44 protein-coding genes, 3 rRNA genes and 1 other RNA gene (2 of these 48 running past the window's edge) are annotated in these 57,671 nt (G+C 54.6%); 26 read left to right on the forward strand and 22 right to left on the reverse strand.

The window, feature by feature from the left end; translation table 11 throughout:
- Nucleotides 1-657 carry the 3' portion of a DNA replication/repair protein RecF gene (recF, locus tag CPH17_RS12770; protein WP_096299752.1) on the forward strand. The gene continues 447 nt to the left of window position 1, outside the view, so 657 of the gene's 1,104 nt are visible here — the last part of the coding sequence; its start codon lies off the left edge, out of view; its stop codon occupies nt 655-657.
- Between the two features lie 39 nt (nt 658-696).
- Nucleotides 697-3,117 (forward strand): DNA topoisomerase (ATP-hydrolyzing) subunit B, encoded by a 2,421-nt coding sequence (gene gyrB, locus CPH17_RS12775; RefSeq protein WP_074398071.1) that lies wholly within the window; start codon nt 697-699, stop codon nt 3,115-3,117.
- A gap of 104 nt (nt 3,118-3,221) precedes the next feature.
- On the opposite strand, the gene gmhB is transcribed toward gyrB, so the two are convergent.
- The 3 genes from gmhB to glyQ form a co-directional block, all read right to left on the reverse strand.
- On the reverse strand, nt 3,222-3,776 hold the full coding sequence (gene gmhB / locus CPH17_RS12780) for a D-glycero-beta-D-manno-heptose 1,7-bisphosphate 7-phosphatase (RefSeq protein ID WP_096299754.1): 555 nt from the start codon (nt 3,774-3,776) through the stop codon (nt 3,222-3,224).
- Nucleotides 3,777-3,934: 158 nt separating this feature from the next.
- Entirely contained in the window at nt 3,935-6,001 is a 2,067-nt protein-coding gene (gene glyS / locus CPH17_RS12785; protein ID WP_096299756.1) for a glycine--tRNA ligase subunit beta, read from the reverse strand.
- Nucleotides 6,001-6,960 carry a glycine--tRNA ligase subunit alpha gene (gene glyQ / locus CPH17_RS12790; protein ID WP_096299758.1) on the reverse strand — a complete coding sequence of 320 codons (960 nt, stop codon included), beginning with the start codon at nt 6,958-6,960 and terminating at the stop codon, nt 6,001-6,003. Before glyQ ends, glyS begins: the two co-directional genes overlap by 1 nt.
- 111 nt (nt 6,961-7,071) lie before the next feature.
- Between glyQ and rfaD the strand changes: the two genes are divergently transcribed.
- Both rfaD and waaF read left to right on the forward strand, forming a co-directional pair.
- On the forward strand, nt 7,072-8,028 hold the full coding sequence (gene rfaD / locus CPH17_RS12795; protein WP_096299760.1) for an ADP-glyceromanno-heptose 6-epimerase: 957 nt from the start codon (nt 7,072-7,074) through the stop codon (nt 8,026-8,028).
- Nucleotides 8,021-9,064, forward strand: coding sequence for a lipopolysaccharide heptosyltransferase II (waaF, locus tag CPH17_RS12800; RefSeq protein WP_096299762.1), 1,044 nt, complete (start codon nt 8,021-8,023; stop codon nt 9,062-9,064). Before rfaD ends, waaF begins: the two co-directional genes overlap by 8 nt.
- On the opposite strand, the gene CPH17_RS12805 is transcribed toward waaF, so the two are convergent.
- Complete coding sequence (locus CPH17_RS12805) at nt 9,054-10,712, reverse strand: sulfatase-like hydrolase/transferase (protein ID WP_096299764.1); 1,659 nt, start codon at nt 10,710-10,712, stop codon at nt 9,054-9,056. The genes waaF and CPH17_RS12805 overlap by 11 nt on opposite strands.
- Before the next feature lie 327 nt (nt 10,713-11,039).
- Between CPH17_RS12805 and CPH17_RS12810 the strand changes: the two genes are divergently transcribed.
- From CPH17_RS12810 to CPH17_RS12825, 4 genes are all read left to right on the forward strand, one after another.
- Nucleotides 11,040-11,822: a glycosyltransferase family 2 protein gene (locus tag CPH17_RS12810; RefSeq protein WP_096300950.1), complete on the forward strand. Its 783-nt coding sequence runs from the start codon at nt 11,040-11,042 to the stop codon at nt 11,820-11,822.
- Between the two features lie 20 nt (nt 11,823-11,842).
- Nucleotides 11,843-12,865, forward strand: coding sequence for a glycosyltransferase family 4 protein (locus tag CPH17_RS12815; protein ID WP_096299766.1), 1,023 nt, complete (start codon nt 11,843-11,845; stop codon nt 12,863-12,865).
- 6 nt (nt 12,866-12,871) lie between these two features.
- The gene (locus CPH17_RS12820) at nt 12,872-13,450 is read left to right on the forward strand and encodes a YrbL family protein (protein ID WP_096299768.1); all 579 of its coding nucleotides are present in this window, start codon (nt 12,872-12,874) and stop codon (nt 13,448-13,450) included.
- 98 nt (nt 13,451-13,548) lie between these two features.
- Nucleotides 13,549-14,433: a hypothetical protein gene (locus CPH17_RS12825; RefSeq protein WP_231898029.1), complete on the forward strand. Its 885-nt coding sequence runs from the start codon at nt 13,549-13,551 to the stop codon at nt 14,431-14,433.
- A 12-nt stretch (nt 14,434-14,445) separates the two neighbouring features.
- On the opposite strand, the gene CPH17_RS12830 is transcribed toward CPH17_RS12825, so the two are convergent.
- On the reverse strand, nt 14,446-15,159 hold the full coding sequence (locus tag CPH17_RS12830; protein WP_096299772.1) for a 3-deoxy-D-manno-octulosonic acid kinase: 714 nt from the start codon (nt 15,157-15,159) through the stop codon (nt 14,446-14,448).
- Here CPH17_RS12830 and CPH17_RS12835 point away from each other — a divergent pair.
- The 3 genes from CPH17_RS12835 to waaA are packed head-to-tail and all read left to right on the forward strand — an operon-like array spanning nt 15,158 to nt 18,985.
- A complete protein-coding gene (locus CPH17_RS12835) occupies nt 15,158-16,255 on the forward strand; it encodes a glycosyltransferase family 9 protein (protein ID WP_096299774.1) in 1,098 nt (365 codons plus the stop codon). The two genes, CPH17_RS12830 and CPH17_RS12835, sit on opposite strands and share 2 nt — an antisense overlap.
- A complete protein-coding gene (hldE, locus tag CPH17_RS12840; RefSeq protein WP_096299776.1) occupies nt 16,245-17,675 on the forward strand; it encodes a bifunctional D-glycero-beta-D-manno-heptose-7-phosphate kinase/D-glycero-beta-D-manno-heptose 1-phosphate adenylyltransferase HldE in 1,431 nt (476 codons plus the stop codon). Before CPH17_RS12835 ends, hldE begins: the two co-directional genes overlap by 11 nt.
- Nucleotides 17,675-18,985 carry a lipid IV(A) 3-deoxy-D-manno-octulosonic acid transferase gene (gene waaA / locus CPH17_RS12845; protein ID WP_096299778.1) on the forward strand — a complete coding sequence of 437 codons (1,311 nt, stop codon included), beginning with the start codon at nt 17,675-17,677 and terminating at the stop codon, nt 18,983-18,985. Before hldE ends, waaA begins: the two co-directional genes overlap by 1 nt.
- On the opposite strand, the gene pelG is transcribed toward waaA, so the two are convergent.
- The 9 genes from pelG to rpiA all read right to left on the reverse strand — a co-directional run bounded on the left by pelG (nt 18,982) and on the right by rpiA (nt 33,418).
- Nucleotides 18,982-20,367: an exopolysaccharide Pel transporter PelG gene (gene pelG / locus CPH17_RS12850; protein ID WP_074398045.1), complete on the reverse strand. Its 1,386-nt coding sequence runs from the start codon at nt 20,365-20,367 to the stop codon at nt 18,982-18,984. The two genes, waaA and pelG, sit on opposite strands and share 4 nt — an antisense overlap.
- A 25-nt stretch (nt 20,368-20,392) precedes the next feature.
- Nucleotides 20,393-21,976 (reverse strand): GT4 family glycosyltransferase PelF, encoded by a 1,584-nt coding sequence (gene pelF, locus CPH17_RS12855; RefSeq protein ID WP_096299780.1) that lies wholly within the window; start codon nt 21,974-21,976, stop codon nt 20,393-20,395.
- Complete coding sequence (locus tag CPH17_RS12860; protein ID WP_096299782.1) at nt 21,973-22,998, reverse strand: HEAT repeat domain-containing protein; 1,026 nt, start codon at nt 22,996-22,998, stop codon at nt 21,973-21,975. The genes pelF and CPH17_RS12860 overlap by 4 nt, the downstream gene beginning before the upstream one ends.
- Nucleotides 22,985-24,346, reverse strand: a complete 1,362-nt coding sequence (locus CPH17_RS12865) for a PelD GGDEF domain-containing protein (protein WP_096299784.1) — start codon at nt 24,344-24,346, stop codon at nt 22,985-22,987. The genes CPH17_RS12860 and CPH17_RS12865 overlap by 14 nt, the downstream gene beginning before the upstream one ends.
- 7 nt (nt 24,347-24,353) lie before the next feature.
- On the reverse strand, nt 24,354-24,890 hold the full coding sequence (locus CPH17_RS12870; protein WP_096299786.1) for a hypothetical protein: 537 nt from the start codon (nt 24,888-24,890) through the stop codon (nt 24,354-24,356).
- A gap of 82 nt (nt 24,891-24,972) precedes the next feature.
- On the reverse strand, nt 24,973-28,641 hold the full coding sequence (locus CPH17_RS12875) for a tetratricopeptide repeat protein (RefSeq protein WP_096299788.1): 3,669 nt from the start codon (nt 28,639-28,641) through the stop codon (nt 24,973-24,975).
- Entirely contained in the window at nt 28,628-31,438 is a 2,811-nt protein-coding gene (locus CPH17_RS12880) for a bifunctional glycoside hydrolase 114/ polysaccharide deacetylase family protein (protein ID WP_231898030.1), read from the reverse strand. Before CPH17_RS12880 ends, CPH17_RS12875 begins: the two co-directional genes overlap by 14 nt.
- A 44-nt stretch (nt 31,439-31,482) precedes the next feature.
- Nucleotides 31,483-32,457 (reverse strand): NAD-dependent epimerase/dehydratase family protein, encoded by a 975-nt coding sequence (locus CPH17_RS12885; RefSeq protein ID WP_096299791.1) that lies wholly within the window; start codon nt 32,455-32,457, stop codon nt 31,483-31,485.
- Between the two features lie 286 nt (nt 32,458-32,743).
- The gene (rpiA, locus tag CPH17_RS12890; protein WP_096299793.1) at nt 32,744-33,418 is read right to left on the reverse strand and encodes a ribose-5-phosphate isomerase RpiA; all 675 of its coding nucleotides are present in this window, start codon (nt 33,416-33,418) and stop codon (nt 32,744-32,746) included.
- Between the two features lie 162 nt (nt 33,419-33,580).
- Here rpiA and ilvA point away from each other — a divergent pair, with 162 nt between their 5' ends.
- The gene (gene ilvA / locus CPH17_RS12895) at nt 33,581-35,095 is read left to right on the forward strand and encodes a threonine ammonia-lyase, biosynthetic (protein ID WP_074398032.1); all 1,515 of its coding nucleotides are present in this window, start codon (nt 33,581-33,583) and stop codon (nt 35,093-35,095) included.
- A gap of 434 nt (nt 35,096-35,529) precedes the next feature.
- On the opposite strand, the gene CPH17_RS12900 is transcribed toward ilvA, so the two are convergent.
- From CPH17_RS12900 to CPH17_RS12910, 3 genes are all read right to left on the reverse strand, one after another.
- Nucleotides 35,530-36,150: a 5-formyltetrahydrofolate cyclo-ligase gene (locus CPH17_RS12900; RefSeq protein WP_074398588.1), complete on the reverse strand. Its 621-nt coding sequence runs from the start codon at nt 36,148-36,150 to the stop codon at nt 35,530-35,532.
- Between the two features lie 8 nt (nt 36,151-36,158).
- Nucleotides 36,159-36,341: non-coding RNA, 6S RNA (ssrS, locus tag CPH17_RS12905), on the reverse strand.
- Between the two features lie 52 nt (nt 36,342-36,393).
- Nucleotides 36,394-36,693 (reverse strand): cell division protein ZapA, encoded by a 300-nt coding sequence (locus tag CPH17_RS12910; RefSeq protein ID WP_074398031.1) that lies wholly within the window; start codon nt 36,691-36,693, stop codon nt 36,394-36,396.
- A gap of 154 nt (nt 36,694-36,847) precedes the next feature.
- Between CPH17_RS12910 and CPH17_RS12915 the strand changes: the two genes are divergently transcribed.
- The 4 genes from CPH17_RS12915 (at nt 36,848) to CPH17_RS12930 (ending at nt 41,390) form a co-directional block, all read left to right on the forward strand.
- Nucleotides 36,848-37,426: a UPF0149 family protein gene (locus tag CPH17_RS12915; protein ID WP_096299795.1), complete on the forward strand. Its 579-nt coding sequence runs from the start codon at nt 36,848-36,850 to the stop codon at nt 37,424-37,426.
- A gap of 19 nt (nt 37,427-37,445) precedes the next feature.
- A complete protein-coding gene (gene pepP / locus CPH17_RS12920) occupies nt 37,446-38,786 on the forward strand; it encodes a Xaa-Pro aminopeptidase (RefSeq protein WP_096299797.1) in 1,341 nt (446 codons plus the stop codon).
- Nucleotides 38,787-38,866: 80 nt separating this feature from the next.
- Complete coding sequence (gene ubiH / locus CPH17_RS12925; RefSeq protein WP_074398026.1) at nt 38,867-40,084, forward strand: 2-octaprenyl-6-methoxyphenyl hydroxylase; 1,218 nt, start codon at nt 38,867-38,869, stop codon at nt 40,082-40,084.
- Between the two features lie 55 nt (nt 40,085-40,139).
- Nucleotides 40,140-41,390 (forward strand): UbiH/UbiF/VisC/COQ6 family ubiquinone biosynthesis hydroxylase, encoded by a 1,251-nt coding sequence (locus CPH17_RS12930; RefSeq protein ID WP_096299799.1) that lies wholly within the window; start codon nt 40,140-40,142, stop codon nt 41,388-41,390.
- Here CPH17_RS12930 and CPH17_RS12935 read toward each other — a convergent pair.
- From CPH17_RS12935 to gpmI, 3 genes are all read right to left on the reverse strand, one after another.
- The gene (locus tag CPH17_RS12935; protein WP_096299801.1) at nt 41,387-42,706 is read right to left on the reverse strand and encodes a S41 family peptidase; all 1,320 of its coding nucleotides are present in this window, start codon (nt 42,704-42,706) and stop codon (nt 41,387-41,389) included. The genes CPH17_RS12930 and CPH17_RS12935 overlap by 4 nt on opposite strands.
- A gap of 76 nt (nt 42,707-42,782) precedes the next feature.
- Nucleotides 42,783-43,919 (reverse strand): murein hydrolase activator EnvC family protein, encoded by a 1,137-nt coding sequence (locus CPH17_RS12940; RefSeq protein WP_074398022.1) that lies wholly within the window; start codon nt 43,917-43,919, stop codon nt 42,783-42,785.
- A gap of 7 nt (nt 43,920-43,926) precedes the next feature.
- Entirely contained in the window at nt 43,927-45,504 is a 1,578-nt protein-coding gene (gene gpmI, locus CPH17_RS12945) for a 2,3-bisphosphoglycerate-independent phosphoglycerate mutase (RefSeq protein ID WP_074398020.1), read from the reverse strand.
- Between the two features lie 203 nt (nt 45,505-45,707).
- On the opposite strand from gpmI, the gene CPH17_RS12950 reads away from it, so the two are divergent.
- The 7 genes from CPH17_RS12950 to ruvX all read left to right on the forward strand — a co-directional run bounded on the left by CPH17_RS12950 (nt 45,708) and on the right by ruvX (nt 50,354).
- On the forward strand, nt 45,708-46,130 hold the full coding sequence (locus CPH17_RS12950; RefSeq protein WP_074398019.1) for a rhodanese-like domain-containing protein: 423 nt from the start codon (nt 45,708-45,710) through the stop codon (nt 46,128-46,130).
- A gap of 49 nt (nt 46,131-46,179) precedes the next feature.
- On the forward strand, nt 46,180-46,689 hold the full coding sequence (gene secB / locus CPH17_RS12955) for a protein-export chaperone SecB (protein WP_074398017.1): 510 nt from the start codon (nt 46,180-46,182) through the stop codon (nt 46,687-46,689).
- A gap of 3 nt (nt 46,690-46,692) precedes the next feature.
- Entirely contained in the window at nt 46,693-47,448 is a 756-nt protein-coding gene (locus CPH17_RS12960; protein WP_074398016.1) for a 16S rRNA (uracil(1498)-N(3))-methyltransferase, read from the forward strand.
- A 71-nt stretch (nt 47,449-47,519) separates the two neighbouring features.
- The gene (locus CPH17_RS12965) at nt 47,520-48,212 is read left to right on the forward strand and encodes a CvfB family protein (RefSeq protein WP_074398014.1); all 693 of its coding nucleotides are present in this window, start codon (nt 47,520-47,522) and stop codon (nt 48,210-48,212) included.
- A 75-nt stretch (nt 48,213-48,287) separates the two neighbouring features.
- Complete coding sequence (gene gshB / locus CPH17_RS12970; RefSeq protein ID WP_074398011.1) at nt 48,288-49,247, forward strand: glutathione synthase; 960 nt, start codon at nt 48,288-48,290, stop codon at nt 49,245-49,247.
- A gap of 81 nt (nt 49,248-49,328) precedes the next feature.
- On the forward strand, nt 49,329-49,886 hold the full coding sequence (locus tag CPH17_RS12975) for a YqgE/AlgH family protein (RefSeq protein WP_074398010.1): 558 nt from the start codon (nt 49,329-49,331) through the stop codon (nt 49,884-49,886).
- Between the two features lie 12 nt (nt 49,887-49,898).
- Nucleotides 49,899-50,354 (forward strand): Holliday junction resolvase RuvX, encoded by a 456-nt coding sequence (gene ruvX / locus CPH17_RS12980; RefSeq protein WP_074398008.1) that lies wholly within the window; start codon nt 49,899-49,901, stop codon nt 50,352-50,354.
- Nucleotides 50,355-50,373: 19 nt separating this feature from the next.
- Here the strand turns inward: ruvX and CPH17_RS12985 are convergent, their stop codons facing one another.
- Nucleotides 50,374-51,405 (reverse strand): aspartate carbamoyltransferase, encoded by a 1,032-nt coding sequence (locus CPH17_RS12985; RefSeq protein ID WP_074398007.1) that lies wholly within the window; start codon nt 51,403-51,405, stop codon nt 50,374-50,376.
- 549 nt (nt 51,406-51,954) lie between these two features.
- On the opposite strand from CPH17_RS12985, the gene CPH17_RS12990 reads away from it, so the two are divergent.
- The 3 genes from CPH17_RS12990 (at nt 51,955) to rrf (ending at nt 57,022) form a co-directional block, all read left to right on the forward strand.
- Nucleotides 51,955-53,487: ribosomal RNA gene (locus CPH17_RS12990) — 16S ribosomal RNA — on the forward strand.
- 310 nt (nt 53,488-53,797) lie between these two features.
- Nucleotides 53,798-56,789 (forward strand): 23S ribosomal RNA (locus tag CPH17_RS12995).
- 117 nt (nt 56,790-56,906) lie between these two features.
- Nucleotides 56,907-57,022: ribosomal RNA gene (rrf, locus tag CPH17_RS13000) — 5S ribosomal RNA — on the forward strand.
- Together the 16S, 23S and 5S rRNA genes form the textbook arrangement of a ribosomal RNA operon.
- Nucleotides 57,023-57,196: 174 nt before the next feature.
- On the opposite strand, the gene CPH17_RS13005 is transcribed toward rrf, so the two are convergent.
- Nucleotides 57,197-57,671: the 3' portion of an SDR family NAD(P)-dependent oxidoreductase gene (locus tag CPH17_RS13005; RefSeq protein ID WP_074398005.1), read on the reverse strand. It continues 266 nt past the right edge of the window; the window shows 475 of its 741 coding nt (coding positions 267-741); its start codon lies off the right edge, out of view — the gene reads right to left on this strand; the stop codon is at nt 57,197-57,199.

A 57,671-nucleotide genomic window follows, 5' to 3' on the forward strand; every position in this document is an offset into this window, starting at 1 on the left:
ATATGGAAGCGAACACGTCGAGCGTTGAAACATCGGAATGCACTGTTGAGGCATGGTAGAATAGCACCTCAAGAACTTTCAGTGTGGGAGCTTGAGCTTGCCACATGGGGTGAGCAAATGGATGCGCTTAGGCGTGCTTGGTTTGCTGAGTTTCTACCTGTATTTGAAGAAACACTTGAGCGTTTGCTTCCATTGCCGGGCTTAACGCTTCACTACGCGAGAGGGTGGGATAAAAAAAGGGCATTAGCTGATGTGCTGCATGCTAGCCGCTCGACAGATCAGCAAATGGGCTTTACACAGCAAGGTCCTCAGCGTGCTGACTTACGTATTAAGCTAAACAAGCAGCCCGCTATTGAAGTACTTTCCCGAGGCCAACAGAAATTGGTGGTGAGTGCGTTAAAGTTAGCGCAAGGTCGGCTTCTGGAAAGTGCATCACAGAGACACTGTATTTACCTGATTGACGACTTACCCGCCGAACTTGATGAGCGGCATCGTTCACGGTTTTGTCAGTTACTCGAAGATATGCAATGCCAAGTATTTATAACCAGCGTCGAACCTGGAGCTTTAAGGCAAACATGGCAAGCTCATACTCCGGTTAGCATGTTTCACGTGAAACATGTTGCCAATGGACTGAGCAAGCTGGCGCCTGAAGGTTAGACGACACGGATTGAGACAGACTTCACGACGGAGTGGTCAATGAGCGAGCAGGCTTACGATTCATCAAGCATCAAGGTGCTCAAAGGGCTGGACGCTGTGCGCAAGCGTCCAGGCATGTACATCGGCGATACCGACGACGGCACAGGGCTGCATCACATGGTCTTCGAGTTGGTGGATAACTCCATCGATGAAGCCCTGGCGGGTCACTGCAGCGAAATCCGTGTGGTTATTCACCCTGATGAATCCATCACGGTTAGCGATAATGGGCGTGGTGTGCCTACCGAGATTCACGAAGGTGAGGGCGTATCAGCGGCCGAAGTTATTATGACCGTTCTACACGCGGGCGGTAAGTTTGACGATAATTCGTATAAAGTCTCTGGCGGTCTCCACGGCGTAGGTGTTTCCGTGGTTAACGCATTGTCTGAAGAGCTGCGGTTAACGATCTGGCGCCAGGGTGACGTTTTCGAGCAGGTTTATCACCACGGTGTTCCTCAGGCTCCGCTCGGCGTTGTCGGGAAGACAGAGAAAAGTGGCACCCGGGTACATTTTCGACCTTCGCCGGATACCTTCACAAGTATCGAATTTCACTATGATATCTTGGCGAAACGGCTAAGGGAGTTGTCTTTCCTGAATTCTGGCGTTGCCATCCGCTTGTTAGATGAGCGTAGCGGAAAGGAAGAGCTTTTTCATTACGAAGGTGGTTTGAGAGCGTTTGTTGATCACCTTAACCAGAATAAATCGGTTCTCAACCCTGTGTTTCACTTCAATGCTGTGCGTGAAGACGGCATAGAAGTGGAAGTGGCCATGCAGTGGAACGACTCATTTACCGAAAATATTTTCTGTTATACCAATAATATTCCCCAGCGCGATGGTGGTGCGCACCTGGCAGGATTTCGTGCATCGCTTACCCGTACGTTAAATAGCTATATAGAAGCCGAGGGTCTGCTTAAAAAAGCCAAGGTCAATACCTCTGGTGACGATGCACGCGAAGGTTTGACCGCGATTATCTCAGTAAAAGTACCTGATCCGAAGTTTTCTTCACAAACCAAAGACAAGCTGGTTTCCTCTGAAGTGAAAACAGCGGTTGAACAGGAAATGGGCCGTCTGTTCTCTGATTATTTGATTGAGAAGCCAAACGAAGCCAAATCGATCGTCAATAAGATGCTGGACGCAGCGCGGGCTCGTGAAGCCGCCCGTAAAGCCCGGGATATGACTCGCCGTAAAGGTGCGCTGGATATCGCAGGTTTGCCCGGTAAGCTTGCCGATTGCCAAGAGAAAGATCCCAGTCAGTCTGAGCTTTACCTGGTAGAGGGTGATTCAGCGGGCGGTAGTGCGAAACAGGGCCGTGACCGTCGCACGCAAGCGATACTGCCGCTTAAAGGTAAGATCCTTAACGTTGAGAAGGCTCGTTTCGACAAAATGTTGTCGTCGGCAGAAGTCGGTACGTTAATAACCGCGCTTGGCTGTGGCATTGGTCGCGAAGAATTTAATCCCGATAAGTTGCGTTATCATTCGATCATTATCATGACCGATGCGGATGTAGATGGCTCGCACATCCGAACGCTACTACTTACGTTCTTTTTCCGGCAGATGCCTGAACTAATTGAACGTGGACACGTGTTTATTGCCCAGCCGCCGCTATATAAGATTAAGCGTGGCAAGCAAGAGCTGTATCTAAAAGATGAACAAGCCATGGTCGACTATTTGACCACAACGGCGCTTGATGGAGCCGGCTTGTATGTTAACGCTGACGCGCCTGGGATTGCAGGTTCGCAATTAGAAGCGTTGGTGAATCAATATCGCAATGTGATGAAGCGGATTGATCGACTTGCCCGTGTCTACCCCATTGAGGTTCTCAAGCAGGCTGTTCATGCCACCGCACTCCAGGGTGAATCAAGTCTTAAAGATCGCATTACCATGGAAAACTGGATTGCTGAGCTGCAGAAAGTCATGGACGATATGGTGGCTTATGAAGGAGGACCGCGTTATCAATTCTACCTTCAGGAAGACACTGAGCGCGGGCTTCACCTGCCAGCTGTGTCACTAATCGCTCACGGCGTTACCACCGAGTACCTATGGGGCTTGGATTTCTTTGAAAGTGCAGATTATCGCGCCATTGCAGGTTTGGGCGAGACGTTGAACGGTTTGCTGGAGGAGGGGGCTTATATTGCTCGTGGTGAGCGCCAGAAGTCTGTTTCGCATTTCTCCGAAGTGCTAGTTTGGTTGATGCAGGAAGGGCAACGAGGGCTTTCTGTACAGCGGTATAAGGGCCTTGGCGAGATGAACCCTGACCAGCTGTGGGAAACGACGATGGACCCCGATAGTCGGCGCATGCTGCGTGTTACAATTGAAGACGCCGTTGCTGCTGACATGATGTTCAATACGTTAATGGGTGATGAGGTTGAGCCGCGCCGTGACTTTATTGAGACGAATGCGTTGGTAGCCAACCTTGATATATAAGTATGTGACTACATGTTTCACGTGAAACATGCCAGATAGTTGTAAAAAAATGCCGCACCAGCCTTAATGCCGGTGCGGTTTTTTTCATGCTGAAGTAACTACAACTAGTTTTGCATGCACAGCCAGTCAGTAAAATCGGCAAGATCTCGATAGATTAGTGCTTTACGAAGTCCGCTATTCTTTTGCAACGTTTTCTCGCCTTTCCCGGTTCTAACCAGTACAGATCGACAACCTACAGCTTCGCCCGCCTGGAGATCGCGAAGGCTATCGCCTACCATCCAGCTGCCCTCTAAACTTGCCATCCCTAGCTGCTCTTGAATTTGGGTGAGCAGCCCCGGTAGTGGCTTACGGCAAACGCAATGGTCATCTGGGCCATGCGGGCAGTAGGCAATATGCGCGATATGCCCCCCCTCTGCCTCCACAAGGTCAATTAAGTGAGCATGCATGTCACGCAATGTTGTTTCACTATAATAGCCACGGGCAATACCCGATTGGTTAGTGGCTACGGCTACGCTAAAACCAGCTTTGGTTAGCTGCGCGATAGCGCTGATCGATGAAGGGTAGGGAATCCACTCTTCAAGCGACTTAATATAAGCATCTGAGTCATGATTGATCACTCCGTCGCGATCGAGGATAACCAGTTGATTGGCGCTGATCATAAAGGGCCTTATAACGTTGCGCGGATCGAATGGGAGTCAGCGTAATACGCTAGCATCAAGAGCGCGAGTGTGTTTCACGTGAAACAGTGAATATTATCCACAAAAAACCCGGCTTATTGATTGCAAGCCGGGCTAGGTGCTGCAAGTGATTTTACCGATTATTGGGGAAGCTGAGAAATATCAGCCACTTCAAGGAATAGCGCCTGAAGGCTGGCGAGCAGGGCGAGACGGTTACGACGAACCGCTTCATCATCTGCCATGACCATTACCTGATCAAAGAAGCTATCCACCGGCTCGCGTAGTGTTGCCAATGCATCCAGAGCCTGCTGGTAATCGCCCGCGGCAAACAGCGGTGCCACTTGCTGTTGGCTGGCAGTCACTGCCTTGAATAACGCTTGTTCAGCCTGTTCATGTAGCAGGTTCTGATCAACCTGGGTGCTGCCATCATGTTCCTGTTTACTGAGTATATTAGAAACACGCTTATTGGCGGCGGCCAGGGCGGAAGCTTCCTCGCGCTGAGCGAAGGCCTTTACGGCTCTCAGACGGCGGGCAAAGTCCAATGGTTTGCTGACTGGGCGTGCACGAACGGCCAAGTACATTTCCGCCGTTATGCCTTCTTCTTGCCCCCAGGCGCGGAAACGGTCCAGCATGTAGGTCAGCACGTCTTCGACTAACCCGTCTGGCTTAGGCAAGCCTTGATGCTGCTCTGCGGCCACACTCAGCAGCTCGCGAAGGTCGAGATTTAGTCTGCCTTTGACAAGAATATTCAGCATGCCAATAGACGCACGACGCAGGGCGAAAGGATCCTTAGCGCCGGTAGGGCGCTGGCCAATACCGAAAATACCCACCAGCGTATCTAAACGGTCGGCTAGGGCCAGGGCTTGGCCGGTGGGCGTCTGGGGGATAGCATCGCTGGCATAACGCGGCAGATACTGCTCTTCTAACGCTTGGGCAACCTCTGCGGCCTCACCGTCCTGCTCGGCGTAGTAACGACCCATAATGCCCTGCAGTTCAGGGAATTCGAGCACCATCTCAGTGACCAGATCGCACTTGGCGAGCGCTACGGCGCGCTGCGCATGGTTCACGTCACCATTAATCTGCTGGGCGATAAAGGTTGCAATTGCGGTGTTACGACGCGCTTTGTCAGCCAATGTCCCCAGCTGTTGCTGAAATACCACGCTTTCCAGCTGTGGGATGCGCGAGGCGAGACTGTGCTTGCGATCGGTGTCGTAAAAAAAAGCCGCATCCGCGAGGCGCGGACGGATAACTTTTTCATTGCCCGAAATCACTTGTTGAGGGTCTGCACTGTCGATGTTGGAGATGGTAATGAACAGCGGCTTAAGCTTGCCTTGGTCATCCAGCAGGTGGAAATACTTTTGATTGGCCTTCATGGAGGAGACCAAACACTCTGCAGGGACTTCCAAGAATCGCTCGTCAAAGCTACCGGTTAGCGCTACAGGCCACTCAACCAATCCACTGACCTCGATCAGTAAGTCTTCGTCAATTACGGCGTTGGCTTCTTGCACTTCGGCTTCTGCCAACACCTGTTCGCGAATACGTTCACGACGCTGCTGGCGATCGGCTAGTACAAACGCGTTCTCAAGGGCGTCAAGATAATCGTCCGCATGCTCAAGCTGTATGGCATCCGGCGCGTGGAAACGATGGCCATAGGTGGTCCGACTGGCTTGTAAGCCAAGCGCTTCGGCAGCAACCACCTCGTTGCCGTACAGGGCTAAAAGCCAATGCACAGGGCGCGAAAACTCAATGCGCGAAGAACCCCAGCGCATGTTTTTAGGCACCGGCAATCCATGGATGGCTTTGCGCAAGATGTCGGGTAGCAGCGCTTGTACATTCTCCCCCGGCTGCTGTTCACGGTAGCCAAGCCAGGTACCTTTGTCGGTTTCAAGGTGAATCAATTCATCGACGCTGACACCGCAGGAGCGAGCAAAGCCTTCAGCTGCTTTGGTGGGCACACCATCTTTGAAGGCCGCCGCAAGGGCCGGACCACGGCGTTCAACTTCACGGTCTGGCTGCTTATTGGCTAGAGCGGCGACCTGAACCGCCAGACGACGCGGGGTGGCGTAAGCAGTAACCTTTTGAAAGGGGATCTCGGCTTCCAGTAGGCCTTTCTCTATGCCAGCCGCAAACGCATCAGACAGCGCATCCAGTGCGGTCGGCGGAAGCTCTTCCGCACCTAGTTCTAATAGAAGCGTATCAACAGCCATTATGCGTCTCCCTGGTCGGCTAATAGTTCGCGGCGTAGTGATTCCGTGGCCATGGGGAAACCCTCAGCTTTGCGCGAATCAAAGTAAGCAGTGGCGACGTTCCTTGCCATGGTACGAACGCGTAGAATAAAGCGTTGGCGCTCGGTGACCGAAATAGCGTGACGTGCATCTAACAGGTTGAACGTATGTGATGCCTTCAGAACTTGTTCGTAGGCGGGCAGCGGTAATTTGGCTTCTAGTAATTTGCTGCACTCTTTTTCCTGGTGATCAAAGGCACCAAACAGCTGGTCAACATCGGCGTGCTCGAAGTTATAAGCGGACTGCTCACGTTCATTTTGCAGGTAAACGTCGCCGTAGCTCACTTCGCTGCCGTCAGGCGCGATGGCCCAAACAAGGTCATAAACGCTGTCAACGTTTTGCAAGTACATGGCGATACGCTCAAGGCCGTAGGTAAGCTCGCCCGTGACGGGATAACATTCAATGCCTCCAGCCTGCTGAAAGTAGGTAAACTGGGTGACTTCCATACCGTTGAGCCATACTTCCCAGCCAAGCCCCCAGGCCCCAAGCGTGGGAGATTCCCAATTGTCTTCGACAAAACGCACGTCATGGACCAGTAGGTCCAGGCCTAAGCGTTTTAACGAGCCAAGGTAAAGGTCTTGCAGGTTGCTAGGCGATGGCTTCATGACCACCTGGAATTGGTAGTAATGCTGCAGTCGGTTGGGGTTTTCACCGTAACGGCCATCCGTCGGGCGGCGAGAAGGCTGGACATAGGCCGCATTCCAGGTCTCCGGCCCAATAGCGCGTAGGAAGGTGGCGGGGTGAAAAGTGCCTGCGCCGACCTCCATATCGAGCGGCTGGAGGATGACGCAGCCTTGCTCTGCCCAATACTGTTGCAGCGCAAGGATCAAGCCTTGAAAGGTCGACACATCAGGTGTCGATTGGTTTGTCGAGACACTCATCGCGGAAAGCACCGTTGGCCATGAATTCATAAGCCGTCAAGTATACAATCCCAGGCAGATAGGTTATAGGCGCTTAAGCCAACAGAGCCGCTTTTGGCAAGGAGAAAGAAAATGATTGTTGTAACAGGCGGTGCGGGTTTTATTGGAGCCAATATTGTCAAAGCGCTTAACGCGCGTGGCCGTAACGATGTGATGGTTGTCGACGATCTTCGCGACGGTACCAAGTTTGTCAATTTGGCGGACTGTACGTTAGCAGATTACCTGGATAAAGATGATTTTCTTGCGCGCGTGAAGTCAGCGCTTCGCGGTGAGTCGGCTGACTTGTCGGCCATCGATGCCATTTTCCATGAAGGCGCCTGTTCCGATACCACTGAATGGGACGGGCATTACATGATGGAAAATAACTTCGAGTATTCCAAGGTACTGCTCAATTACTGTGAAAAATTGGGTATTCCGTTCCTCTACGCCTCGTCGGCAGCTACCTACGGGGGAAGCGAGATCTTCAAAGAAGTACCCGAATGCGAAAAACCGCTCAACGTTTATGGCTACTCGAAGCTACTGTTTGACCAGCATGTACGTTCTCGGTGGAACGAACTGACCACTCAGGTGGTGGGGTTTCGTTACTTCAATGTGTATGGCCCTCGCGAGCAGCATAAAGGCAAGATGGCCAGCGTGGCGTACCATAACCACCTGCAGATCCGTAATGGCGAATCCCTGAAATTGTTCGGCGCCTATGCGGGTTATGAGGCTGGTATGCAGAGCCGCGACTTTGTTTATGTGGGTGATGTCGTGGATGTGAACCTGTGGTTTTTAGATAATCCCAGCGCCTCGGGTATTTTCAATTTAGGCACCGGCCGAGCCGAGCCGTTTAAAGCGATTGGCGAAGCGGTAATCGACTACTACGCAAAAGGGCAAATCGATTACATTGATTTCCCCGCAGAATTGAAAGGGCGTTACCAGAGCTATACCCGGGCAGATATCAGCAAGCTACGTGCAGCAGGCTGCGACGTTGAGTTCAAAACCGTTGCTCAGGGCGTAAAAGCGTATTTGGAGTGGCTCAATGGCTAATCCCGCAATGCGGCTTTTGGTCATTGGCCCCTCCTGGGTCGGCGATATGGTAATGGCCCAAAGCCTGTTTATGACCCTAAAAGCACGGTTTCCCCAGGCCACCATTGGTGTGGTGGCGCCGGCATGGTCGCAGCCTATTTTAGAGCGCATGCCTGAGGTGGATGAGGTGCTTCCCTTAGCGGTAGGCCACGGAGAATTGGGTCTTGCTAGTCGTCGTGATCTTGCCAGTCGTATAAAAGGGCGCTTTGACCGCGCTATTGTCCTACCCAGGTCCTGGAAAGCAGCCTTGGTCCCCTTTATGGCACGCATTCCCGAGCGGATTGGTTTTCTGGGTGAACATCGCTATGGTCTTTTGAAAGAGCGCCGCAAGCTGGATAAACAAGTATTGGATCAAACTGTAAAGCGGTTCGTTTCGTTAGGTTTGCCGCTTGATGAGGCTATGAAGGGTAACTTCGCCATACCCAAGCCGCGGCTATTCATTGACCGGGACAATTTAGTGAATTTGCGCTTGACCCATGCGCTTTCCTCCCGCCCGGCGATTGGCATGATGCCGGGGGCTGAGTATGGGCCAGCTAAGCAGTGGCCGCTTGCTTACTTTCATCAATTAGCTCAATCGCTGGTTGCCAATGGCTATGAAGTCCGTGTGTTCGGCGGGCCAAAAGATCACGCTGCTGCTGAGACTATTGTGAAGGGCCTCCCTCAAGCCCACAATTTATGTGGTAAAACATCCTTGGCGGATGCCGTCGATTTGCTAGCCGATTGTCGCCAAGTGGTTACTAACGATTCCGGGTTAATGCATGTCGCGGCTGCGGTAGGCGTGCGTATCCATGCGCTCTACGGTTCCTCTTCGCCTGCTTATACGCCACCGCTTACCGATAATGCAGTAATTCATTATCTTGGCCTTTCCTGCTCTCCATGCTTTGAGCGTACTTGCCCATTGGGCCACACTAACTGCTTAAACGAGTTACACGTGGACTCGGTCTATCAAGCAATTTTGGCTAATCGACCGTGTGAAAATGTGATTGTTAACGCATAATATCGACTTCTTCTGTTTGGTCTGCGGGCGTTTCAATCACTTGCTCCTGCGGGGTGGTGTCAGTATCGCGACGCTGGGGGGCAAGACCTTCCCACAGGCGATGCTGCAACGCAGATTCCTCGCGTAAGCGCTCGTTTAACGTCTCGAAACCATGTCGCTCGACCAGGGTTTCTTGATCGCTAAGCAGTGAGGTGCCAAGCCCAGCGCGATGCTCTTCAAGACTAAGGCCGAGTGCTTCAAGAATCGTTGGGAAGCCATCCAACATAGTTGCATCACGTTGAATACGCTGGGGATGCAAGTGATCGCCTATCAGCATAAAGGTGTTTTCGCGGTCCAGCATGGTTAGCTGGTCCCATACTGATACGCGCATGGTGAGGTGGTCACTCATGATTGCTACCACGGTATTGTCCAATAATCCTTCATCTTCCAGGCGATCGATAAGCTTGCGTGCCAGCCAAGCAGAGCACTCGACCGAATAAAGAATGTCTTGCTCATCAAATGGCCCCTGACGATCGAGACAACTCTGTGCAGGAAATCCACTGGGGGCATGGCCTGCAATGCTCAGGTTAACCACGCCCCAAGGCCCGTCATCAGCATCCTCAAGGCGGCGAATTTCATCGACAGTCATGTCGTAAAGGCTGTCGTCGTATATTCCCCAACTGTTTACGTACTCTGAGTCATTTAGCTGGCGCTCCAACTCCTCTTTACCTTTAACTGACTGAAACCCGTGCCCGCGGTAAAATAGCCCCTTACCGGCAAACTCTGTGCTGGCACCGCCTAAATAGCTGAGTCGATATCCCTGGGCGGCTAAGATATCGCCGAGACAGTCAATGCCTGGCACCACGCTCTTTAAAGGCTCGAACTGACTGTCGTGGAGAAGTCCGGCAGGCATTAAAGGTACACCGCATTGGCTTGCGATCATGCCCGCCATGGTCCAGCCGGTATTCTCCATTTGCTGAACGCCTTCAAAGACAATGCCACGCTCACCCAGACGGTTAAGGTCGCTGTAGGCATCACCAAACTGGGGATCGCTATAGGTTCGCTCGATACTCTCTAAGTAAAGTAACAGCAAGTTGGGGGCGTCTTCTTGATCAGACGAAGGTGGGGCTACATAGCGGTGATCAAGCCAATCGGCGTCGTCGGCTACCACGGCCGCACTACGCTGGCCTAGACCGAAAAGCAAAGGATTGCTGGCGAGCAACCCAATCGCCAAGAAGCGCTCCGTCAATCGCCAACGTTGATCATGGCGCGATAACCAGGTGACAGAAGCCAATACAGCAAGCATGCTGAGTGTGTAAACAACGGCGATAATCAACTTTCCTGCACCGCCATGCTCCGCCATTCCCGCCTGGAGATGGAAGAACACAGCTCCTAAATCGACGTTACCGAAACTGTCCGCTAGGTAGACATAGATGCCCCATAAGCTTAACGGCGCGAGTGACCAGGGCCATACTTTGCGATAACGTGCATTGAGTGGACGACCCCAGCGTAATTTAAGGCCGATACCTATCCATACCATCGCAAAGAAGAACAGCGTCCACCAAGGTAAGCGAGTGAGTACGGTGATAGCATAGCCAAGGCAAAGGCCGATGACCGTAATGGGCAACCATGAGGAAATCGGAGGTGCTGAAAAAAAACGCGAGGGCATGGGCCTCCTGAAGAACTGTCGTAGGTTACAATAGGCTATTGCAATTGCGCCAAGCACAACTATTATTGCTGCCACATACTTTTGGGACGACTACCTTGCTAAAATATTCGACGAAGGGCGTGTGTCGCAAAAAAACCTGAGATAGGCGAAAAACCCGACGTAAAAATAGACGCTATCCCTGCAATTTTCCGTTATGCATTCACTAGCTCACCGCAGGGCTATGACCAAGTGCTATCGCTACGTCAGTATAAAGTTTATCATGCAGTTGAAGAAAGGCACGAGGGTGTATGACGCCAAATGATTCCAGCATGCCAGGGTAATAGGCCAGTGATTACAGCCAATATTATTACATTGAACGAAGAGAAAAATATAGCTGAATGTATTGCATCAGTAGCTAAAGTTTGCGATCAGATTATTATTGTAGACTCAGGCAGCAACGATGCCACGGTTAACATCGCTCAGTCCCTCGGGGCAACGGTAGTGCATCAGGCTTATTTAGGTGATGGCTTTCAGAAAAATGTGGCTTTAGATTATGCTTCGAATGACTGGGTTCTTAGCATAGATGCCGATGAAAGACTTTCAGAAGAGATGGTTGAGGAAATAAAAAAAATAGATTTAAACCAATCTCAGTATGACGCCTATGCATTTAGAAGGAAAAATATGATTGGCTCAAGATGGATGAAAGAGTGCGGCTGGTATCCTGATTTTTGTGTCCGACTCTATCATAAGAAAAGAGCAAGATTTGCTGACGTTAAGCAACATGCGAGTATAAAATCTGAAAACATATGTAAAGTTAAAGCTGATATTATTCATTATTCTTTTTCCCATATAGGGCAGCTTTTTTGCAAGCCAGGTCGAGATTTTAGTGGCAGAGCTGCAAAGATAATGTATCTTAAAGAAAAGAAGATTAATTCATATTCCCCTTTTATACATGGGTTGAGCGCTTTCTTGAAAAAATATCTACTCCAAAAAGGGTTTTTAGCAGGTGTGGATGGATTGACAGTTTCTATAAGTGCTGGTTTAAGCGGGTACCTTAAATATGCTCGTCTATTAGAGCTTAAACAAGATGCTTCAGTTTTAAAGAAAGAAAATTTTAATAAAATATGGTGATATAGTTGAAGGTAGTACATGTGAATTTGGCGAAGGGGTTTCGCGGAGGCGAAAAGCAAACCGTCTTATTAATAAAAGAGCTAAGCAAAATCGATGAAGAGCTTCATCAGATTTTGGTCTGCCGCTCAGATTCACCAATGAAAAATGAGCTAAAAAGAACCTCAAGAATAAGTTTTAAAAAAGCAAATAATATTTTAGATGGTCATTTTTCCTCTATGCCCGCGGATGTGTTACACGCACATGATGCCAAGGCGGTTCACTGGTCATATATAAATAAGGTGATGTGTAAGACCCCTTATCTTTTTACCAAAAGAGTTGATTTAAAAATAAAAGAAAAATTTGCTAATAGGCTGTCTTACCTTAGCGCATCTGCGGGTGTTGGTATATCAAGTGTTGTCGTTAAAAAAATAAAAGAGTTTGGCGTTAGTGAGGTGTATAGAATACCGGACGCCGGTTCAGTATCGGTGAATAATGAAAATTTAAAAAATGAAATTAAGCAGCGATTTAAAAATAAATTTATAGTGGGTCATATAGGTGCATTGGTTGATAGAGATAAAGGTCAAAGAGTTATTATTGATGCGGTTAAAAAGATAAATAATCAATATGAAGATTTTGTTTTTGTTTTATTTGGAGAAGGGGAAGACGAGAATATACTTAAAAGAGAAAGTCAAAATCTTGAAAATGTTATTTGGATGGGCTTTGAGAAGAGTGTAGGTAGCTATATACCTGCCTTCGATGCTTTTGTATTTCCTTCCCGAAGTGAGGGTATGGGGTCAATCCTTATTGATGTTATGGCTGCGGGCGTGCCTATAGTAGCGTCTAATGTTGGTGGTATTCCTGATCTGATCAGCGATAAAGAAAATGGTCTTCTGATAGAAAATGGAGACTATAGTGCATTGGCAGAAAAGTTGATTGAGATTAAGAATGACGTTGGATTTAGAGAAGCCTTAGTAAGTAATGCATTGGCTAAAAGCAAGGGCTATACTGCCGCTGCCATGGCGCTTCGTTATCTTGATGTATACAAAAAAGTCTTGAAGAAGTGATTGAGTATGAAAGAAATTATACTGGACATGGAGATGGCAATTGGAAAGGGTAATAAGAGAATTTGTTTTCAGCACCCTGGTAATAAATCATTATGTGTGAAGGTTGCTCATAGGAAAGATGGGTGGAAGGAAAATATCATAGAGTGGCTATATATAAAATCTTTAAATTTAAAGTCAATAGATACTAGCCACCTTGCTATGTGTCATGGTTGGACTTCCACTAATTTCGGCCATGGTTTAGTATTTGATAGAGTTGTTAATTTTGATGGAACAAATGCGCTTACATTAAAAGATTTTTTGAAGAATGATGTGTTGAATGTAGATCAGGAAAAGATTGCTGAGTTAGTAAGTTCGTTGAAGCTTTGGGCTTTAAAAAATGGCGTAGCTGTTATTGAGCCTAATGAAGTTAATATTATGGTGAGAGATACTGGAGGGATATTGGAGCTTGTTTTAGTTGATGGGGTAGGCGGTAGAGAGAGGTTTAGCGTTAAAAATTTAATGTATGTTTTTTCAAAAAAATACTCAAACAGAAAAACAAAAAAGCAATTTTTAGCTTTTGAAAAAAAATTAATTAATTTTAAATAGTTTTTGGGTTTTAGTTAGATAGGCAGCAAAAATTAGGCTCAATAAAAGTCACGGGCAATTAAACCAATAGGTTTATATGTTCTGCAAAGGAGAAAATAGTGCCGCGACAATTCCCGCTTCCGCCTGGGGGAGACCCTGCCTTTTCTCCATTAGCTGACGCTCGAATGTATTGGCCGGTGCAGCGTGCCCGTGTACAGGTGGCGGTGCGTGAGGCCTTTCAGGCTTCGGTGGGTATCCCAATTGAGCGGGGCGTCTTTGGCCTATGGAAGCGAGGCCTACCTGGAAGTTATCGGGTGGAGCAGTGGGGCCTACCGCGCCGAATCGTCGAGCAGGCGCTAGGTGAGGAGTTGATACTTAATATAAATCCACGGGAGTTGATACGCATCCGCGATTGGCAAGAAATGCCAAAGCGCCAGCGGCCTTCATCCTCGGCGTTTATTTGGGACGGTTATTGGGATCTGCGCCGGGGGGATCTGCGCCATGGATCGCGCTATCGCTTTATTCGCGATATCGAAACCCATCGCCATGATTTGGTCAACAGTGAGACGTTTCGCCAATTGAAACAGCGCTTGGATGAAAAGCGCCCTTGGGCTTCCCACCAGCAGGGTTTGTTGCTGGACTCAGAGGCGCGCATTATCGCTTACCTGCGTGTTTATCTGGCGTTTATGGATGATATGGCGGTACACGGCTTCGATGGCTTGCGTGGTAAGGATGAACTCGGAGTAGCCGTAAGTCGTGAGGGGAAGTTGATAAAAATAAACCGTGGCCTACATCGATTAGCGATGGCGCAATATCTAGGCTTGCCTTCAGTACCGGTGAAAGTTAAAGCTGTCCATAGAGCTTGGTGGGAAAAAGTAACCGAGCATACGCATGGCGCTGAAGCGCTTGAACGTGTGGTGGAAGCGCTGCCACATTGTGTGCCCGAGACAGAACCCGGCCCACTAGATCCTCACGAATCACCTAAACACTTTACATGGCCATAAAAGGTCTATAGATCAATTGGTTGAGCTGTATCCTTGTAGAATCGGAGATGCTGACAAGGTCGGCTGAAACTTGTGTATTGACCGTTCCAACCTATCTAAATTCGCTTGCTGCCATTTCCCTCGCGGGCGGATACGGCAGCGATCCAAGTCAATCAGCCATGGCGCGCCGTTGGCATCAATCAGAATATTGCGAGCGTTCAGGTCAACATGATCAAGCCCTATATCGTGAAAGCGTCGAATCATGTCGCCCACCCGCTGCAAGAGTGCTTTGTCAGCTGAATTATTGATGATCAACTCGGCTAACGCTTTTGCACCGACAATGCGCTGAGTGAGCAAAGCGGCTTCGTAAGTGAGTCCATAACGGACTACGCAGGTGGCGATAGGGCGAGGAACAGGCAGTCCTTTTTCGAATAATTGCGCCGTCAGGCGCATTTCGCGAAAGCCGCGGCTGCGTTCAGCCCCTAACCAGAAGTAGCGCTGCTTGCTTAGCTTCGCGGCTAAACCGCCTCGCCGGTAAGGGCGCAAAACCCATTGTTCAGTAGGAGTGGCCTGTAAAAAAAGGCTGCTGCCCCGGCCCGGTGCTTCGCCGACCACTAAGTCGCGCGAGTGCCAGTATTCAGCGCTGAACAAAGCGGGATCGGGTTGGTGTGACACGGCGGCGTCACATAAACTGTCTTCATCATGTAAAATCAGACTATTTCCTTGCCGGAGTGCCGCTAAGCGCATGAAGCCCTCTCTGCCTGCTAAACCTAACCATATTGCCATTCTGCGCCTCTCTGCGTTAGGAGACGTGTGCAACCTTGTGCCCACCGTGCGAGCGTTGCAGCGCCAGTGGCCGCAAGCGCGCATTACCTGGATCATCGGCAAAGGGGAGTACAGTCTACTGGCCGGTCTGTCCGGGGTCGAGTTTGTTGTATACGACAAATCGACGGGGTTTAAGGGGATGCGCGTCCTGTGGCGTGAACTGGCGGACACGCGCTTTGACGTACTGTTGCATATGCAGCAAGCCATTCGTGCCAGTATTTTATCGCTTGGTTTGAAAGCCAAGGTGCGCGTAGGTTACGACAAGGCGCGGGCCAAAGATGCTCAGCACCGCTTTACTCAGCTCCATATAGCGCCCAGAACCAACCCTCATGTGCTGGAATCATTTATGGATTTCGCACGTTTGATGGGTGTCGAAGAAGGGCCACTGGAGTGGGATTTGCCGGTGCCCCTTGCGGCTTATGACGAAGCGCGTTTGATCAGCGGTGGAGCGCCTTATTTAGTAATTAATCCATGCAGCAACGTGCGGCTACGAAATTTTCGTAACTGGTCAGCAGAGGGGTATGCCAGTGTTGTTGAACATGTCTGGGTACAGCATGGTCTGAAAACTGTGTTGACCGGAGGTGGCAGTTCGCTTGAGCGTGAGGTCGGTGAACAACTTGAAGCGCTCTGTCAGCCAGGCAGTGTTATCAATGCCATTGGTCAAACGTCGTTAAAGGGCCTTCTGGCGTTGATTGGTGGCGCGCGGGCGGTGATTGCACCGGATACCGGCCCTGCGCATATGGCTAATGCTCTGGGTACTCCAACACTAGGGCTTTACGCGACGACCAATCCCCAGCGTGCTGCGCCCTATTTGTGGCGTGATTATGCGGTGAACGCCTACCCCGAAGCGGTGAATGCTTTTCTGCACAAGTCGGTGGACGAGGTAAATTGGGGGCAGCGAGTACGCCATGCGGATGCCATGTCGCTCATCAAAGCCGACGACGTGATCGCTAAGCTCGATGCGCTGCTGGCACACACCGCCGCGCAGCCAATAACAGGACTCACGGATGAAAGTTGATTTGACCGCCCTGGAACATGCTCGCGTTCTCGTTGTGGGCGATGTGATGTTAGACCGCTACTGGCACGGTGGCACTTCGCGTATATCGCCAGAAGCGCCCGTGCCGGTGGTACGTGTTGAAGATGCAGACGACCGGCCCGGTGGGGCGGCAAACGTCGCGCTGAATATTGCGGCGTTGGGTGCCCATGTCGCCCTGGCTGGGTTAGTGGGCGCCGATGACAATGCCGACCTGCTTATGGGGCAATTGTCTGCTTCAAATGTAAGTACTTACTTTCAACGAAGTCCTTATATACCAACGATTACTAAGCTTCGTGTGATGAGTCGTAATCAGCAGTTACTGCGCCTGGACTTCGAGCAGCGTCTGGATGGTGTCGATACCAGCAACTTGCTTGCTCAGGTAGAAGAGGCGCTGCCTGATTGCGACGTGATGATTCTCTCCGACTACGGTAAGGGCACGTTGAATCAGGTGGAAAAGCTGATCTCGTTGGCGCGTGCCCAGGGTAAACGGGTGTTGATAGATCCCAAGGGCAGCGATTTCAGCAAGTATCGTGGGGCCAGTTTGATTACGCCGAATTTGACGGAGTTTGAGGCGATAGTGGGCCCGTGTAGCACCGATGCTGAGCTCTCAAAGCGTGGTGAAGCGCTGCGCGTTGAGCTTGAGCTGGAAGCACTGTTGATCACTCGCAGCGAAAAAGGCATGACCCTGATTTGCGAGGGGCATGAGCCGCTGCATTTGCCTACTCGCGCCCAAGAGGTTTTCGACGTGACGGGCGCGGGAGACACTGTGATTGGCTTGATGGGGCTAGCGCTTGCGGCCGGCCACGAGCTACCCGAGGCAATGATGCTGGCCAATTTAGGTGCCGGATTGGTGGTCGCCAAGCCGGGGACCGCCACGCTTTCGATTGCTGAGCTGTATACCGCGCTGCACGGCGATAAACTGGCCGAGTTTGGGGTTATTGAGCAGGCATCGCTGATTGAGGCAGTGCGTGCTGCCCAGCGGCGTGGTGAGCGAGTGGTAATGACCAACGGCTGTTTTGATATTTTGCATGCGGGGCACGTGGCGTATCTCGAACAGGCAAAGCGCCTGGGAAATCGCTTAATTGTGGCCGTCAACGACGATGCCTCCATCGGTCGCTTGAAAGGCCCAACGCGGCCGATCAATCCGCTCAACCGTCGCATGCAGGTGCTGGCGGGGTTGGGCGCAGTGGACTGGGTCGTCCCCTTTTCTGACGACACACCACAAGCACTTATCGAGGTGGTGCTGCCAGATATCTTAGTGAAAGGCGGTGACTACCGGCCGCAAGATATTGCCGGCGGCAAAGCCGTGATCGCCAATGGGGGGGAGGTCAAGGTACTGGGCTTTGAAGATGGTGTCTCAACCACGGCGTTGATCAGCTCAATTCTGGATCGTGAGCGCTAATGGCGGTATCCGCTTGGCCACGGCTTGCCTACTCAATCGCGTTGTATGCACTCTCACCGCTGATTACATGGCGGATTTGGCGAGAGCAAGTACCCACTTACTCTCGCTTGCAACGTTTAGGTCTGCGCCTGGACCCGCTTCCCTCTGAGCCACGGCTTTGGCTGCACTGCGCCTCGGTAGGCGAAGTGCGTGCCGCGCGTCCGCTGATCGAAGGCTTACTTGCACGCTATCCCCAGCACAGTCTACTGTTGACCACCATGACCGCCACCGGTGCTCAGCAGGCTCAAGCGCTTATTTATGAACAGTCTGAAAGTGACCAGAGGCGGCTTGCCCATCGGCTTTTGCCGCTCGACTACCCAGGCGCGGCCAAGCGGTTTATCGCTCGGCTAAAGCCAGCCATGGCGCTGATGTTTGAAACCGAACTATGGCCCAATCTGCTACACGCCTGTCATCGCCAGAGAGTTCCTGTGGCCGTAGTCAACGGCCGTTTATCGCCTCGTGCTTACCAACGTTATCGACGGTGGCGACCTTTGATGGTCAATGCCCTGGCGAACGTTAGCTGGCTGGCAGCCAAGTCATTGGCTGACGCCAAGCGCTTTAACGCACTAGGCTGCAGCGTTGACGTGACCAGCGTAGTGGGCTCGCTGAAGTTTGAAATGCCTAGTAATAGCAAGGCTTTTGAAGAGGGTGAGTACTTACATCGGCAGTGGAACGGGCGGCCTGTATGGGTGGCGGGTTCCACCCGTGACGGCGAAGAAGCGTTATTGCTTGAGGCGCACCGCCAGCTTGGCAAACGCTACCCTGGCGCGCTTCTGGTCTTGGTGCCGCGCCATCCAAAGCGGTTTGATGAGGTGGCCCGCCTGTGTCTCGATGACAGCTGGTCGTTAAGCCGTCGTAGTCAACAGCAGCCCGTAACGGCAAGAACTGATGTCTACTTGGCTGATACGCTGGGGGAGTTGGCAGTGCTCTATGCGGCAGGCAGTGTGGCCTATGTGGGTGGCAGTTTGGTGCCGCTGGGCGGCCACAACGTGCTGGAACCCGCCGCCATGGGGAGACCTGTGCTAAGCGGGCCTTCGATCGAGAACTTTGCTGATGTGGCCGAGCCGCTGTTAGCCGCTGGCGCCCTAACCCTGGTGGACAGTCCCGGCACCCTGGCTGAAGCGTTGATCCGTTATTTTGACGACCCTAGCAGTGCCCAGCAAAAAGGTCAGGCCGGCTTGGCGGTGATTAACGCCCAACAGGGAGCCCTCAAGCGCACGCTGGACGGGTTAGGCAAGCTGGTCCCCCAATCGCCACGACGCCTTCATTAGGCTTTGTTCGGTTGCAGCATGAAGGTTTGATAGGTCAACTGTTCGAACTCGTGGTCGAGCACGGCTAAGCCCACTAATGTGGTGAACAATAGCGATAGCGCGTACCCATAACCATAGAACACTGGGCCTAACAGCTGGCTCAGCAGCGTAAGGACCACGTTACTTAATAAGAACAGCAGGCAAAGCCATAGCGCTGGTTTGAGTCGGTCGAGATAGAACAGTACGTTCAGGATGGCCATCAGCAGTACTTGTATTCCCACCGCCACAATATCGATATTAAATAGCGGTAAATACCAGTGGGAAAAGCCCAACCAAGTGAATAGTAGCGGGCCACTTAATAGCAGCCCGGCAACGGTGATGCCCTGTACTTTAAAAATATCGTAGATACCGTGACGAACGCTGGCGACCATTTCGCCGCGCAGTGCCTCAATGTGCCCCAGCGTATCTCCACCCCGTATAGCGTCGTAATACGCATGGCAGCGTTCTGCAAAGTCGGTCTCCATGCGCATGATGAACACCGCCATTCCCGGCACAATGGAGAGATAAGCTAAAAAGATGGGTAAGTCGTAAATCGGTGAGGCACGCAGCGGGCCAATAATCGGCTCGGATGTGGCGGGGTTAAACCAGAACACCAGTTTATCAGCCCAAATGCCGGCCTGATAGAATAGTCCGATGGCGATCAACGAACGCTGACACTGTCCTGCTCGGTGTAAGTCAAAACCCCACAGCCGATTACTGGGGTAATGCCGGATGACCATCGCCAGGAGCATGAAAAGCAGTAGGCTTTGGCCGAGCACAAAGCCACCCAGCAGGCCCTCCAGCCCATGTTCGTTGAGCAACACGCCGCCAATAAAGGTGGCCCCATAACCGCAGGTAAACGCCAGTAACACTTGGCGGTAGGCTTTTACCCCCGCAACAAATACCGTGACGCACCAAATCATGCTGAGCACCACGAAACTGATCAGCATTTCCAACTGATAGAGCCAAGGCGTTTGTGCAAAGGCCCACCACAGCACGGCGCCGCCAACGAGGGTAGCTACTAACATGACCAGCGTTAGCAGGCCCATCACGTTGGGCAAAATCGCGGCATCGCGTTTTTCAAACAGCCTGTCGGCCACAAAGCGGGTAAACAGCAGTTGCACCAGTGATGTCAGTAGCAGCGACCCGGCGACTAGCCATGTGACGGAGACCAAGAACGCCGTTACATGGGCGGTGCTAGAGGGGCTTGCCGCCGCAGACAGCACGCCCAATGCCATTACCGCCAGAATAGACAAGACCCAAGGGCCTGAGCTGATCAAACCCGCGTAGCCATAGGCACGCAACAGGCTGAAATAACTGTCCTGACGGAGTAACCGCCGCAGTTCAAAGCCAATGCCGGCCATAAATATCGTCTCCTGACGCCAACGGTTAACGGGTACTCATTGTCGACAGCAGGCTATCTCCCGTTGGGGAGGCCTCACTGACGGCTAAGGAGGGATGAATGACGTCTTCATACAACTGTTGATAGCGTTCCATCATTAAAGCGTCGGTGTACTCGGCCTCAACGCGGGCAATGCCTGCCGCGCGTGCGCTATGCCATGCAGACGGATTAGCCAGTAAATGATGCATAGCATTAGCCGTCGCCATGGGGTTGGCAATCGGTACAATTTGTCCCGCGGCTTGATGTGTGGCCGGGTTGCCAATGACCAGTTCGCGGCAGGCGCCGACATCGCTGCACACTACCGGCACGCCTGCCGCCATGGCTTCGAGTACCACTAATGGCTGTGCTTCGCTAATTGAGGTCAACACCACCAAGCGCACCTGGGCGAGGATGTCTTCGGTGCGCTGGAAGCCTAGAAAGCGAACGCTGCTTTCCACACCAAGTTGCGCCACTAAGTCGCGGCATTCCTGAGCATAGGTCGGATCCTCGCTGTCGGGACCGACAATCCAGCCCTCGGCGTCGGGCGTTAGACTGATGAGTTGGCACATGGCACGAATAAACGTCTTGATATCCTTAATCGGTGTGACGCGACCCAGTAATGCCACAATAGGGGCCTGATTGTGGGCGGTGGCGTCACGCAGCGGCGCAAAGCGCTCAATGTGAATGCCGTTAGGGATCAGTCGCGTACGCGCTTCGGGGGCACCATCCAGCAACTGACGTGCGCGGTTGCCTTCATGGAGCGTGGTGATTTGCGCAGCGCTGGCGTAGGTCATCCGCCCAAGGCCCTGGAAAAAACGGATCCACATCTGTCGGATATAGCCGGTATCAATTTGAAACCCGTGAGAGAGCGCATCGCGGGACGTTTTAATCCACTTGGCTTCGAGCAGGTCGATTTGACGCTCTTTGGTATAGATGCCGTGCTCGGTGATAACCAATGGCCGCTGGTGAATATGGTGCGCCATAGCACCTAAAAAGCCAGCATAGCCGGTAGAAATGGTGTGAAGGCAGCGGCTTTTAGGCAACGCGTTGGCAATTCGAGCCAGCATGAAGAGCGGCGTGTGAATATTGCGCACTGACCAAAAATAATCGATGAAAGAAGGCTCCGTTGCATGCTCAAGGTAGTGGTCGACAATGTATTGCCATGCTTCTTGGCTGTGGAGAAAATCCTCCTGACTTAACCCCCCGTGCTGGCCGATCATCCGTGCGACGTCACACAGTGCTCGTTGCTGGTCGATAGTCGCCGGTTTGCGCAACGTTTCGTGAAGTTCGCGGACTTTAGCAAACGTACTGGGCCGCCCTCGGCGCGCTTTTATGGCGCGATGCGCGGGTAAGTCCTCCATCAAATAATGGCATTCCAAATGCACCACGTTAGCGGGTCGTTCAAATAAGATGCCAGCATAATGATCGCTGCGGCCACCCAGGAAAACCAGCGCGAAACGAAGCTGGGGAAGACCTCGAATCAGTTGATCCACCCAGGCGCTCACGCCCCCTCGCACCATGGGATAGGTTCCTTCCAGCAACAAGGTGACATCCGCCGGAGCGTCACGTTGGTTCAGTGTTGGCCAGCTCATTGCCAATACTCCATTAAGGGGTGCAGCACAGGGTGCCGCTGGGTCGCAGGGCTAAGACGTGACAGATGGCCACGAAGCGTAGGGTAGTGACGGGTTAGAAAGGCTTGTTCGGCGCGATATGGCGCGAGGTCGTCGTCGTTCATGCCCAGTCTTTCGCATTGGCAAAAGGCGGCTTCGGCACTTTTATAATCCTTCAAGGCGAGGCATATGCGGCCACGTAATAGCTGCCGATGAGCGCGGTTAGCTTGGACAATGGCCTGGTCGATGTAGGCTAAGGCACGGGTTAAATAAAACTCGACGGTATTGCCCTGGGCAAGAGTGAGATAATCATATTCCCAATACAGCACGGCCAGCGCTTCGGCGTAATGGCCAAAGGGGTCCCCATCGCGCCCGTATTGCTGCGCAAGCAGTTGAATGCGCTCGTCTACCTCACGTTCAATGCCACTGAGCATGGAATAGGCCAGCAAGCGTACGTCATCGGTTGGGTCGGCCAGGCCAATGCGAAGCAGGCCTACTGCTTGGCGGCGTGGTAAATGGCGGCAGGCCAAAATGGCTTCCTGGCGTAGCACGGGGCTCTCGGAATAACTGAGTACGCTGGTTAACCCTTCTCGCATGGCGGTTGTATCAGGGCTAGGTGGGGAAAGCGGCTGGTAGGGCAGCGGTGGTAAATCCAACGCCTGCCAATACGCGTCATGCTTTGGTACGGCGCGGTAAAGCGCTGGGATTACTCCCATGGCTAAGCCCAATATGCCTATGCCGGGCAGTAAAAAAACCAGCAACAACAGCACTAACAGACTACCCATGACGGGCCGTTGATAGGCAACGGGTAGGGTTTGGCGGCTACCTTCCGCGAGTAGCAGCGCCCCTATCCCATGCAACGCGATGACATGTAGTGAAGGCACAGCTGTCGTGGCTAGCCAAAGGTAAGCCGCCCCCGCTTCCGCAGAGAAACCGACGGTCAGCCATGGCAGACTGCGCAGCAACACGGCTGTAAAACGTCTTGGGGGGCTAGGCGTGGGCATGATGGACCTCGGGAAGGATCTTGGTCGACAGCAATTTCTTAGCCGATACGCGGCCATCCAGCACCTTGTAGCTAATGGTTATGTGCTGGCAGTCTTCGCCGAGCCCCGGCTGAGCGGCAAGTGTTTCCTGCAAACGCTCGGCATAAATCGCAAAGGCACCCTGCTGGGTGAGTGGCAGCAGTACATAGAGTCGCTGTGACCGGTCATCTTGTGGGGAGACCCAACTCCGGTCGAGGCCGCGTTGCTGGCTGACAATGCTATCGATAGCGTTGGCGACTTGGTCATCGCTTAACTTCGCTGAGAAATCAATGGTGATCAGCAGAGAGGTAAGTTGATGATCGCGGGCGTGGCGTACCCATTGGGCGACGACGGCGCGAGGATCGGTGTCTTCCCCTTGCCGAGTGTGTTGGGTCTGCTGCAACATATCACCCAACTGTGCCCCCAACACTGCCAGTAAATGTAAGTGGCCACGATGAAAGTCGATAAAGGGCATGGCAGTGATGGCCACCACAGCGTAGATGTGTTGTTCAACATCAATGAGAGGTACGACGGCTAGCAACGGCGCGTTATCAATATTAATACCTTGATCCATCGCGCTTTTGAGACAAATCATACGGCGCTGTTCAAGGCAGGCAGCCAGCATCGGGTCGTGCCACGGGAATGTGACCTCACCACCAAACCAGGACGCAGACGAGGGTTGCAATTGCCCACGATGATCCACGGGTATCAACACCGCTTGCTGAACCCGAGCGTGCAGCGCCAGGAAGTTCAGCAGTTCGCCACCGTGCTGTTTGAGCAGATTGCCGCCAGGTGCGAGCGATTGATATTTTTCCTCAAGGGCTTTCAGGGCATCGCGCAGGGTGAACGGATTGGCCGCTAAGCGCTCGGCCAATTGGTCGTGGGAAACGCGCAATAACTGATAGTGGCGGACGAACTCTTCTAGTCGTGTCGACTGAGCATGGTGGATAACGGCCATTTGCTGTAAACGCCGACGCCAAGTGTCGGCCATTTCGCCCGCTATCATACCGACCAATATCAGCGCGATGGCAACTGGCAAGCGCTGGGATGGCTCGTTGAGCAGGTCACCGTGGTACCACCACCCCTCAAGCCCCATCAACATAACGCTGACCAAGGCACTACTAAAGCCCAGTGCGAAGCCATAGCGCATCCCCACCAGCAAAGGGGCGATGGCCAATAACCAGGTCAAGCCACTGCCAAGTAGCAGCGGGTCGTCTGGATTGATCGCCCAGCCGATAACCGGAAACGCGAGGGTGATCACAACGCTTTCTAGCAGGCGTAACCCTCGGGGCGGCAGTGCAGGCTGAAGTTCATCGATAGATGGGGACATGGTGGCCTCACTGCTGCACGGGCAGGGTGTCGACTAACTCCGCCATCAGTTTCTGCGCCACGCCGCTGGTGGTACTAAATCCCCAGCCAGTGCGTGCGCCGCTGGCGCTCCATAAAATCTCTCCCGTATTAACATCCACCACGCGCAAACTGATGCCAATGGCGGGTTCGCCATCCAAGCCGGCTTTGTATTGCCACTCATCCACGGAGCCCGTTAACGCGTAACGAACCCCTTGCTGCTGAGCCCAGTCAAGCGCCGCTTGATAGTCCTGCTCACTGGGCAGCGCTAATAAGTTTTGCTGAGTCGGGCGTGGTGCTTGGCTTAGCGAGCTTATCCCTTGCTGATGCAAAAGCGTCAGCAGGCTGGCTTCCGCCTTCTGTCCTGCCAGCGGCGTTTCGGAATGATTGGCGATAGGCAGTAAAGCCCATTGCGCTTGGCGGCTTAGCGGTTCTGTGCGGTGAACATCCGTGACCGCGCAGCCAGTTAGCATGAGCACGCCGAGCAGCACCAGCTGTACCAACGGCCTTAATCGAATAATACGCATCGCGGTATCTCCAGGGCGCTAGGTCGGCGCCTCAAGCAGTGGTAGGGGTAACGGCGTGGCCGTTGGGTCGCCTGTGACATCGTCAGTGCCCCAGGAAGTATTGATACGTCAGTGAAACGCCGAGGTTGGTGTCGCCATCATTCCCCGACCCTTGGTCAGCTTCTACGCTCAGACTGAGTGAATCGTTGCCGAAAAGCCGGCTACCCAGGGCAAAGCGTGCGTTGAGGCCGATATCGTTTTCGGGTAGCTGATAACCCGCTTCCAACGCCAGCTCGAAACTCGGCGAGGCCAATAAAGGCGCGGTGCTGGCAGGATCGCCGCGGCGCAGAGCAACGCCGACGCCAACAAAGCTCGATTGATCGGTGAGTAGGTCGTCGGTTTGAAAATTGGTTGGCAGCCGCTGGCGGATATCATCAGGCAGTTGGTCAATGGAATAGTCAGCATGATTTGCTAACACGCTTAGATCCAACTGGCGGGTGGCTCCTTTCAGCAATGCATGACGCAACTCGGCGTCCACCCGATAGCCATCGCCGAGGGAATCGCGCGTTTCGCGACTGCGTAGACTCACGTGGCTAGCCTCTAGAGTGAGGGTGTCTCGGGCGGTGGGGGTCCATTCCAACTGAGCGCCGACTCGGTCTTCGACGGCGAGCAGCCGCAGGGTGTCGTTAATGTCGGATACATGACTAACTTCACCGTACAGCGTGCCCGCCAAACGTGAGGTTGCCTGCCAGCGTTGCGACGCACCACCGTAAAGCCGGTTGTTGCGCTCTGTGTGTAATTGGCCCAGCGTAAGAGTGGTATCAAGTCGTGTGCCGTTAAAGCCTAGTGTCAATTCGGTGTCTTGTTCATCGGTGACGCCTTGGCTATCGGCAATCTCGTCCTGGGCGTCAAGCTGACGTTGCACCAGCGTAAGCTGGCCCAAAAAACGCTCTCCGCTCACCTGGTATAGCGCTTCTTGTGAGGTGATATCCAGCTCGCCCAGGCGCTGATATTCAGCGGAAGTGGCCAGCCGGTGGGGCATATCGGCCGCCAGTTCAACGATATCATGCCGTCGGTCCATGCCCTCGGCGGTGAGCCGTTTGGCGAGTGTGCGGGCGGTTTGACGGCGGTCGAGCTGGCGCATAATCGCCAAGCGATCGGTGGCCGAAAGTTCGCGCCCGGCATCGCCATCCAACAGTTGTGCCAGAGTGTCGCGGTCATTCTTTGCTAAAGCCACAGCCAGCGTTTGCCAGGCGGGGCTGACATGCCCCTGTGACTCGGCGCGAAGTAGCAAATAACGGGCGTGAATGGGCTGTTGCATGGCCATGTGCGCATCGAACAGCCATTCGCTGTCGCTGGCCTGAATGGGCTTTTCAGCCAAGGTATTGGTCACGAGTTGGCCATACCAGCTGTGCACGCTATCGGGGCCATGCCGTTTGGCCACTAGTGCCATCGCCTGGGTATGGTCGCGGCGTTGCGCCTCGCTTAGGGGAGCCTCTAGCGCTGAGGTCAACGATGGCGAAAGCTCGGCGAAGGCGGCCAAGCGCATGTTAAACGCCAGTGCTTCTTCACCGCTCTGACTCAGGGCATCGGCATGGTAAAGCTGCTGCCATGCATCCAGCACGCCTGCGTCGCCCGCTAAGGCATACCACACAAGTGCTTGGTCAAGATTGCCTAAAAATCGCTGTGCATCGGCTATGGCGCTCATCATGGCGGGGGTTTGAGCGGCTTGATCCTGCCACTCTGTCATGCGTCCACGCAGTTCTTCTTCATCACCTAAGGCGATTAACGCATACAGCATGCCGGCGCGCAGGCCAGGGTCCTGGGGTGAGCGCGCAAGGGCTTTTTGGTAAGCCTCGACGGCCTCATCGGGTGCTCGTTGAAGCAGTGCTTGCTGCGCTAGCGCAGCCCAATAATCGGCGGATGGCTCAAATGTTTCAGGCGCTTGCTCTGCCATTGCTAATAGCGATTGAGTCAAGGCTGGCTGACGGTCGCGCTGAGCTAAATAGAGCATTTGAATTAGCGCGTCGCCGTCACGCGCCTGGGACCAGCGATGCTCGGTCACCCGCATGGCGAGGTTGAGGTTATCGTTATCGGCGGCGGCCTGGATGAGTCGCGAGGCGCCTTCGGCGTCCAGGGCATCCTGCTCAAACAGCGCACTATAGGCGACCATGCTGGCCTGGCTGTCACCCAGCTGCCAAGCCAGCTCAGCACGGTGTTGGTCAGAGTCGGTGCTGGCGCTGTCCGTGGGCTGGCCGAGTAGTTGCAAGGCGCTATCCAACTGCCAGTTTTGGCTCATTAGCTGTTGTTGTGCCTGAATAAATTCAGGCCGTGCCCCATAGCGGGCATTGAGTGCCGCCCAGCTTTCAGTGGCTTCATCCAGACGTCCGGTTTGTTCAAGCCAGGTGGCTAGGCGAATGCCTAACGCTTCATCACGAATGCCGGCCGCCTGCCAGGCTTGTATATGCTCGATGGCGGCATCGGGGTCGCCCAATTGTTCAAGCAAATCAGCCCATAAGCGGCGATCTTCCAACGTCAGCTGACGCTTTCGTTCCAACCGGCTCAGGGCACGAATGGCGGCAGGACGCTCACGGACACTGAGAGCCAGCGCGATAACCCACCGATTATGGCTTTCCTTGTCTGTTTGGCGCGCGAGTTGCTCAGCATTCTGCAAGGCCCCTGGGGCATCGCCGGACCACTGTAGCGTTTGGGTTAGCTGTTCAAGGTAATCGAGATTGTCTGGATGCTGGCGGCGCAGCTGCTCAAGCGACGTCATGGCGCTGGCTTGATCGTTGAGGCCCAGCGCAATGCTCAAGTGACGCTCTAAGTTAGCTGTATCAGGTTGTTGGTCGATCAGTCGCTGTGACCAGTCAAGCGCTTGCTGCGGCTGATCATGGGCAAGCGCTAAGCGGACACCTAAGTCGAGCAGTTCGCGGTCGTTGGGGAATGCCGCCAAATACTCGCGGGCATACTCGACCCCCTCGTCCTGCTGACTCTGTTGGGCGGAGCGCAGGGCCTCAAGCGCAGCCGTGCGACGCGGTGATTCAGCGCTATCGTCATTTTGTTGGGCATGCGCTGGGGCAATCAGCCAGGAAAGCCAGCCCAGCGTTAAGCGGGGCGTTTCAGCGACCCGATACGCACGGTGCCAGGCGGCGGCCGAGCGCTCTGGATGGCCAGCACGCAGCCACCAGTAACCGGCCAGTGATAACCAATGATATTGTCGATCGACCTGCTGGTCAGCAAGGCGCTCGTAAAGCATGGCCGCCTGCGAAGGATGCTCAATAGCCAGCCAATAATCAGCCATACGTTCCAGGTATTCAGCAGGAAGACGGATGTTGGCCTGAAAAGCCTCTAGGATTGCCTGAAAGTCTTGAGCGGCTTGTTGCCGGTCTGGCTGTTCTGCCGCGACCGCCGCCAGCAACTGCCACTCAATGGAGAGACGCAACCACTGAATTGCTACATCGTCGGTGTCTTGTAACGGCAACAGGATAGTACGGGCAAGCGGGGCATCGCCCACGTTAAGCAGCTTGCTTGCCAGGTTGACGCGCAGCTCCACGTTATCAGGGTTGGTATTTAGCAGCGCCTGGGAGTAGAGCAGTGAAATTCGACTCGGCATGCTGTCACTGTTCTCAAGCGTCAGCAGATGGTGGGCGGGAAACAGCAAGACCAGCATCAGGGCAATGGCCAAGGCCACCAAGCGCAGGGTTAACGGGCGGATTAAGCGCCGTTGGCGCAGCATGTCGGTATTTACTTTAGGCTTAGCGTGTTGCACAGCGCACCTCGATCCGCTCAGCGCGAGCGTGGTCAAAGGCGAGCAGGGTAGCGTTGCCACGCTGATCAATGCGTGCCCCAGGGGCCGAAACCTGGCAGTTTTGAGTGGCGCCAAGCTCGACCTTTAACGGAACCTGTTCGGCGGCAATACCAAAGCGGAGCTGCCCAGTTGGGCTTGCCTGCCATTCGGTGATACGTCCATTGGCATAGCGCAAGTGAGGCGTTCTCGGTTGGCTGGAAGTTACGTAAAGCGTGGCATTCCCTTCGCCTGAGAGCGCGATATAGCGACCCACAGGGACGTCACGAACGCCCGCAACCCCGTCAGAGCGTTCAAGATCAGGCCAGCCCATGTCGGTGGGGAGTCGTAGGGTGCGCATGTGGTCAGCCCCTTTGATCTGCCAACCGCCGTCTAACCGTTTAGCGATACCGGCGTGGTACCACTGGGTGGCTACATCGCTCCAGGCACTGGCATACAGCGGCAATGTCTCCTGGGTGAGTACAAACTCATACACCTGATGGAGCGCACGTAGCGCGCCGGGGCTCGCAGCGGAGTAGAAGTGGTAGTAAATATCGATGGGCTTTAAGCGACGCGGTTGGTCGGTGAGCTGATAGGTCTCGATTGCCCGCCGGTAGCCCCACAGAGGACCTAACATGTTGTTGGTATAAACATTTTCATTAATCTGTGGGGCGTAAACCTGAAGGTAATGGCCTTGCGGGCGCAGCATGGGCGATACGTTGGTCATGGTCGGGTTGCTATGGGTAACGCTTGTGTTACCGCCGTTTAGATTGCGTAGCCCCAGTTCGTCGGCAATTGCCAAAGCTTTTTCAGGCGGCAGTGCATTACCTGTCCACAGAACTACGTTGACCGGCTTATCGGCGGGTGCCAGTTCGCGGTTGATATAGTCACTAGAACCTTCGATTTCACGCCGCAATGAGAAGCGATAATTGGGAATCGGCAGGTTGTAATTGAACTTGGCAAGGGTTTGGCCCTGGCCTGCCATATCATTTTCCTGAAGGCTTTCCCACTCGAAAGGATGGCTAAAGGTATGCGTTGCCACCTCGACCCAGGGGAGGCTGAAAATACGCCGTGCCAAAGGCTCCAGCGTTGCGCGATGCTGGGGATAGAGGCCTTCGGGGCCTATCTCGCCTTCAATAATCGATACCGTAGTGGGCACTTGGTAGCGTCTTAAAATATCCGACAGCATCAGTTCGCCGGTGAAGGGTGTGCCGGGCAGGTCAGCGCGGCTGACAAAGGCATCGCCGTCGATTTGGGTCATCCAATAGCGGGCACCATTTTCGGTGGTGGCGTCGGGAATCGGCATGTCAGGTAGTGCTAAGGCGCGCTGTAAAAACGCAAAGGGGTCAAGATTCCAGCGCATTTGCGTTTCACTTGCCTGCTCGAAAATCCACGGGTAGCTCGCAAGTCCCCCCCAATGGCCGGTGAAGATCGGTGAAAAGCGTCGATCACGATCATCGCTTAATGTAAGGTGCGACGTAATGGTGCTGTCGAGTATTTGATAGCTGGTTTGAGGGACGGGGGACGGGTGAGAAAAACCCTCAAAATCAACTAGTTCGTCATGGCTAAGTGGTGTTAATGAGGCGGCCGTCAGACCGCTGACTTCGCGCACGCCCATTAAGCTGCCTAGCGCGCCTGATAGTGGCACCCCAGGGTCACCCACGATCGCTGCGCGCAGGCCGTTTTCCAACTGGTGTTGCAACCAAGGCGCATAATGCGATGCACCGGTCAGCGACTCATCAAACCAGGTCACCACCCCAGCGTAGCGGCCATGCAGGATATCGTTGGGTAGCGGGTCGTTAACGTCGCGATACTCAGCCCCATAGCCCAGGTACTCCAGGGGCATCGCCAGATAGCGGTGGGCGTTGGTGTAGGCTAGCTCGCCAGCTTCCGTTTTAGCTTTATCAAACAGGATCAACACCCGTCGCGGCATGGCTTCGACCAGCCCGACGCCCATTTGATTGAGATGCGGCACGCTCACCCAGGGAATAAACCCTTCGGCGTGAATGCGCTGGGCGGTTTCCCGCGCTAACGAGCGGTTATTGGCGGGGACATAGTCAATGGCAATCGCAGGCAGTCGATAGTCATCCCTGACCCGGGCAAGCTGTTTGTAAAGCCAAGTCTGATCTTCGTCAGGCACCGCCCCAAAGACTTCAGTGGTAGGATTCCAGCCGCGATAGAGTGACTCAGCCGCCACCCCAACCACATCGCCGTGAACGCGGTCTAGGACTTCAAACCCACGGTTAAGTATCAACTGCATATCGGGAAATTGGCGTTTGATCTGGGCAATGATCTCCACCAGGGCATCCTGCTGGCGCCCAGCGGCGTCTCCGTCAGGCGCAAATAGGCGATAGCTATCCAGGGTATCGAGAAACAGGCCTCGATAGCCGGCGACCCAAAGCGGGCGAACGTGCTCCTCAATCAACCACTGCTGCCACTCAGGGGCGGTTAGGTCGGCCACCTGGCTATTCCAGGCATCGTTACGGGTGACCAGTGCCTCTTCGGCAATGGGGGTATTGGTTTCCCGCCATGCATCGAGTTCACCAATACTTACATAGGCGAAAAGCTGCCCGCCGTGCTGTCCCAGTTGACGATAATGGTCGCTATCAATATTGGCTGCCTCGACCACGATCCAGTCGAATTGCGAGAGCAGCTCGGTGGGAGCGTCATTGCCGTAGTAGAACGCAACGCTGGGTTGGTCAGGCGTTGTGGCCGCATGCACCAGGCCACTGTTTAGCATGGTTAGTGCCAACAGCAGTCCGCGGAAGAGATAAGTAGCCACAGCATCACCTTTATCGGTAAGTTCGCATGAACCCGGTGCGTTTATCAGGCGTTCATTATGAGCGGGGGGGCCGTGTGACGGACCATGGTTTGATGGTAGTCATGAATTAGTTCACTCAGGCCTTCGCGCAGCGTCCATTGCGGGGTGAGTGATAACCAATCGGCTAAGCGCTGCGGGTCCCCATAAGAATGGTGGATGTCTTCCGCCTTGGCGGGCAGGTGCTTAGCGGGTAAGAGGCAGCCGGTTAATTGGGTTAACAGGTCGATTAGCTCAAGCAGATCAATCCGCTGGCCTGTCGCGACGTTGCAAATACCGCATTGCGCGCTGAACAGCGCAGTAAGGTTGGCGCGGGCCACATCGCCGACGTAAATAAAATCGCGCGATTGGCTACCATCGCCAAAAACGACGGGGGCTTGATCAGTGAGCATTCTATCGATAAAGCGTGCCACGACACCGGCGTAAGGTGAGTGGGGATCTTGGCGCGGGCCATAAACGTTAAAGTAGCGCAGCCCCAAGCTGGGTAAATGATGCAGACTTGCTAACAGGTCTGCGTAGCGTTCATCCACCCATTTTTCCAGCCCGTAAGGTGACAGGGGCTGTAGAGGGGTTTCTTCGCCAAGCGGCAGTTGCGTAGGCGTGCCGTACACCGCAGCAGAAGAGGCATAAACGAGCTTCGTGACCTTTGCCTGGGCCGCCGCTTGCATTACGTTAAGCGCCCCTAGGATGTTATGTGTGGCAGAGTCGTAAGGGTCTTCAACCGAGCGGGAAACAGATACCTGAGCGGCAAGATGCAGGCAGTGAGTGATGCCTAGCATTGCAGTGCTGACATCGTCGCGAGAACGAATATCGCCTTGAACAATTTCCAGGTGTTCATGTTGAGGAAGGTTGGCAACGCAGCCGCTTGAGAAATTATCCAGTACGCGTACCGAGTACCCGCTGGCTAACAGCAGGTCGACTGTATGAGAGCCAATAAAACCCGCTCCCCCTGTTACCAGAACATGTTTGTCGTCGTTGTCCATGATCATGCTCCCTATCCCTTATTGGCTGATGACGCCTGCGGCATATGGGCTTATTCAGCGCTTTAGGTTTTGAAACAATTTGTATCTTAATGTTTAATTATAATTACAATTCGCGCAATAGGCGGGGTAATGGAATTGCTAACTAGCAAAGCATGCTTTTACTCATACTTGAGTGATGAGCGGGGAAAGAGGGGAGGGAGTGTCGCGGTTTTTTATCCGCGTTGCCCTATAAAATAAAGGCCAGCGTAAAAGCTGGCCTAGAAAAGTTAAAAGCTGGCGGTGTCAGTCAGCGTAGTGTGATCCGTTCAACGCCTTCTGGATTGCCTAATAACAGTATGTCGGCCCCTCGGGCAGCAAATAAGCCATTAGTGACGACACCGACGATGGCGTTAATTTTAGCTTCCATGGCGACGGGGTCGTCGATCATAAATTCATAGCAGTCGATAATCTGGTTGCCGTTATCGGTGACCACGCCTTGTCGATACACTGGCTCGGCACCCAGGGTGACAAGCTGGCGGGCAACATAGGAGCGGGCCATGGGAATGACTTCCACCGGCAACGGAAAATGGCCAAGCTGGTCGACATACTTAGAGTGGTCGGCAATGCAAATGAAACGCTCTGCGCAGGCCGCCACGATTTTTTCGCGAGTGAGCGCAGCCCCACCGCCTTTGATCATCTGTAAGTGAGCGGTCACTTCGTCAGCACCGTCGATATAAAAGGGCATCGTGCCCACACTATTAAGCTCGAATACCTCGATGCCCAGCGCCGACAAGCGTTGGGCACTGGCCTCTGAGCTCGCCACCGCGCCCTTGAATTGATCCCGGAGCGGCTTGAGTCGATCGATAAACAGATTGGCTGTCGAGCCGGTGCCGATGCCCAGCACGGTATCTTTCTCTAGCCAGGGTTCAATTTCACTGATCGCTTTATCCGCGACGGCGGCCTTGAGTTCGTCTTGGGTCATGGTATGCCTTTTCGCTGGGAACATTGGACTCACTGCTCATTATAACGACGCGAACGCGGCCTGCCGATCAAAACGCCGCTGGACGACGTAAGGCGTAATCTGCTACCAATAGGGGTTTTCCCCACGCCCGTCAGGGTTATGCTCTTCATTGGAATTCTCCGCATGCTTGAAGCTACCGTCAAAAAGATCCTCCAGGCCCACGTTTACGAGGCCGCTTGTGAGACCCCCATTTCGCCTGCTCCCTTTTTGTCGCGTCGTTTCAATAACCAGATTTTAATCAAGCGCGAAGACCTACAGCCGGTTTTCTCGTTCAAGATCCGCGGGGCCTACAATAAAATGGCCCAGCTCAGCGAAGAACAGAAAGCCAAAGGCGTGATTGCCGCCTCTGCGGGCAATCATGCTCAGGGACTTGCCATGGCCGCCAAATTGATGGGCGTAAAAGCGGTCATTGTGATGCCGCGCATTACCCCTGAAATTAAAGTGCAGGCGGTGCGTGCCCGAGGCGCCAAGGTGGTGCTGAAGGGGGATGCCTTTGCCGCCGCCGCCGAGCATGCCCAGGAACTCATCAAGGAGCACGGCTACACCTATATTCCGCCCTTCGATGACATCGACGTGGTCGCCGGCCAAGGCACGATCGCGGTGGAAATCCTGCGCCAGCAGGCGGGGCGTCTCGACGCTATTTTTGTGCCAGTTGGCGGCGGTGGCCTGATTGCCGGGATTGCGGCTTACGTCAAGTACCTGCGCCCGGATATCAAGGTTATTGGCGTCGAATCCGAGGATAGTGCTTGCCTGAAGGCGGCACTGGAAGCCGGTGAGCGGGTAGTGCTGGACCAGGTGGGCGTTTTTGCCGAAGGTGTTGCTGTGGCGCAGATTGGCGAAGTGCCCTTCTCGCTGGTGAAAGACATTATCGACGATGTGATTACCGTCACCGCCGACGAAATGTGCGCCGCGGTCAAAGACATTTTTGAAGATACCCGTGCCGTTGCGGAAACTTCAGGCGCGCTATCGTTGGCCGGGCTGAAAAAATATATTCAGCAAACCGGCGCGGAAGGCGAAACCCTGCTGTGCATCAATTCCGGCGCCAACACCAACTTTGACCGTCTCCAGCATATTGCCGAGCGGACCGAGCTTGGCGAGCAGCGTGAGGCTATCCTGGCGGTGACGATTGCCGAAAAACCGGGCAGCTTTAAAAAATTCTGCCGCACGTTGGGCAAGCGCATGGTAACGGAGTTTAGCTATCGCTATGCGGACAACAGTGAAGCGCATATTTTTGTCGGGGTACAGGTAAAGCCCGGCGGTGAAGACCGCCAGGCGGTTATCGACAAGCTCCGAGAAGCGGGATACCAGGTTGAAGACTTGACTGATAACGAGTTGGCTAAGTTGCATATTCGTCACTTGAGTGGCGGTCGCCCTAGTGAACATTTTGAAGAAGAGCTGTACCGCTTTGAGTTTCCTGAGCGCCCAGGGGCGCTGATGAACTTCCTTACCCAGTTGCCTCACGACTGGAATATTTCGTTGTTTCATTATCGTAACCACGGGGCCGCCTATGGCCGCGTCCTGGTTGGCATGCAAGTCCCCAACGGTGACCGCACACACGTCGCGGAGCATTTGGATACCATTGGATACCGCTACTGGCGGGAAAGTGATAATCCCGCTTACCGGTTATTTATGGCGTAATATTCCTCCGCATAATGAGTTAGTGGTTACTCGCATTGCAGGCCGCCATGAGTCAGCCTATTAAGAAACGCTGTGCGATTATTTTTTCGTAGCATATTGCCGTTTAAACCGTTGTCAACGGTAGCCTATTGGCCCTATAGTCAGAGGCGAAATTAATGAAAGGCGTCATCAGGGCAGTATTAGGCTGCTCATAATTGGGTAAGCTAGGTGACGTTTTATTGCATTGGCAACACTCAGGGGGTTGGAGAAGCAATATGCGGCGTAAAAAGCCCGACATGGTAATGGCACTGATGATTGTGTTTGCGCTCGGGGTATTAGCCACCGGCTACGCGCAGGCGTTATCGGGAAGTTAACCCATACCTTGGCAAAATAAATAATATGCTCAACGTCGAGCGGGCTGGCCTTTGGGCCAGCCCGTTTTGCTATGAGGCCGATTAAACATCCCCAGGGCGAATGATATGTTGATCGCTCACCACGGCGTTTAACGGTATGTCCCAGGGTTCGACGGGTAGGGTGTCTACCTGCTGGCAAGCGTGGGCCACGCCCAGCAGCGTAGGCTTAGGACCAGGGCGACGCATAAAGGCGAGGCTGCGATCATAAAAACCGCCTCCCATACCCATGCGATTGGCCTGGGCGTCAAAACCGACCAGCGGCACTATCAACGTATCTAATGCCCACGCGGGAAGGCGGTTTAGGCGCTTGGCCGCAAAGCGGGTGTCGGGTTCGGCGATGCCGAAGCGATTTTTAACCATCGGGGTATGCGCATGATAAGCCACAAACCACAGCGTATTAGCTACGAATGGCCGCAACACTGGTAAATAAACGGTTACCCCGCGTCGACGCAGCCAGGGAATTAACGGGGTTGGGTCGATTTCACCCATCACGGGTAGGTAGAGGCTAATTCGCCGGGCACGGCGGATTTCGGGAAGGCGCTTGAGTTGCTGGCAAAGGCGGGAGGCCGCTTCGCGTTGCTCTCGTGGTGAAAGCGATCGACGCCGCTGGCGCAATTCACGCCGTAGCATCCTTTTTTGGTCAGCGCTGTGGAGGCTGTCCATCATAATGAGTGTTCCCCAGAGTGCCGCTGTCGTTCTGGCCCTGAACCTACTGGTTCAGGTGGGTGGCCGCAGCCAAACCGTCAGGCTTTCCGACGCACGGACATGCACACGGGCCTGGCTAGCATTTGGCCCCCTGGGTATTACGCATAGGCTCGAGGGACTATAACGACTGGCGCACACCCCAGAGAACTTGGTTATCCTAACAGAGCGGGGGCCAATGCCAAAGGCTTGCGTTAAACGACCTCACGGCTTGCGAGTTTGTGACAAAGCGTGTTCGAGCCGCTCATTTAGCCGGTTCAAGCTGGCTTCCCCGGCGCGATGTTCGTCCATTGCCTCAAGCAATTCGTGGGTAATGTTGAGTGCTGCCATAATGGCGATACGCTCACTTCCCAGCAGGCTACTTTGTGCCTGGATACCCTGCATGGCGCGATCCAGGTAGCGGGCCGCGCGTTCAAGCTTGGCTTCTTCACCGGGGTCGCAAGCAATCACGTAATCACGCCCCAATAGGCTGATTTCGGTAGTAGGCCGCTTAGTGTTACTCATGACAAACTCCGGCACGGGTCAAAGGGATGCCCAATGCGTTAACATCACTGCATAGGAAGGACGATGTCGTTCACTATAAGAGAGCGGCTTGCACGGGGTCAACGCGCAAGCCGGAGCGGCATATGATCGCAAACCCATTTGACGAGTGAAGACCATGTCGCTAATTGACGAACGCCAAGATTTTTCGGATGTCGCCGATGTTTTTTTGTTGCACGGAAGTATGCAGTCGCCCGCCTTTCTCGATGGTCGGTTATGCGCACTGCTTGCCTTGCGCGATGTGGATGCCCAAACCTGGCTGGAGGAGGTCTGCTTAAGCCTCGGTGTGGACCAGCCTCGTGATTCCGCTAGCGCCGAACGCCTACTTGGGTGGCGGCGGCAAACCCTGGAGGCGCTAAGCGCCAGCGACCTAGATTATACGCCGCTGCTACCTGATGAACTGTTTTCTTTGGGCGAGCAGGCGCAGGGCCTTAAAGAGTGGACGCTGGGCTTTATCGAAGTAGTCGATGAGGTGGCTGACAATGAGCTGCGCGAGCGCTGGTCACAGGCGCTACGCGAGGCAATAAGTGACCTAGAAGGGTTAGGCCGAATCGATACCGACATCGACGATAGCCCTGAAAACGAAAACGATCTATTTGCGCTTACCGAGCATGCCCGCATGGCCGCTATGCTGTTGTATACCGAACAGCACCCCGGCCAGCCGCAGGTCGAGAAAACCGATACGCCCGTTCATTAATCTGTTGTTGGAAAATGCTATGTTGCCTGATGTATTGCCTCGCCCGCCAGCTATCACGCGGGCAGAGTATCACCAGCGGCGCGACACACTAATGGCCCAGTTGCCGGCTAATGCCGCCGTTATTTTACCGGGGGGCTCGTTGGTGACGCGCTCCAACGACAGCGAGTACACGTTCCGGCAAAGCAGCGATTTTTACTACCTCACTGGCATCAGCGAGCCGGATGCCCTGCTGGTGCTGTTGCCGGGGCGTGAAGCAGGTCAAAGCGTGGTGTTTTGTCAGGACCGTGACCCCACCATGGAGGCCTGGACAGGGCGACGGCTGGGCGCTCAAGGGGTGATGACAGCGCACGGCATTGATCAGGCATTCGAAAACGCCGAGCGGGAAGCCAAGCTGCCTGAGTTGCTGGCGGGCCGTGAACTGCTCTATTTACCGCTCGACCATGACGGTGCCCTCGATATTGCTGAAGAAGCCTTGTCTCAGGCCAAGGCAGGCCAACGCCGTGGTCTTCCCGCGTTAAAAGGCTGGATGGATATTAATCCGCTGATTCATGCCATGCGCCAGATTAAGAGCGAAGCGGAGATCGCCCTATTGCGTCATGCCACGGCAATTTCTGCCCATGCGCATGTGCGTGCCATGTGCACGGCGAGGCCTGGCCTTAGTGAGTACCAGTTACAAGCTGAGCTGGAGCATGCGTTTGTTTGGCAGGGTGGCAGCGGCCCGGCCTACAGCACCATTGTGGGCGGCGGTGCCAATGCTTGCGTGTTGCACTACATTGAGAACAGCGCACCGCTGGCTGACGGCGAACTGGTATTGATTGATGCAGGCGCGGAATTTGAGCTCTACGCAGGCGATATTACCCGTACCTTCCCTGTCTCTGGGCGTTTCAACGATGCACAGCGTGCGCTTTATCAAGTGGTGCTTCACGCCCAGGAGCGCGCCGTTGCGGCTATTCAGCCTGGCGTCACCCTCGCCGACATCCATAAGGGTGTGGTAGCCGACTTGACCGCTGGGTTGATTGAGCTTGGTCTGCTGGAAGGCGAGCTGCAAACCTGCATCGACGAGCAGCACTACCGGCGGTTTTATCTACATTCGACGTCGCACTGGCTGGGGCTGGATGTGCACGATGTGGGCACCTACCGTCTTAACGCAGACACCCCCCGGCCGCTTGAGCCCGGTATGGTGCTGACCGTTGAGCCGGGTCTTTATATTCCGGATGAAACGGACATACCGGTAGCGTATCGAGGCATTGGCATCCGCATTGAGGACAACGTGGTGGTCACTAATCAGGGGCACGAGGTACTAACCGACCAGGTCCCTAAACGGGTCGCCGATATAGAAGCACTCATGGCATCTGATTAATTCATTGCAGTGCATTATGTAATTTACGTTACGCAATAAGCGCTGTACTTGAGAGCGTTGTCACCAGTGGGAGAGAGCCAATGCAAGCGTCTGGGCAAACGGTAACCCATGACATTGTGATTGTGGGGGGCGGGTTAGTGGGCGCGAGCTTAGGCTGTGCCCTGGCTCCCTTGATTGAGCGCTTTGGTTGGAAAGTCGCCATTATCGAGGCGGCACCGCTACCCGTTAAGTCGCTGGATGAGAGCTGGCAGCCAAGCTTTGATGCCCGCGCCAGCGCCATTGCCGAAGGCTCGGCCCAGCGCTTTCGTCAATTGGGCGTTTGGGAGGCCATGCAAGCTGAAGCCACGCCAATAAAGCGTATCCATATCAGCGAGCGGGGCCGGCTGGGGGCCACCCGGCTCAACGCCGATGAGCTTGGCGTCAATGCGCTGGGGCATGTGATTCCCAACGCTTGGATGGGGCGCGTGCTTCATCAACGGCTCAATACGTTACCCCTTGAATGGCACTGTCCCGCCAAGGTCGAGAGCATTACCCCGACCCCTCAGGGTCACGACCTGAGGCTCTCTGATGGTAGTTGCCTGCACGGCGCCTTAACGGTGTTGGCCGATGGTGGGCGCTCAGGGTTAAAAGAACAGCTGGGTATAGCCAGCCGCCGCGAGGCCTATCAGCAAACCGCGTTGATTGCCCACGTAGGCGTCAGTCAGCCACATCGTGGCGTCGCCTATGAGCGGTTTACCAGCGCAGGGCCGATTGCGCTACTTCCCCTACCGGGGCAGGCAATGGAGTTAATCTGGACGCATACCACCGGGCAGGAGCAGGCACGTCTGGCGCTCTCGGACGGCGAATTCCTGGCGCAACTCCAGGCCGCCTTTGGCGATCGGGTTGGGTGCTTTACTCAGGTGGGCCAGCGCCACAGCTACCCATTGAATTTAATCACCGCCGAAGAGCCCGTCCGCCCTGGGCTGGCTGTGTTGGGCAACGCAGCCCATGCGCTTCACCCGGTAGCTGGTCAAGGCTTCAATCTAGCCCTGCGTGGCGTGATGGATCTGGTCGAGGCTCTGGAAGAAGGCGAGTGGGCAAAACGGCCACTGGGCGATATGACTACGCTGCAGGCGTTCGAGCGCCAACGTGCGCGCGACCGCGCCAACGTGATTCGCTTTAGCGATGGGCTGATTCGCCTGTTTGGCTTGTCGCTCCCCCTATTGTCCCATGCCAGAGCGGCTGGCTTGATTGGCCTCAATATCGTTGGACCATTACGTAAAGGGCTAGCGCGCAGAGCAATGGGACTCGAACGTTGAGCCCTGGCAGCGTCGCCAAGCTTTGTACGAAAATCAAGCCAACATAAGGAGCGTTATGCAGACGTTCAATGAGTCAGATAAATCGGCGGCGAGTGACTTTGACGTCATCGTGGCCGGCGCTGGCATGGTGGGTAGCACCTTGAGTTGGCTGTTGGCCGATGCCGGGATGCGGGTGGCGCTGGTTGAGGCGAAAGCACAGCCACCGTCACATGCGGTGAGCAGCCTTCCGTCACCTCGAGTCAGCGCACTGACGCCGGTTTCACAGCGACTGTTAACTCATATCGGGGCCTGGCCGTTAATGGTCAATGCCCGCGTAACCCCCTATCGCCATATGCAGGTGTGGGACGCCGAAGGCAACGGCGAGATTGGTTTTTCCGCCGACGAGGCGGGCGTTCCCGTGTTGGGACATATCGTTGAAAACGACGTAACCCTGTCGGCGTTGCACACAACGCTTCAAGGTCAGGGCCGGGTTAGCGCGTTTTTCGGTACGCCGGTAGAAACATTGGGGGGCTCGGCGTCGGGGCGTCGGCTGGGTTTGGCGAGCGGCCAGTCACTGCACGCGCCGCTGGTTGTGGCAGCCGATGGGGCGCGCTCGCTGCTGCGTGACATGGCCGGAATCGACGTGATCAGCGAGGCAATGGGCCAGGATGCCGTGGTCACCACGGTGCGCTGTGACAAACCCCATGGCGACACCGCGCGGCAAGCATTTGTCGACGGATGTCCGCTGGCCTTTTTGCCGCTAACGGTAGACAGAGATGCCCACTATTGTTCGATTGTGTGGTCGACCACGCCTGCTCACGCTGAACAACTGTGCAAGCTTTACCCAGTGGCGTTAGGCGAGGCGCTTAGTGACGCCCTGGCAGGTCGTATGGGGACGGTTACTGCCTGTGATCGAGCGTATCGATTTCCGTTGGTGCAGCGCCATGCGACGTGTTACGTGCAACCGCATTTTGCGCTAGTGGGGGATGCGGCCCATAGCCTGCACCCCCTCGCTGGACAGGGAGTTAACCTGGGGTTGATGGATGCTGCCGTTTTGGCTGACGAGGTCACCGCGGCTTGGCGGCGGGGGGCTCCTTGGGGAGAGCTGAGCACACTGAATCGCTATGCCCGCCGACGGCGTGGGGATAATCGCGCGATGCTTGGCTTGATGAAAGGCTTTAAAACCCTGTTTGGTAGCCACGATCCGGCGCTCACGCTAATGCGTAATCTAGGTATGAGCGGCATGCATCGGCTGACCCCACTCAAGCGCCTTGTTATGCGGCAAGCGACCGGCGAGCGCGGTCGCTTGCCGGCCCCGTGTCGTTAATCACGACGGCGGTCGACCACATTCAATGCTTTCAGCAAGTTCAGCGCCTCGCCTAGTTGGTAGTCGTCGCGCAGGCGCTGCGAGGCTTCCTCGCGGTCACGCGGAGCCTGCTGGGAGCGAAGGTGGCCTTCTAAGTCGGCTTCGCGGGTCTCGCGCCCTCCTTCGGCAACCTCTAGCCGTCCACGCACCACATCAACGTCGGGCTCAATGCCTTGTGCTTGAATCGAGCGGCCGTCCGGGGTGTAGTAAAGCGCGGTGGTAAGCTTAAGGCCCTCACCGTTGCCCAGTGGCATAATCTGCTGAACAGACCCCTTACCGAAGCTATCCGTACCCATAATGACGCCACGGCGCTGGTCTTGGAGGGCGCCAGCGACAATTTCGGCGGCTGAAGCGCTGCCGCCGTTGATCAGTACCACTAGTGGCACGTCGGCTGCAGGTGTATCAGCGGAGGCTGAGAAGGACAGCTCATTGTCGGGAATACGGCCTTCGGTATAGACAATCAGGCCGTCGTCTAAAAATAAATCAGCTACACCAACAGCAGCCTGTAAAACGCCGCCGGGATTATTACGTAAATCGAGCACTAGCCCTTCCAGCGGTTGTTCGCGGGCCATATTCTCAAGCGCTTTTTGGGCCTGCTCTGGCGTACGCGACTGGAATTGACTGATGCGTAAATAGCCATAGCCGGTTTCCAATAGCTCATGTTTAACGCTTTCGCTGCGGATAACCTCGCGGGTCAGGGTGAAGGCCCGAGGAGAGTCTTCACCGGCGCGTAGCACGGAAATCTCCAGTTTGGTGCCGGGGTCGCCGCGCATCAGGGTAACCGCTTCCTGCAAGGACATGTTGTCGGTAGGGGTGCCGTCGATGCTGATGATGATATCCCGCGACATCAGCCCCGCCCGAGAGGCAGGCGTATCGTCGATCGGAGTAATGACCATGAGCTGGCCGTTTTCCATGCCGACTTCGATACCGATGCCGCCAAATTCACCCTCGGTGGATTCGCGCAGACTTTGATATTCCTCTTTATCAAGATAAGCGGAGTGAGGGTCTAGCTCGCTCAGCATGCCACGCATGGCATTACGCAGCAGGGTGCGGTCGTCAACTTCTTCAACATAAGCGCGTTTAATGCGTTCAAACACTTCGGCAAATGTCTGGATCTCTTCAAGCGGCAAGTCGTCGCTGACGCTATCGCCAGCACCACTGCCTTCACTACTGGGTTGAGCCAGCAGCGGTAACGGGGCCGATAGTAAAGCGATAGAGAGCAGGGTTGCCAAGAGGCGTTTGGCGGGGGCCGATACCTCGGTAACAGATAGCGTCATGCAGACTCCGCGAGCGATAGGTGGGCAGCGTGCGTCGCTACCCGAAGTGACAATAATAATGACTCAGCTTATCCCGTCAGCGGCGTGCAATCCAACGTTGTGGGTTAATTGGTTCGCCCCGCTTGCGAACTTCAAAGTAAAGCGCGCTACGTGGCTGGCCCCCGCTATCGCCAACCCGGCCAATTTCGTCGCCGCGCTCGATCTGTTGGCCGGGGCGTGCGGTGAACTGTTGCAGATGGGCGTAAAGCGTCATGATTTGATCGCCGTGGTCGATAATGAGTAGATTGCCAAACCCGCGCATCCAGTCGGCAAACACCACTCGGCCCTCATGCACTGCGCTTACTGATGTGCCTGCTGAGGACTGGATGACGATACCGTTGTAATGGACACCGTCGCGACGCTGAAAGTCAGCCGTAATGTCGCCTTGAACCGGCCAGGGTAAGTCCCCTTGGGTACGGGCAATATGAGTGGTCGGTGTGGGCTCGTCAAGGCGGGCTAGTTCTGCCTGGATCTCACGTAGTCGTTGTTCGGCCTGCTCGCGGTCATTTGTTAAGTCGGCCAACCGCGCCGCCTCGCTGCCATAACGGTCATCAAGGTTTTCCACTACGCCGCGACGCTCCTGGGTCCGTTCAGCCAGTTGCGCACTTTCGTCCTCCAGCTCATCGGCCAGTGACGCCAGGCGGTCTTGTCGCTCGGCCAGTGCTTGCTGGGTGTCGGCAAGCGCACTATCCAGCCGGGCAATCTCGTCCAAGCGTTGCTGGCGCGCCTCGGTTAGCCGGTTCAAGTAGGCCTGCATACGGTCAAGCTCGGCAGGATCGCCCTGATTTAACAGCAGCTTGAGTTGGGGGGTCGGACCCAGCCGATAGAGCGCCGCTAATTGTTGGCCAAGGGCTTCGGACTGGGCTTCCCGGTCTGCCTGAAGGCTATCGCGATGCTTGCGAAGCTGATCGGTTTCTTCATTGAGCTTTCGGCGCTCACCTTGCAGTTGGTCGAGCCGCTGGTGGGTCTTGGCGAGCTCGGTTTCGACCTCGCGCAGCTCGCGTTTAGCCCCATCGCGGGCATCATCGGTTTCGTTTAAACGCTCGGAAAGCGCCTCAATCGCTTGACCAATATTGTCCAGCTGCTGGCGGGCTTGGTTTTCGCTGGGCTGGGCAGCGCTGGACGTGGTGTATATCAGCGCTATCCCAGCTACCAACCCGACAAGTCGTCGCATGAAAGAATTAACCGAAGGTAATCAATGGGTGACCGGTCATCGCTTGAGGAACCTCTTGATTCATCATGCGTAAAAGCGTCGGTGCGAGATCGCACAGCCGGCCATCCACAAGCGCACCGGTGCGTTCGCCGACATAGATCAGCGGCACCATAAAGGTGGTGTGGGCGGTCTGCGGCGCGCCAGTTTCGGGGTGCACCATCTGCTCGGCATTGCCGTGGTCGGCTGTGATCAGGCAGGCTCCACCGGCTCGCTCAATGGCCTCGACCACGCGGCCCACACAGGTATCGACGGTCTCGATGGCTTTTACCGCTGCGTCAAAATCGCCGGTGTGGCCGACCATATCGCCATTGGCGTAGTTACACACCATCAGGTCAAAGCGGCCGGTCTCGATGGCCTCAACTAACTTGTCGGTGATCTCGAAGGCGCTCATTTCGGGCTTTTCGTCGTAGGTCTTTACGTCGCGTGGGGAGGGAATGAGAATGCGCTCTTCGCCCTCATACTCGGCTTCATTGCCGCCCGAAAAAAAGAACGTTACGTGGGGGTATTTTTCGGTTTCGGCAATGCGCAGTTGGGTTAAACCGCGCTTGGCGACGACTTCGCCCAGGCTGTCGTTAAGGTCGCTGGGTGGGAAGGCGGCAGGTGCAGCAATATCAGCAGCGTACTGGGTCATCATAACCAGCCCGTCACCCGCGAGTTTGGGGCATACGCGCCGTTCGAAGCCGTTGAAGTCAGGCTCGACGAAGGCGCGAGTCAGTTCGCGGGCACGATCTGAGCGGAAGTTCAGGAAAATCGCCGCGTCGCCATCCTGCAACGTGATGGCCTTGTCTTTGGAACCGTCGCCCAGCGGTATGCTGCTGGCGGCGACAAACTCGTCGGTTTCTCCCCGCGCGTAGGCATCGCGCAGGGCCATTTCGGCGCTGGTGGCGTAGTACTCAGCGTCACCCTCCGTGAGCAGCCGATAGGCTTGCTCCACGCGTTCCCAGCGGTTGTCGCGATCCATGGCATAAAAGCGACCGATAATTGAAGCGACAAAGCCGTTGTCAGCCCCTACCAGCTCAGCCAGGCGGGCGTTGGCACGTTCTATGGAGCGTAGAGCGCTTTGTGGCGGCATGTCCCGGCCGTCCAGGAAGGCGTGCACATAGATATGCTGGGCACCGCGACGGGCAGCCAATTCTGCCATGGCGATAAAATGGTCCTCGTGACTGTGAACGCCGCCGGGCGAGAGTAGACCCAATAGATGAACGGGACGTCCGTTGGCCACGGCTTCGTCGATGGGCTGGGTAAGCACGTCGATGGTGTCCAGGTCGCCGTCTTCAACCGCTTTGGTGATGCGGGTAAAGTCCTGGTAGACGATGCGTCCGGCGCCCAGATTCATATGACCGACTTCGGAGTTGCCCATTTGCCCATCAGGAAGCCCTACGTGGTGACCATCGGTATGTACGAACGCATGGGGGTAGCTAGCCCACAGCTTATCCATTACCGGGGTCTTGGCGGCGGCCACCGCATTGTGCGCGCTATCAGGGTTGTGCCCATAGCCATCTAAAATAATCAGCGCGACGGGGCGTGGGGTGCGTACAGTGTCCATGAAATCCTCCTGATGAGTGGCAAGCCGAACGACATAAAGTGGATCGGGGTCGCGGCCAACGCATGCTTGGGGCATCATAACGCAGCCAATGGCACAGCGTCATGGCTCAGGCCTGCGCGCTCCGCCGCCAGACGTGTATACTTGTCGCGTTTTAACGGTGGTAACGCCGCTTTTTTCCGTATTGACCAAGAGATTGTGTCGCGATGATCGATCAGTTGTTCGAATTCGTAATGAATCATCCCCTATTAGTGGGGGCGTTTTTGCTGGCACTGATAGCGTGGATTATTTATGAAACACGCAGTGCTTCCACCCATGCGTTGGGGGCCTCCGAAGCTACGCAGCTTATTAACCGTGAGGACGCTGTCGTGTTGGATATCCGTGAGAGCAAAGACTTTAAAACGGGCCATATCGCCGGTGCGCGCAACATTCCCCAGAGCAGCCTTGATAGCCGCATGAATGAGCTGAATAAGGTGAAAGACAAGCCGATCATTGTGGTGTGTAAGCACGGCCAAAGTTCGGGCGCTGCCCAGGCCAAGCTCGCTAAAGCAGGCTTTGAACGGGCTTTTAAATTGAAAGGCGGCATGGCGCAGTGGCAGGCAGACGGCCTGCCAGTGGTTAAAAAGTAAGCACAAACGTATCTCTCTTTTTATTGCATCAACAACGAGGAGTTCTCCCATGGCGGAAGATAACAACACCCCGCAGGCTGGCGCGCAAACCGACGAAAAGCCCCAGCTCAAGTTCTCACTACAGCGCATTTATGTGAAAGATATTTCGTTTGAAGCACCCAATTCCCCGTCGGTGTTCAAGGAGGCGTTTAAGCCCAAGGTCAATCTCGATCTTAACACCAGCAGCACCAAAATTGCCGATGACCAGTACGAAGTGGTCGTCAAAGTGACCGCCCAGGTTAACGATAACGAAACCGGCACGACATCCTTTTTGGCGGAAGTCGAACAGGCAGGCTTGTTCCGCATTGCCGGTATCGAAGGTGCTCAGTTGGATCAAACCTTGGGCGCTTTCTGCCCTAATTTGTTGTTTCCGTATGCCCGGGAATGTGTAGACAACCTGGTCAATCGTGGTGGCTTCCCGCCGTTGATGCTGGCCCCGGTGAATTTTGAAGCGATGTACGCGCAGCGTAAACAGCGCGAGAAACAACAAGCCAGCCCAACCGAAGAGAACACTCACTAAGCGATGCGCGCTGCCGACTGGTACGCCTTGCACGGCAAAATGCCTCGCCTTTACGTGCCCTTGGCGTTTAGTACAGGCGATGAGGTGGTGCTGCCAGAAGGCCCCGCACGACACGTTACCCGCGTGCTTCGGCTTACAGAAAACGCACCGCTGGTGTTATTTGATGGCCAAGGTCATGAAGCAGGTGTGCGCTTGGTTGAGGCAAGCCGTAAGCGAACGGTGGCCCGGGTAGACGTTGTTTGGCCGGGCAGCGATGAATCGCCATTGGCGGTGCATTTAGGCCAGGCGATTTCCAAAGGCGACCGAATGGATTATGCCATTCAGAAGGCCGTCGAGCTTGGCGTGTCGGCCATCACTCCACTTTATACCGAGCGGTGTGATGTACGCCTTAAAGGCGACCGGGAGGAGAAAAAGCTTGCCCATTGGCAGGCGGTAGCTGCCAGTGCCTGTGAACAGAGCGGGCGGGCCGTAGTGCCGCCTGTGAATTCGCCGGTAACCCTCCAAGCTTGGCTTGACGAGCGCCAGGAACCACTGCGTTTAATGCTTCATTTAGCGACCGGTCATCCTTTTGATCGCGAGCTGTCCCCAGAGGCAGTGGCGCTATTGATTGGGCCCGAAGGTGGCTTGAGTGACACGGATATTGCGGCTGCATCAGCCGCCGATTTTACCCCACTCACCCTGGGCCCACGGGTGCTGCGTACTGAGACGGCGCCGATAGTGGCGTTAACGCTTCTGCAGCACTATTTCGGCGATTTGTAAGCCTGGCTACGCTTTGCCTTGCGTTGCCAAGGCCCCATAATGAAGGCCTACTTACTGTAAGGACGGCACCCATGGTTCGCGAGCCTCATTCCGCCACCCGATCTGCTAGCGATGCTTCCGCCCAATTGGGTGAAGTGGCCTACTTAACGGTGACCGCCGTGAATAGCACTGGGGCTTTTTTACGCTGGGGCCAGCCTAAAGATGTGCTATTGCCCTACAGCGAGCAGCGCTTTCGCCCCGACCCTGGCAAACGCGTGCTGGTCATGCTGTACAGCGACGACCAGGGGCGGCCCGTGGCGACCATGCGACTTGATCGCTTTTTAACCGACGACGCCTGGGCACTCGAGACGGGCGATCCTGTGGCGGTAGTGGTTGCCGACCGCACCGATCTGGGGATGAAAGTCGTCGTCAATCACCGTTACTGGGGGTTGATTTATCAGGATGATATTAGTCAGCCGTTACGGCGAGGTCAGTCGTTAACAGGCTTTGTAAAGCAGCGCCGCGAAGATGGCCGAGTGGATATTTCTCTGCTTCCCCCAGGTGCTGCTCGCTTGGATGTGGTGGGCGATAAAGTACTCCAGGCACTGCGTGCAAGCGGCGGTTATCTGGCGCTGGGCGATAAAAGTGACGCTCATGCCATCAAGGCGCGCCTAGGCGTGAGCAAAAGCGCTTATAAACAGGCGATTGGGCGACTTTACAAGCAAGGGTTGGTCACCCTGGAACCCGGTGCCATACGCCTAGTGCCCGGTGCGCTCAGCGATTGAGGCGGCTCGCGGTTGGAGCCTGAGAAGCAGTACGGCATACTGCTCAACTATTGTTCATGTATGGATTGTGCCCCAATGAGTCAGTCAACATTGCACCTTGGTGTCGTGATGGACCCCATCAGCGATATCGCTTACAAGAAAGATACCACTATGGCGATGCTATGGGCGGCCCAGGATCGCGGCTATACGTTGCATTACATGGAGCAGGAAGATCTTTTCTTGAATGCAGGGCAAGCTTATGCACGCATGCGGCCGTTGACGGTTTATCGAGATCCCGCGCATTGGTATGAACTCGGTGAGCCTTCTGCGCGGCCGCTCGACGAGCTTGACGCAGTATTGATGCGTAAAGACCCGCCGGTGGATGCGGATTTCACCAACGCGGTTCATTTGCTTGGCTTTGCAGAGCGCGAGGGCGTATTGGTCGTCAATCCAACCGCCGCTCTATTGCAGTGCAATGAAAAGCTGTTTGCCCAGCAGTTTCCGCAGTGCTGCGCACCGACGTTGGTAGCCAGCCGCGCCGATGTGTTGCGCGCCTTTCATGCCGAGCATGGCGATGTCATTTTTAAGCCGCTGGATGGCATGGGCGGCACCGGTATTTTTCACATTGGCCCTGAAGGGCGCAACATCGGCGCGGTGATTGAGCAGCTTACTCTACGCGGCCAACGCCAGATTATGGCGCAGCGCTACCTGCCCGCTATTAAAGAAGGCGACACGCGGATTTTGCTGGTCGATGGCGAGCCTGTTCCTTACGGACTCGCACGCATCCCCTCAGCGGGTGAAACGCGTGGCAACCTTGCTGCCGGTGGTCGTGGTGTGAGTCGTGAGCTGACCGAGCGAGACCAGTGGCTCATTCAGCAAGTACAGCCCATGATCCGCGAGAAAGGGCTGATGTTTGTCGGTCTGGATGTGATCGGCGATTACATTACGGAAATTAACGTCACAAGCCCAACTTGCGTACGTGAAATTGACGATCAGCGTGGCACGGATATCGCAGGTTTGCTGTTGGATGCCATTGAGCGTCGTCTTGCTGCATAAAGCGGGCTGCTATGGCTCTGGCGCGCACTATTTATTGATTTTTTAGGTCGGCTGTTGATGTCAGCTGGCCGCAGGAGACGCATGCAAAGTTTAAAGCATCATTTTTTGATGGCCATGCCGCACCAAGACGACCCTAATTTTGCGGGAAGCCTTATCTATCTATGCGACCATGATCACAATGGCTGTATGGGGGTCATCGCCAATCGTCCCTTGGAAATCACCCTAGACGCGTTGTTTGAACAGTTGGAACTAGGGGGAGACGAGAGTCCGTGCCGCAACGCACCGGTTTATTACGGCGGGCCAATGCATAAAGATCGCGGCTTTATTCTCCACATCGGCGATAGCCAGGCGTGGGACTCAAGCCTTCAAGTGGAGGACGGCATTGCATTGACGACGTCGATGGATATTTTGCAGGCCTTGGCAAATGGTGAAGGCCCCGAGCAGTTTCTGGTGTGCTTAGGTTGTGCCGGTTGGGAAGTAGGTCAGTTGGAAGAAGAGCTAAAAGAGAATGCTTGGCTGACCGTGGAAGGCCAAGCGTCGGTGCTTTTCGATACCCCGCCTGCTGAACGGCTCGCCGCCGCGGCAGGCATCCTTGGCGTTGACCTTAACCTGATGACCCGTGACGCAGGGCACGCATAATGGTTGAGGATAATGGCTGAAATAGGGCAGCGTCTGTTACTCGCGTTTGATTTTGGTACGCGCCGCATCGGCGTAGCCGTCGGCAATGAACTGCTAAACAGCGCCCGTGAGCTTGCCCCGCTCACCGCCCGTGACGGCATTCCCGACTGGGACTTGGTAGCGCGTCTGGTAAAGGAGTGGCAGCCTGATATGTTCGTAGTAGGCTTGCCGCTCAACATGGATGGCACCGAGTCGGCCATGAGTACCCGCGCGCGTAAATTTGCCAACCGGCTCCACGGGCGTTTTGGAAAGCCCTGTGTAATGGTCGATGAGCGCGGCTCTACCCAGGAAGCCAAACAAATCGCCCATGCGGCGGGCCACCGCGGTAACTACCGCGAAGACAGTGTCGATGGTATTGCCGCGGTACTTATTTTGGAAGGCTGGTTTGCCCACCAGGAAGGGCTTCCCGGCGGGCGTTTATCTCAATAAGAGCCAGCTTGCGAGTGCATTAACGGTCGAGGGTGCCGGTTTGAGCGGGCACAAACCAGCGCACGGGCCGCATCTCTTTTTCAATCAGTTCATCGACTTCTAATAGCGTGGCAAAGATCGCCATGCGCATGGGAATGCCACTATCCGTTTGCCGGAAGATGGCCAGCCGAGGGTCGCCATTTAGATCCACATTCAAGTCATTCGCGCCAGGGCGGCTATCGCGGGGCAGGGGGTGCATCACAATCGTATTTTGGCTGCAGCGTCGATCCAGAAAGTCTCGGTTGACCATAAAGTCGTCGGAAAGCCCCTGAAAGCTCTCGTTCATCTCGTCAGTAAAACGCTCCTTCTGAATCCGGGTCGCGTACACCACGTCCAAATCCGAGAAGTTGCTAGCCAGCGAGCTGCGTTGTTCAATGCGGTGGCCGCGCGAGGTGACGAGATCGATTAGCTTTGCAGGCATCTCAAGGCCTGGCGGCGACACTAGCGTAATGCGTAGTGGATCATAGAGTGACAGTAGCTTAATCAGTGAGTGGACGGTACGGCCATATTTTAAATCTCCAGTGAGCAGAATATGCGCACCGCTAAGAGATTTCCCTAGGCGATGGAACTCTTTATCAATCGTATAAAGATCGAGCAGCGCTTGGCTGGGGTGCTCGCCTGGCCCGTCCCCGCCGTTAATCACCGGCACATTGGTTGCAGCTGCGAACTCCGCCACTGAGCCTTGATCGGGGTGTCGCATCACAATCGCGTCGCAGTAGCCGCTCATCACACGACTGGTGTCATACAGCGACTCTCCCTTGGCCATGGAAGAGAAGGTAAAGCCTGTCGTATCACATACGCTGCCGCCCAAACGGCAAAACGCTGAGTTGAAGCTTACGCGCGTGCGCGTACTGGCTTCAAAAAATAGATTGCCGAGTACCGCCCCTTCCAAAACTCGTGTCACTTGACGCCGCTGAGCAATTGGCTCCATACGTGCAGCAACACGCAGTAAATGATCAACGCTTTCGCGATCTAATGAATCGACGGTTAACAGATGCTGGCTCTGGCTCATCACGGACCTCGGCAGGAAAGTAAGTATCGCTAGTGTAACCGCCAACCAGCCTATCGCCGAAGCGCTTTCACAGTGGATAGCGCCTAATCATAAAACTTTTTCTCATAACCCTCTTGCCAACCCGGCGGTGAAGCCGTAAAGTACGCATCCGCTGCCGGGGACGCCAAGCGTTACCAGCGGTGGGAGGGGTTAAAAACTCTCGGTTTGTCAGTGAGTTAGGGTGCTGATAGTGACAGTAGGTTTGCATCACCTCGCGCCAATTAGTCATTGACAACCAGTCGGAAGTGCGTAGAATACGTCTTCCTCGCTGAGGCCAAACCGTTCACCGGTTGGCCGATTTTGTAAAGCGAAACGCTCTTTAATAATTTGATCAGGTAATTCATGTGGGCGCTTGCCGATGAGGGTGATAAATCACCTATTATCAAGGCAAGCGACTCAAGCACTACGGCTTTTCGAAGCCGATATTGAATGAATTCGTTTGACCCTTGAGCCAAGTTTGGTTCGCTTTTGCTGCCCTTCGGGGTAGTGAGTAAGAACCACAATGATTTTAAACTGAAGAGTTTGATCATGGCTCAGATTGAACGCTGGCGGCAGGCCTAACACATGCAAGTCGAGCGGTAACAGATCTAGCTTGCTAGATGCTGACGAGCGGCGGACGGGTGAGTAATGCATAGGAATCTACCCGGTAGTGGGGGATAACCTGGGGAAACCCAGGCTAATACCGCATACGTCCTACGGGAGAAAGGGGGCTTTGGCTCCCGCTATCGGATGAGCCTATGCCGGATTAGCTGGTTGGTGAGGTAACGGCTCACCAAGGCGACGATCCGTAGCTGGTCTGAGAGGATGATCAGCCACATCGGGACTGAGACACGGCCCGAACTCCTACGGGAGGCAGCAGTGGGGAATATTGGACAATGGGGGCAACCCTGATCCAGCCATGCCGCGTGTGTGAAGAAGGCCCTCGGGTTGTAAAGCACTTTCAGCGAGGAAGAACGCCTGGTGGTTAATACCCGCCAGGAAAGACATCACTCGCAGAAGAAGCACCGGCTAACTCCGTGCCAGCAGCCGCGGTAATACGGAGGGTGCAAGCGTTAATCGGAATTACTGGGCGTAAAGCGCGCGTAGGTGGCTTGATAAGCCGGTTGTGAAAGCCCCGGGCTCAACCTGGGAACGGCATCCGGAACTATCAGGCTAGAGTGCAGGAGAGGAAGGTAGAATTCCCGGTGTAGCGGTGAAATGCGTAGAGATCGGGAGGAATACCAGTGGCGAAGGCGGCCTTCTGGACTGACACTGACACTGAGGTGCGAAAGCGTGGGTAGCAAACAGGATTAGATACCCTGGTAGTCCACGCCGTAAACGATGTCGACCAGCCGTTGGGTGCCTAGCGCACTTTGTGGCGAAGTTAACGCGATAAGTCGACCGCCTGGGGAGTACGGCCGCAAGGTTAAAACTCAAATGAATTGACGGGGGCCCGCACAAGCGGTGGAGCATGTGGTTTAATTCGATGCAACGCGAAGAACCTTACCTACCCTTGACATCCTGCGAACTTGGTAGAGATACCTTGGTGCCTTCGGGAGCGCAGAGACAGGTGCTGCATGGCTGTCGTCAGCTCGTGTTGTGAAATGTTGGGTTAAGTCCCGTAACGAGCGCAACCCTTGTCCTTATTTGCCAGCGGGTAATGCCGGGAACTCTAAGGAGACTGCCGGTGACAAACCGGAGGAAGGTGGGGACGACGTCAAGTCATCATGGCCCTTACGGGTAGGGCTACACACGTGCTACAATGGCCGGTACAGAGGGCTGCGAGCTCGCGAGAGTCAGCGAATCCCTTAAAGCCGGTCTCAGTCCGGATCGGAGTCTGCAACTCGACTCCGTGAAGTCGGAATCGCTAGTAATCGTGAATCAGAATGTCACGGTGAATACGTTCCCGGGCCTTGTACACACCGCCCGTCACACCATGGGAGTGGACTGCACCAGAAGTGGTTAGCCTAACTTTGGAGGGCGATCACCACGGTGTGGTTCATGACTGGGGTGAAGTCGTAACAAGGTAGCCGTAGGGGAACCTGCGGCTGGATCACCTCCTTAAACGATGCATTATCCTCGCGGTAAGCGCTCACAATGAATTACCTGATCAAGAAACTGCCGATACGCAGTGATAAGCGTTGTCTTCACATTGAAAAAAGAAAAAAGACCTTTTTTTAAAGACCTTTCTTTTTCTTTTAAAGTGAAAAAAGCATCCGCTTATCACTGCGCATAGCAGTCGCTCTTTAACAATGTATATCATGCTGACAGGAACGTGTTTTGAACACGTTCCTACGTAATTGTTTTGTGATACGTCTCAAGCGTATCCGGCAATCGTTATCATTGCGAGATACCAGACTCCTTCGGGTTATAGGGTCAAGCAATGAAGCGCACACGGTGGATGCCTAGGCAGCCAGAGGCGATGAAAGACGTGGAAGCCTGCGATAAGGCTCGGCGAGGTGGCAAACAACCTGTGACCCGGGCATTTCTGAATGGGGAAACCCACCGATCACAAGATCGGTATCCTGTCCTGAATCTATAGGGCCAGGAGGCGAACCAGGGGAACTGAAACATCTAAGTACCCTGAGGAAAAGAAATCAACCGAGATTCCCCCAGTAGCGGCGAGCGAACGGGGACCAGCCCTTAAGCATGTGACTGATTAGGCGAATGCGTTGGGAAGCGCGGCCGTAGCGGGTGATAGCCCCGTAGTCGAAAATCTGATCATGTGAAATCGAGTAGGTCGGGGCACGAGAAACCTTGACTGAAGACGGGGGGACCATCCTCCAAGGCTAAATACTCCTGGCTGACCGATAGTGAACCAGTACCGTGAGGGAAAGGCGAAAAGAACCCCGGAGAGGGGAGTGAAATAGATCCTGAAACCGTGTGCGTACAAGCAGTAGGAGCCCCATCACTAAGCTTCTTCGTGATGTGGAACACCATCAGCCCCCGCTTGACGGTTAACGTTGCTTGCAACGTTCAACCCACCCAAACAAGCAGAGGTGGCTTAGTGATGGGGTGACTGCGTACCTTTTGTATAATGGGTCAGCGACTTATATTCAGTGGCGAGGTTAACCGTATAGGGGAGCCGTAGGGAAACCGAGTCTTAACTGGGCGACACAGTCGCTGGATATAGACCCGAAACCGAGCGATCTATCCATGAGCAGGGTGAAGATTGAGTAACATCAATTGGAGGCCCGAACCAGGATCTGTTGAAAAAGATTTGGATGACTTGTGGATCGGAGTGAAAGGCTAATCAAGCTCGGAGATAGCTGGTTCTCCTCGAAAGCTATTTAGGTAGCGCCTCACGTATCACCGCCGGGGGTAGAGCACTGTTTCGGCTAGGGGGTCATCCCGACTTACCAACCCGAGGCAAACTCCGAATACCGGTGAGTGCGAGCGTGGGAGACACACAGCGGGTGCTAACGTCCGTTGTGAAAAGGGAAACAACCCAGACCGTCAGCTAAGGTCCCGAAATCCTGGTTAAGTGGGAAACGATGTGGGAAGGCTCAGACAGCTAGGAGGTTGGCTTAGAAGCAGCCATCCTTTAAAGAAAGCGTAATAGCTCACTAGTCGAGTCGGCCTGCGCGGAAGATGTAACGGGGCTAAACCAGGTACCGAAGCTACGGGTGCGTTCTTAGGAATGCGCGGTAGAGGAGCGTCGTGTACGCCGATGAAGGTGGATTGAGAAGTCTGCTGGAGGTATCACGAGTGCGAATGCTGACATGAGTAACGATAAAGGGAGTGAAAAACTCCCTCGCCGGAAGACCAAGGGTTTCTGTTCGACGCTAATCGGAGCAGAGTGAGTCGGCCCCTAAGGCGAGGCCGAAAGGCGTAGTCGATGGGAAACGGGTCAATATTCCCGTACCGGACATGGTTGCGATGGGGGGACGAAGAAGGCTAGGTGAGCCAGGCGTTGGTAGCCCTGGTGAAAGTCAGTAGGCTGAGGGTTTAGGTAAATCCGGATCCTCAAGGCCGAGAGACGAGATGAACTGACCACGGTCAGGAAGTCACTGATGCCACGCTTCCAGGAAAAGCCTCTAAGCTTCAGATCATGTGCGACCGTACCCCAAACCGACACAGGTGGTCAGGGTGAGAATCCCAAGGCGCTTGAGAGAACTCGGGTGAAGGAACTAGGCAAAATGGTGCCGTAACTTCGGGAGAAGGCACGCCGGCGTATTGTGAGAGCCCTTGCGGCTTAAGCGAGAACCGGTCGAAGATACCAGGTGGCTGCAACTGTTTATTAAAAACACAGCACTCTGCTAACGCGCAAGCGGACGTATAGGGTGTGACGCCTGCCCGGTGCCGGAAGGTTAAATGATGGTGTTAGGATTCGTCCGAAGCTCTTGATTGAAGCCCCGGTAAACGGCGGCCGTAACTATAACGGTCCTAAGGTAGCGAAATTCCTTGTCGGGTAAGTTCCGACCTGCACGAATGGCGTAATGATGGCCACGCTGTCTCCACCCGAGACTCAGTGAAATTGAAATCGCCGTGAAGATGCGGTGTACCCGCGGCTAGACGGAAAGACCCCGTGAACCTTTACTATAGCTTCACACTGGACGCTGATGTTGCCTGTGTAGGATAGCTGGGAGGCTTTGAAACTCGGACGCCAGTTCGGGTGGAGCCAACCTTGAAATACCAGCCTGGCATCATTGGCGTTCTCACTCAGGTCCGTTATCCGGATCGAGGACAGTGTGTGGTGGGTAGTTTGACTGGGGCGGTCTCCTCCCAAAGCGTAACGGAGGAGCACGAAGGTACCCTCAGCACGGTCGGACATCGTGCAATGAGTGCAAGAGCATAAGGGTGCTTGACTGCGAGACAGACACGTCGAGCAGGTGCGAAAGCAGGTTCTAGTGATCCGGTGGTTCTGTATGGAAGGGCCATCGCTCAACGGATAAAAGGTACTCCGGGGATAACAGGCTGATACCGCCCAAGAGTTCACATCGACGGCGGTGTTTGGCACCTCGATGTCGGCTCATCACATCCTGGGGCTGAAGTCGGTCCCAAGGGTATGGCTGTTCGCCATTTAAAGTGGTACGCGAGCTGGGTTTAGAACGTCGTGAGACAGTTCGGTCCCTATCTGCCGTGGGCGTTGGATGTTTGAGAAGGGCTGCTCCTAGTACGAGAGGACCGGAGTGGACGCACCTCTGGTGTTCCGGTTGTCACGCCAGTGGCATTGCCGGGTAGCTATGTGCGGACGGGATAACCGCTGAAAGCATCTAAGCGGGAAGCCCCCTTCAAGATGAGACATCCCTGAGGCCTAGAGCCTCCTGAAGGGCCCAGCGAGACCAGCTGGTTGATAGGCACGGTGTGGAAGCGCTGCAAGGTGTTGAGCTAACGTGTACTAATGGCCCGTGAGGCTTGACCCTATAACACCCAAGGGGTCTGGTCGCGATGATAACGAAAGAACCGGATACGCACTGCGCTGATGAGTATCAGCCAGTCAGAGACGCCACAAAACACAGCATGATATACAGCCAGTTACGCCTGACGACCATAGCAAGCGTGAACCACCTGATCCCTTGCCGAACTCAGCAGTGAAACCGCTTCGCGCCGATGGTAGTGTGGGGTCTCCCCATGCGAGAGTAGGTCATCGTCAGGCACTTATTTAGCGAAGCCCCGGCCAGTTGGTCGGGGCTTTTTGTTGGGCGGAAGGAAGCAAGGGGTCTCCCCATGGAGAGTCCCGGAGCGCCGGCCGGATCATCGTCAGGCACTTATTTAGAAAAGCCCCGAGCACAGTGTGTTCGGGGCTTTTTGTTGGGTGTTATCAAAATAATCACCACTCAATAGATTTACCGTTCCAATCCCAGAAACTACCACTATCCTCAGGCGTTCGCTGGTCCATGACGGCAAGCAAGTGCTCGGCCACAAACGCAGGTGTAAACAGCTTTTCTTTTGGTACGCGCGCTTGAAAAGGCTTTGATAGTGTTGTGTCAGTAGTGCCAGGATGAAGACATAGCACGATAGACTGCTTGTTGAGGCGTGATATCTCAATAGCTGCCGTCCTCATCAGCATGTTATGCGCCGCTTTACTGGCTCGATAGCTATACCAGCCCCCGTAACCGTTATCGCCAATTGATCCCACACGAGCAGAAAGACTGGCAATGATCGCTGGATGTTTACCTTGTAAACATGACTTCAGTGACGAAAGCAAAAGCGCTGGCATTACCGCGTTAATATGCATGACATGTGCTATGGAGGTTTCATTGAGCTGCTCAAGCCTTTTTTCAGGCTGAATGCCGTTTGCGCTG

The sequence above is a fragment of the Halomonas sp. hl-4 genome, assembly GCF_900215475.1.
In the GTDB taxonomy this organism is placed as follows: domain Bacteria; phylum Pseudomonadota; class Gammaproteobacteria; order Pseudomonadales; family Halomonadaceae; genus Vreelandella.

What these genes read in the sequence shown, in the direction of transcription:
- CPH17_RS12865 (WP_096299784.1), bottom strand. Translation starts at nt 24,346, where the DNA reads ATGTCCCCATCTATCGATGAACTTCAGCCTGCACTGCCGCCCCGAGGG.
- ilvA (WP_074398032.1), top strand. Translation starts at nt 33,581, where the DNA reads ATGCTTGAAGCTACCGTCAAAAAGATCCTCCAGGCCCACGTTTACGAG.
- CPH17_RS12940 (WP_074398022.1), bottom strand. Translation starts at nt 43,919, where the DNA reads ATGCGACGACTTGTCGGGTTGGTAGCTGGGATAGCGCTGATATACACC.
- gmhB (WP_096299754.1), bottom strand. Translation starts at nt 3,776, where the DNA reads ATGATCAGCGCCAATCAACTGGTTATCCTCGATCGCGACGGAGTGATC.
- CPH17_RS12965 (WP_074398014.1), top strand. Translation starts at nt 47,520, where the DNA reads ATGGTTCGCGAGCCTCATTCCGCCACCCGATCTGCTAGCGATGCTTCC.
- gyrB (WP_074398071.1), top strand. Translation starts at nt 697, where the DNA reads ATGAGCGAGCAGGCTTACGATTCATCAAGCATCAAGGTGCTCAAAGGG.
- CPH17_RS12910 (WP_074398031.1), bottom strand. Translation starts at nt 36,693, where the DNA reads ATGAGTAACACTAAGCGGCCTACTACCGAAATCAGCCTATTGGGGCGT.
- CPH17_RS12935 (WP_096299801.1), bottom strand. Translation starts at nt 42,706, where the DNA reads ATGACGCTATCTGTTACCGAGGTATCGGCCCCCGCCAAACGCCTCTTG.
- CPH17_RS12805 (WP_096299764.1), bottom strand. Translation starts at nt 10,712, where the DNA reads ATGCCCTCGCGTTTTTTTTCAGCACCTCCGATTTCCTCATGGTTGCCC.
- waaF (WP_096299762.1), top strand. Translation starts at nt 8,021, where the DNA reads ATGGCTAATCCCGCAATGCGGCTTTTGGTCATTGGCCCCTCCTGGGTC.
- CPH17_RS12885 (WP_096299791.1), bottom strand. Translation starts at nt 32,457, where the DNA reads ATGGACAACGACGACAAACATGTTCTGGTAACAGGGGGAGCGGGTTTT.
- CPH17_RS12860 (WP_096299782.1), bottom strand. Translation starts at nt 22,998, where the DNA reads ATGCCCACGCCTAGCCCCCCAAGACGTTTTACAGCCGTGTTGCTGCGC.
- CPH17_RS12870 (WP_096299786.1), bottom strand. Translation starts at nt 24,890, where the DNA reads ATGCGTATTATTCGATTAAGGCCGTTGGTACAGCTGGTGCTGCTCGGC.
- ubiH (WP_074398026.1), top strand. Translation starts at nt 38,867, where the DNA reads ATGCAAGCGTCTGGGCAAACGGTAACCCATGACATTGTGATTGTGGGG.
- ruvX (WP_074398008.1), top strand. Translation starts at nt 49,899, where the DNA reads ATGGCTGAAATAGGGCAGCGTCTGTTACTCGCGTTTGATTTTGGTACG.
- secB (WP_074398017.1), top strand. Translation starts at nt 46,180, where the DNA reads ATGGCGGAAGATAACAACACCCCGCAGGCTGGCGCGCAAACCGACGAA.
- glyS (WP_096299756.1), bottom strand. Translation starts at nt 6,001, where the DNA reads ATGGCTGTTGATACGCTTCTATTAGAACTAGGTGCGGAAGAGCTTCCG.
- CPH17_RS12835 (WP_096299774.1), top strand. Translation starts at nt 15,158, where the DNA reads ATGAAGCCCTCTCTGCCTGCTAAACCTAACCATATTGCCATTCTGCGC.
- CPH17_RS12915 (WP_096299795.1), top strand. Translation starts at nt 36,848, where the DNA reads ATGTCGCTAATTGACGAACGCCAAGATTTTTCGGATGTCGCCGATGTT.
- CPH17_RS12830 (WP_096299772.1), bottom strand. Translation starts at nt 15,159, where the DNA reads ATGCGCTTAGCGGCACTCCGGCAAGGAAATAGTCTGATTTTACATGAT.
- CPH17_RS12900 (WP_074398588.1), bottom strand. Translation starts at nt 36,150, where the DNA reads ATGGACAGCCTCCACAGCGCTGACCAAAAAAGGATGCTACGGCGTGAA.
- glyQ (WP_096299758.1), bottom strand. Translation starts at nt 6,960, where the DNA reads ATGAGTGTCTCGACAAACCAATCGACACCTGATGTGTCGACCTTTCAA.
- waaA (WP_096299778.1), top strand. Translation starts at nt 17,675, where the DNA reads ATGGCGGTATCCGCTTGGCCACGGCTTGCCTACTCAATCGCGTTGTAT.
- CPH17_RS12930 (WP_096299799.1), top strand. Translation starts at nt 40,140, where the DNA reads ATGCAGACGTTCAATGAGTCAGATAAATCGGCGGCGAGTGACTTTGAC.
- pepP (WP_096299797.1), top strand. Translation starts at nt 37,446, where the DNA reads ATGTTGCCTGATGTATTGCCTCGCCCGCCAGCTATCACGCGGGCAGAG.
- CPH17_RS12820 (WP_096299768.1), top strand. Translation starts at nt 12,872, where the DNA reads ATGAAAGAAATTATACTGGACATGGAGATGGCAATTGGAAAGGGTAAT.
- CPH17_RS12985 (WP_074398007.1), bottom strand. Translation starts at nt 51,405, where the DNA reads ATGAGCCAGAGCCAGCATCTGTTAACCGTCGATTCATTAGATCGCGAA.
- pelF (WP_096299780.1), bottom strand. Translation starts at nt 21,976, where the DNA reads ATGAGCTGGCCAACACTGAACCAACGTGACGCTCCGGCGGATGTCACC.
- gpmI (WP_074398020.1), bottom strand. Translation starts at nt 45,504, where the DNA reads ATGGACACTGTACGCACCCCACGCCCCGTCGCGCTGATTATTTTAGAT.
- CPH17_RS12950 (WP_074398019.1), top strand. Translation starts at nt 45,708, where the DNA reads ATGATCGATCAGTTGTTCGAATTCGTAATGAATCATCCCCTATTAGTG.
- hldE (WP_096299776.1), top strand. Translation starts at nt 16,245, where the DNA reads ATGAAAGTTGATTTGACCGCCCTGGAACATGCTCGCGTTCTCGTTGTG.
- pelG (WP_074398045.1), bottom strand. Translation starts at nt 20,367, where the DNA reads ATGGCCGGCATTGGCTTTGAACTGCGGCGGTTACTCCGTCAGGACAGT.
- CPH17_RS12975 (WP_074398010.1), top strand. Translation starts at nt 49,329, where the DNA reads ATGCAAAGTTTAAAGCATCATTTTTTGATGGCCATGCCGCACCAAGAC.
- rpiA (WP_096299793.1), bottom strand. Translation starts at nt 33,418, where the DNA reads ATGACCCAAGACGAACTCAAGGCCGCCGTCGCGGATAAAGCGATCAGT.
- CPH17_RS12960 (WP_074398016.1), top strand. Translation starts at nt 46,693, where the DNA reads ATGCGCGCTGCCGACTGGTACGCCTTGCACGGCAAAATGCCTCGCCTT.
- gshB (WP_074398011.1), top strand. Translation starts at nt 48,288, where the DNA reads ATGAGTCAGTCAACATTGCACCTTGGTGTCGTGATGGACCCCATCAGC.
- rfaD (WP_096299760.1), top strand. Translation starts at nt 7,072, where the DNA reads ATGATTGTTGTAACAGGCGGTGCGGGTTTTATTGGAGCCAATATTGTC.